Origin of the sequence: Haematospirillum sp. 15-248, from assembly GCF_012102665.1 — a bacterium.
Lineage (GTDB): Bacteria > Pseudomonadota > Alphaproteobacteria > Rhodospirillales > Rhodospirillaceae > Haematospirillum.
Window position 1 is genome coordinate 518,040 of the sequence record NZ_JAAVTF010000001.1, and the last position, 57,671, is coordinate 575,710.

Below are 57,671 nucleotides of genomic sequence, written 5' to 3' on the forward strand. Positions count from 1 at the left end.
GGGATCAACACAAATATTCTGTTGGTCAATACCAGCCCTGCGACAAGCATGAATACGTTCTTCCAACGCATCAAAAACATCCAGAGCAGAACACATATAGGAAGGTGCCTGCTGCATTGTCCCCGGTTCACCCTGCATATGCATCAAGATGACAGGTTTTCCCAAACGAGCAGTCATATCCAGACTACCCGGACCACTCAGGGCCGAAACATCATTGATAATGGAGGCCCCGGCCGCAACGGCAGCTTCCATGACCGGCGCATGCCTGGTATCAACAGAAACAACCGCACCGGAGTTGGCCAAAGCCCGAATGACAGGAACAACGCGTCGGATTTCCTCGTCATGACACACCGGTGCAGCGCCAGGCCGCGTTGACTCTCCCCCAACATCAAGAATACCGGCGCCTGCTTCCAGCATAGCGATACCACGCGCAACGGCCGTATCGACATCCAGGTAGTCTCCGCCATCGGAGAAGCTGTCTGGTGTTACATTAATGATCCCCATAACGACAGGACCGTCCGGCAACATTGTTTCCAGAAAAGAGGAGGGCCCTTTTCCTTCACACAAACGCATACGCCGCGTCGTATGGGCCAAAATCTCATCGCCCCCCTGACAGGCCCACTGAACCAAGGCTTCGCGTGAAACAACGGCGCGACCGGCAACACCCGTCTCATCACGCCAGATAACCATCCAGGTGGGGCTGTCATGCACACCGCCCGGAGTCACACCCAACGGAACAACGTACAGGGGGAAAGAGCCTGAAATGGCGGAAGGAGCCAAACAAAAGGCCCGCGGCAACGCGGGACTTTTGTTTGCAAACAACAAGCTGCCCATAACCAGAACTTTCAACTTTCCGGCTGAGGTTCCGGCCCGGGCCGGTTTGACAAGCCTGTATCAGGTTTCCCGCTGGAAGGTACAGAGGACTTCCGCACAGGACCAGACGCAGCGCCAGACCCCGTGGCAGATGGCAACGAGTCACCATCGTCACGGACGATAGGCTGTCCATCCAGAAGGCCACGAAGTTCGGCACCGGTCAGGGTCTCATACTCAAGCAAAGCCTGAGCAATACGCTCCAACTGGTCACGGTTCTCGGTGAGAATCTTCAGCGCACGCTTGTAGCCACGATCAACCAGTGTACGGACCTCCATGTCCACTTCACGCGCTGTCTGTTCAGAAATGTTCTTCTGGGTCGTTACCGTATGCCCCAGAAACACCTCCCCCTCTGGCGCGGCATAGGCCAATGGCCCCAGACTCTCCGACATCCCCCACTCCGTCACCATTCTCCGGGCACGGTCCGTGGCCATCTTGATATCCTGCGCGGCTCCGGTCGTAACTTTCTCGGGGCCAAAAATCAGCTCCTCTGCTATACGACCGGCCATGGCAATCGCCAGGAAGGACTCAAGATATTCGCGGCTGACGGAGTAGCGATCCCGCTCCGGCAGGCTTTGTACCAACCCCAAGGCCCGCCCACGGGGGATGATCGTGGCCTTGTGGATGGGGTCGTAGGCCGGACAGTGCAAGGTCACAAGGGCATGCCCCCCCTCGTGGTAAGCAGTCATCCGCTTCTCATCCTCGGTCATGACCATGGAGCGACGCTCCGCACCCATCAGAACCTTGTCTTTTGCCTCTTCAAAATCAGAGTGGGTCAGAACTTTCTTTCCCTTGCGGGCAGCAAGCAGGGCGGCCTCATTCACCAGATTGGACAAGTCAGCACCGGAAAAGCCCGGTGTCCCGCGCGCAATAACCTTGATGTCGACATCCGGTCCCAGCGGACTTTTGCGGGTATGCACACGCAAAATCTTCTCGCGTCCCAGAACATCCGGGTTCGGCACCACCACCTGACGGTCAAAGCGGCCCGGACGCAAAAGAGCAGGATCCAGAACATCGGGCCGGTTGGTCGCTGCAATCAGGATAACCCCCTCATTGGCTTCGAAACCGTCCATCTCCACAAGCAGCTGGTTCAGGGTTTGCTCACGTTCGTCATTACCGCCACCAAGACCGGCACCACGATGACGACCCACAGCATCAATTTCATCGATGAAAATAATACAGGGCGCGTTCTTCTTGCCTTGCTCGAACATGTCACGGACACGACTGGCACCGACGCCAACAAACATTTCAACGAAATCAGACCCTGAAATCGTGAAAAAGGGAACGTTTGCTTCACCGGCAATCGCACGCGCAAGAAGCGTTTTCCCCGTCCCCGGAGGCCCAACCAGCAGAACACCCTTGGGAATCTTGCCACCGAGACGCTGGAACTTCTGGGGATCGCGCAGAAACTCGACCACTTCCTCCAGTTCCTGCTTGGCTTCGTCGATGCCGGCAACATCATCAAAGGTCACACGTCCGGCCTTCTCGGTCAAAAGACGCGCCTTGGACTTTCCAAAACCCATGGCCCCGCGTGATCCGCCCTGCATCTGTCGCATGAAGAAAATCCACACGCCAATCAACAGCAACATCGGGAACCACGAAATCAGGACCCCCCAAATCGTGGGAACATCATCTTCCCGTGGCAACGCTGCAATACGGACGTTATGGTCGCGCAACTGCTGCACCACATTGGACCCGTCTGGCATAAAGGTGGAGAAAGCTTGACCGTTCTGCAAGGAGCCGGAAATACGACCACCCTGGATGGTCACGGCAACCACTTCGTTCCGGTCAACCCTCTCAAGGAAGTCAGAGAATGCAATGGCACTTCCTGCATTACGAGGCGAAGACGTCTGGAACAGGTTGAACAGCGCCACCAGAAGGACGGCTATTATCACCCACAGAAGCAAGTTCTTGCTGAAATTCAAAGCACTGCCCTTCCATCAAACCCGCTGCCGGTGCCAACCGGCTCCACTCTGCAGCGTACAGTCACTTAATATCCAATCTACATAGGCCCGGATGGACCCCCCGCAAGGCGGAAACTGCATGATCCCAGCGGATGACAGGGAGAAAAGCGGGCAAACACAGAAAAAGCCCGATCCACCCCGGTTTTTACTGAGAAATAGCCTACTTGCGGCACAGATACCAGTACCCCGTTAAGCCAAAAAGCGGGAAGTGTCGCCAACGCGATCAGGGGAACCCCCTGCAAAGGCATTATACACCCCTCCAATGCTTTGAGAAAGGCGGTCCCTTCATGCCCCAAAGGCGCAAGGGACAGATGCTCCGGGACATCTCCCTCATGTCCAATCAGAAAGCGACCGTCCCATCGTTGGACACTTGGCCACAAAGCCACAGGAATCCGATCCGGCAAACCCCGCGTTTCCCGTGCAACAAGCAAGCCGGACTCTTGGGGGACAAGAACGCATCCCCCCAACGTTGCCCTCGCAGGGAGCTTGTCCATCAGTCGTGACAAACGCTCCTGACGTGGCGGGTATTCCAGGCCGCCAACACACATCAGAACACGACGCAAGGCATGCATCGCTTCATCTGGCGAGACATCCCGCAGCACCTGATAATCACAGATCGCAAAACCAGACGCGTCAATCCGGACGGCAGAAGCCAACACTTCATCAACACGCCGCTCAAAACAAAAACGCTCGGCAGCACGCGTTCCCGGGTGGCCCTGCTCATCACCCGCCAAAAGACGCTGACGAATCTTGATACGCTCGTAGCGCAGGTTCTTGTTGGAAGGATCCTCAATCCAAGGCTGGCCGCTGTGTATCAGAAAGGCCCTGAGGGCATCAGGATCAACATCAAGCAAGGGACGCAGCAGGCATATATTCTCACGGGTCACAAGGAGTGCCATTCCCGCCAGACCAAGAGGACCACTGCCGGCATTACGACGCAGAACCCGGGTCTCATCCTGGTCACGCCGATGGTGACCGAGCAACAAGTGAACAATTCCCTGTTCCCGGCACCACTGGTCCAGAAGCGTGTAACGGCATCGCCGCGCCCACTCCTGCCCTGCCCCCGGTGGAGGCGCGCTACCAGGAACGAGGATATGGTGCCTGATATCATAGGCCCTCATCCAGCCAGCAACCTGACACGCCTCCGTTGCTGATTCAGGACGCAGACGGTGATCAACCGTCAAAGCATAAAGACAACCGCCACGATCGACAGTCCATCGCCGGGCCAACAAGGCAAGAGCAAGGCTGTCTGCACCGCCGGAAACAGCAACAGCGACAACCGGCGGGCACCCGAAAGGCCCAAGACCTTCCATTGCCTCACTAAAGACCGCATAGAGCACATCTGGATCAAAGGCAGACATACACAACCGACTGGGTCAGAATGAACATTTCAGACGTTCTTTCTCGCTCCCCAAACGACGCTTTATCGCATCCGGTGCAGCAGGATACTCGGACTTGAGCTTGCCCAAAGCAGCACAGGCCTCCTTGTTCTGACCCAGCTTGCCCATGGTTAACCCAAGCTTCAGCAAGTTATCGGGTGCCTTCGTGCTCTTGGGATATTTCTTGTACCCATCCAGGAAAGAGACAGCCGCCTGCTTGTAATTGCCGCGCACATAGAACGTTTCACCAAGCCAATACTGGGCATTCCCCGCCAGATCATGACCAGGATTTTCTTTGATGAAATCCTGGAAAGCCACCTGCGCTGCCGGGTAATCGTTTGTGCGCAATAAATTGAAGGCACGCGTATATTTCTGACCGGGATCCATAGGCTCGGAAGGAACAAAGGCCCGACCACCAGACGCAGGCTCAGAAGAAAAACCGGGTGCAGGGGATGCCCCACTCCGTCCTTTTTCCAGTTCCTGGAAACGAAACTCCGCATCTTTGACATAGGCATCAAAGCGCTCGGACAGTTGCTGGTTCTCGTGTTGGACTTCTTCCAGGCGGCCTGTCAATTCCTGGTTCAGACGCTCCAGTTCACCAACCTTGACCAGAAGCTCGGAAACAAGGCCGGCGCTATCGGCCTGGGCCATACGAACACCCGAGGAGGAAAAGCCATCACGGGCCACAGCCGGAGCAGACACTAGAAGACACGCTATCACGCCACAGCCGGCACATGAAAAACGCAACAGCACAGGCAAAGAGAAAAGAGCAGCCCCGTCAGTCATACAACATTCCCGAATTTCTGTAGACCAGAACACCGTGTCCAAGACACACGATAACATCCTACACGTCTACAGAAAGCCAACAAAAAAACAGCAACCTATATGGCCTGGAAAAATAAAAAGCACCCGCAGCCACCAGCTGCATAAGCAGCCAATAGCTGACGGGTACTTTTTAACACACGTGTTGCCGTATCGACACCGCACGCCGCACAAGCGCAGCGGAGTCTAATGCAGCTGATCAGTGCAGAACAGAAACACCGCGACGATTTTTGGTGTAGCAGGCTTCAGTTGCATCACCGCATTCCGGACGCTCCTTGCCATAGGAGGTCACTTTCAGACGGCTGGCACTCACACCTTGGGCAATCAGGAACTTCTTGACGGAGTTCGCACGACGCTCACCCAGACCAAGGTTGTACTCACGCGTACCGCGCTCGTCAGCATGCCCTTCAATCATCAGGGTCGTGCTGGAGTAGCGCTTCAGCCAAGCGGCTTGGTTACGCAGGGTAGCCTGTGCTTCCGGAGTCAGGGTGTACTTGTCAAAACCAAAGTGGACACGATCGCCCACAACGGTCATGAACTCTTCAACCGACCCGGGAGCAGGAGCGGCTTTGCCCATGGAACCGCTGGCCGACTCATCAGAGGCGGTACCGCATGCGGACAAAAGGGCTACGGCGGCGAGAACGGGCAACAGGCGGAACTTCATTGTTTTTCCCCTCAGCTCACGTAATGGGGTTAAGGAAGCTCCGGGACGCAAGACCACAAGGATATTGCGCACAGAGCAGGCAGGCCCGAAAACGGACCCCAAGACGGCCTTATACTGGTTTTTCTCAACTCCGTACAGTCCGTTTGATGCAATGCCATGTCACGATTACGGCAAAAGTGGTGACCACGCCGGATCTGACGCAGCCTGGGGTGTGATAACGCGCCGCTCGTTGTAACCTGTGAGATCAATCGAATAAAGCTGGGGATTTCCGCTCTTCTCGCTTCTGTAATACATCAGGACACGACCATTTGGCGCCCATGTCGGGCTTTCCATCAGGAAACCCGATGACAGCATGCGTTCACCACTTCCATCCGGCTTCATGACGCCAATGTAGAATTCACCGCCCTTCATCTTTGTAAAAGCAACCAGATCTCCCCGCGGGGACCAAACCGGAGTGGCATAACGTCCCTCGCCGAAGCTGATGCGGCGAACACTGCTTCCATCGGAGTCCATTACGTAAAGCTGCTGGGTGCCGCCACGATCCGAGTTGAAAACTATACGGTAACCATCAGGCGAATAAGAAGGCGACGTATCAATCGCAGACGCATTCGTCAGTTGAATACGGCGCCGGGTTCGTAAATCCATCTCGAAGATGTCGGTGTTACCATCTTTCGCCATAGACAGGACAACCTTGTTTCCATCAGGTGAAAAACGCGGTGCAAATGTCATGCCTGGAAAATCACCCAGAAGCTCCTGCCGGCCAGAGTCGATGTTGTACAAATAGACCCTGGGGCTGTCGCCATAGAAACTCATATAGGTAATTTCCTGCGCAGTCGGCGAAAAGCGCGGAGTCAGTACCATCGACGAGCCATCAGTCAGATACTGGTGATTGGCACCATCCTGATCCATGATCGCCAAGCGTTTAACCCTGCGTGTTACCGGCCCGCTTTCTGCAACATAGACAATACGGGTATCAAAATAACCGTCTTCACCGGTCAAACGCTTGTAGATCTCGTCAGAAATCATATGCGCAACACGGCGCCAGTTATCCGGGGCCGCTGTAAACGATTTACCCAGAACCTGCTGCCCCGTGAAAATATCCCAGAGACGGAAGGCAATCCGTACCGTGCCAGGCCCGTGTGACTCTACGGCACCTTGCACCAGAACCTGTGCATTGATCGTGCGCCAGTCGGCAAAGTGCGGTGGCTCATCCAGACCTGAAAACTGCTGAATGAATGCTGACCGGTCCAATGGCAGGAAAAGTCCCGAACGCTCCAGGTCGGCTGAAACCACCGACGCGACATCTGCGCCAACCGAACGGTTTGAGTCCGAGGCCACAAAATCAGGAACAGCCACAGGCGTTGGCTCAACCCGGCCACGGGTAATATCAATGCGCACCTCTGCCCATGACGGAGTACCGATGCCAAGGCCAACCGCGATCACAAAGACAAGAATACCGAACTTCAAAGCACCTGCAGTGACAGAACGACCACACTTTATCATCGCTTCCTGGTTCCTTCCGGAAAAATCATACCCTCTGCTCCGGTTACATCCGGGACTGAGGACTGAAGACAAGTTCCATGGACTTGAACGTCTCATACTTTTGCAAAGGATAGCGGATTGGCTGCGACCGGTACACAGCCCGACGCGCTGATTCCGCAACAGCCCGATACGATGAGTCACTGCCATAACGCTGTGTATCAAGAACATCGACACTGGTTACCATCCCTTCCGGGGTAATGCGAACCTTAAGCGGGATCACCATACTTTCCACCCCCTTGGCACCGGTATCAACAGCCCAGTTCCGTTCAATCTGCGCCCTTATGGCATCCAGCTCCGTCATGGTAGCCCGATCGGCAAGAGGGGCATTCAGAACTCTCGGCTGATTGGAAGGTTGCTGTGGGGTTGACTTCTTTTCCGGTGTGGCAGGCTCTGACTTCTCGCGAAATTTTTCGACATTCTTCATCAGATCCTTGAACGGGTCATCATCCTTGGGCTTGGCCTTCTGCGTGTCCTGCTTCTTCGGTTCAGGTTTCTTTGGCTCTGGCTTCTTGGGTTCCGGTTTTTTGGGCTCTGCTTTTTCAGGATCAGGTTTCGGAGGCTCAACCGGCTTTGGCTCTGCTTTCTTCGGCTCTGGCTCCGGTGCCTGTTTTGGCTGAGGGACAGCAGCATCGGCACGCACCTGCGGCTTGGGCTGATCATCTTGCTTTGGTTCCGGCTTCGGTTCCTCCTTTGGCTCCTCAACCTTCTTGACAGGGGGAGGTGCCGCCGTACGCTCAGCAATCTCGACAAGATCAACAATCATGGCCGTCTCAATTGGCTCCGGCTCATCGAACAGGGAAGGAAAACCAAACACAGCCAGCAACAGCACTACAACATGCAGCGTGACAGAAACAACCAACCCGTTGCACATACCGCGACGTTTCATGTGCACACTGCGCCATCCAAACTAACGTTTAGCCGCGGAAGCCGCGGGCGTCTGCGTAACCAGGGCAGCCTTGGAAAAACCGGCAGCATGCAGGCTGCCCAGAATGTGCATCACAACACCATACTGAAGTTGGCCATCGGCGCGGACATAGATCCGTACATCCGGATTGACACCGGCAATGGCCCGAACCCGGGCCGGCAATAGATCCAGGGAAATCGGTGTCTGGTTCAGATACACCTGACCATCTGCTGCAACAGAAACGGTCAGAGCCTTGTTATCCGGCTCGGAAATCTGAGGAGCCTTGGCCCGGGGCAGATCAACGCTGACACCGGTTGTCAACAACGGCGCCGTCACCATAAAGATAACAAGGAGGACCAGCATCACATCAATCATTGGCGTCATGTTGATTTCAGCAACAGGACGGCGGCGACGACGAAACCCGCCTCCACGAGCACCTGAAGATTGCACCGTCATGCCCATAAGATCGTACTCCTGCTATCAGCCGCGCTCGTCAAGCTGACGGGATAGAATGGCCCCGAATTCACCGGAAAAGTTGTCCAGCCGCTGGGCAAAACGATCGAGATCCGACGAAATCTTGTTATAGGCAACCAAGGCTGGAATAGCCGCCACCAGACCGATCGCTGTGGCAAAAAGAGCCTCCGCGATACCAGGTGCGACAGTTGCCAGGCTGGTGTCCTTGCTGACACCGATGGAATGGAACGAGTGCATGATACCCCACACCGTTCCAAACAAGCCAACAAAGGGCGCCACCGACCCGGTCGAAGCCAGGAAACCAATCCGTTTCTCCAGCCCTTCCATCTCACGGGCAACGGTTATGTGCATCACACGCTCTACCCTTTGGGCAAAGTGAGCACGAATGCCTGTATCCCCGGTTCCCGGGCGTCCCGATGAGCGACGCCACTCCCTCATCGCGGCAACGAAAACAGCCGACATGGGATCGGCAGGACGGTTGCTGAGACGCTCGTACAGCTCTTCCAGCGATCCACCTGACCAAAACTTCTCCTCGAACTTGTCTACCTTGGTATTGAGATAACGCAGCTTCAGGGCTTTGTCGAAAATGATGGCCCAGCTCCAGATCGAAGCCAGGACAAGCCCCAGCATGACCGTCTTGACGACAAGGTCAGCTTGCCAGAACAGGCCAAGAGGAGAGAGATCGGCAGCGGCCACAGCGGCTTGAGGCAGGACAGTGGGGTCCATGATCGTTCCGAACCAAGTAAAGTGTCTAAGGAAAGACAGACACAGACGAATCCATGCTGCCAACAAAGGCTCTATGCACACGTGCAGGCAAACGAACCGGGCGACCCGATCCGTTCAAACACGCAAGGCGCACAGAAAGGGTGACGAGAAGCGCATCATCCGTCAATCCGGACGGATCGGATACACGGTGGATAGCCTGCTCCATGTCAACGCGGGCGCCTGATATACAGCGTATCCGGGTCTCTACATGCAGCAGGTCATCCAACCGGGCCGGACGCATGAACTCAACCGAGCACGACCGAACAACAAACGTAATATCCTGCTGCTGCCGCAATCTTTCCTGTTCGATACCCAGCGTACGGATCATCTCCGTGCGGGCGCGCTCGGCAAATTTCAAATAATTTGCGTAATAGACAACACCGCCAGCATCCGTGTCTTCATAATAGACCCGCACCGGCAGAACGTGGGGACCAAGCCCGCTCATCCCTCACCACCTCCGGGGAATGAGCTGGCCAGAAGATCCAGCTGCTGATAGTCCCGCACAGGGGCAGGCAGTCCCAAGTGGGCATACCCGGCTTCCGAGAGGATACGACCCCGCGAAGTACGCTGGATCAAGCCTTGCTGCAACAGGAATGGCTCGATCACTTCCTCCAGGGTATCTCGCTCTTCAGACATCGCCGCAGCAAGGGTTTCCACCCCGACAGGACCACCTCCATAATTACGGGCGACACAGGTCAGATAGCGCAGATCCATGGCATCAAGGCCCTTCTTGTCAACCTCCAGGCGGGCCAAGGCGGCATCGGCGACAAAGGCATCAACAGGCGTGCGCCCTGATACCATGGCAAAATCCCGGACGCGACGCAGCAGGCGCCCGGCCACACGCGGGGTGCCACGTGACCGGCATGCGACTTCCATCGCACCATCCTCTGTCAGATCCAGCCCCAGAATGCCGGCACCACGGCGCACAATTGCCACCAGTTCCTCCGGTTCATAGAAATTCAGGCGCACGGGTATCCCGAAACGATCCCTGAGAGGCGTTGTAAGAAGACCGGAACGGGTCGTGGCCCCGACAAGGGTAAACGGCTGAAGATCAATCCGCACACTACGCGCCGAAGGCCCCTCGCCAATAATCAGGTCAAGCTGAAAATCCTCCATAGCAGAATACAGAACTTCTTCTATGGCCGGATTGAGGCGATGAATTTCATCAATAAAAAGAACATCGTTCTTTTCAAGGTTGGTCAGCAAGGCCGCAAGATCACCGGCACGGGCAATCATCGGACCGGACGTGGCCCGGAAACCAACGCCCAGTTCGCGGGATACAATCTGGGCCAAGGTTGTCTTGCCCAGCCCCGGCGGGCCATGCAGCAACACATGATCCAGGGCATCACCACGTGCGCGGGCTGCTTTGACAAAGACCGAGAGATTTTCGCACGCCAAGCGCTGACCGATAAACTCACCCAAGGTCTGGGGACGGATGTGAAGTTCTCCATCCCCCTCCTGCAAAGCACCGGAAATCAGGCGCGGATCCTCCGCATTGCCTTTCATGCCTGAAGCCCCCGGCCCAGATAACGCAGCGAGGCCGACAACAGCCCCTGTACAGTCGCATTCTCACCCAGGTCACGGGCACTGACAGAAACGGCAGCAAACGCATCAGCACGGCCATAACCCAGATTGACCAAGGCTGATACCGCATCACCAGACACGTCACAAGCACCTGCAACAGGAGCCACAGACACAGGACCAATCCGGGACACACTCTCTGCGCCAACCCCGCCAGCATGAGCAGGAAAGGCCACAACTTTGTCCTTCAACTCTGCAACAATACGGCCGGCCAGCTTGGGACCCACCCCCGTGGCGCGGGTTAGCATACCCCGATCCGCCGCCGCAATTGCACGTGCGATATCATCAGGTGATCCAACGGACAGGATCGCCAGGGCAACCTTGGCCCCAACTCCTTGAACTGTCAGAAGAAGGCGAAAGAAAGCGCGCTCCGCTTCGGCTGAAAAGCCGTACAAGTGGATATGATCTTCCCGGACATGGGTTTCCACGATCAGGGCAACGGCTTCCCCTACTGAAACGCGTGACAAGGTACGGGTGGAAGCAAAGACAAGATAGCCAACCCCACCCACATCAATGACAACCCAGTCATCACCGGTGCTGTCAACCACACCCCGCAGCTTTGCAATCATCAGCGTTTCCCTCCTGCCAGCGCCGCCAATGCCATCGACGAGGACCGGAAGTGAGCATGACACACAGCAACAGCCAGTGCATCAGCCGCATCTGCTGTACTGATGCTACAGCCAGGCAACAGCGTCCGCACCATCATCTGCACCTGTTCCTTTCCTGCAGCACCCGTTCCCACAACAGCCTTCTTGATCTGGGATGGCTGGTATTCCGCCACAGGAACACCCCGACGCGCCGGAACCAGAAGGGATACCCCGCGCGCTTGCCCCAGTTTCAGGGTTGAATGAGGATTCCGGTTAACAAAGGTCTCTTCGACAGCAGACTCATCCGGGGTCCACTGATCGACAACGTCCGACAGCCCTTCGAACAGGCAGGCAAGGCGCTCGGCAAGTGACCGGGAGGCATCGGTATGAACGGTGCCATCAGCAAGCACACGCATACGGTTCCCGGCAACTTCGATCACACCCCAACCGGTGTGACGCAGCCCGGGATCAAGGCCCAATATCCGGATTGTCATCGCACCACCCCCGGGCACCACATGGTATCAATCAAGACACGCCATGACCGCATCGGGAATCTCTTCGTTGGAGAAAACCCGCTGCACATCATCATTATCTTCCAGAATATCCAGAAACTTCAGCAAGCTGCGTGCACCGTCTTCATCCAACGAGACCGTATTCAGGGCTTTCCAGTCCAGTCGGGCGGCTTCCGGCTCTCCCAGAACCGGCTCAAGGGCAGCGCGAACCGCTCCCAAACTATCAGGGGCACAAAAGATCTCATGCTCCTCTTCAGACGAAACCACATCGTCGGCACCCGCCTCAACGGCAGCTTCCAACACATCATCCGGCGACCCCACCGACAATGAATAGACAATATAGCCAACACGCTCAAAGTTGAACTGTACCGGGGTCAACGTCCCGCCATGCTTGGAAAAAACAGCCCGCACATCAGAAGCGGTACGGTTCCGGTTATCTGTCAATGCCTCAACGATAACAGCAACATTGCCCGGCCCCATGCCTTCATAGCGTACCTCTTCATAATCCTCCCCGTCCGCACCGGACTGGGCCTTTTTCAGAGCACGTTCTATGTTGTCCTTGGGCAGGGAGTTCTTGCGGGCATCCATAATCGCAGCGCGAAGGCGCGGGTTGCCTTCCGGCTCCGGCCCGCCGGTTCTGGCGGCCACATAAATTTCCTTGGCCAGCTTGGTAAACAGCTTGGCGCGCTTGGCGTCCTGTGCACCCTTGCGATGCATGATGTTCTTGAATTTGGAATGACCGGCCATGGTATCTTGATATCCTGGAACTGAAACAGAAACTCGGGATTTGTACGGCGACCCCGCCAAAACCCCGGCTCTACCCGGACAGCTGTCATGCTGCCTGTTGGCACGAACGGCGCACTATGGCAGGACTACCCCCTGAAAGACAAGGGCCAGAACACCGTTTTCAGAGTGTTTCCCTGTCAAAAACAGGCATGGCTGACTGCAACCGCCCACCGATCCGGATTGGATGCACAAACACAGCCAAGCCTGTACGATCATCTGTCTGAATGACAACGCCACACACAGTTGCGTCCCCTGTCGCGGGGGAAAGCTTGTCGGCCGGCATCTTGCGCACAAAGCGAGATACGGACACGTCTTTTTTCATACCGATGACAGAGTCATAATCCCCGCACATGCCCAGATCCGTGATGTAGGCTGTACCACCCGGGAGAATCTGGGCATCGGCGGTCGGAATATGGGAGTGCGTCCCCGCGACCAAGGAAGAACGTCCGTCACAGAAATGCCCAAGAGCCATCTTTTCACTGGTTGCTTCGGCGTGAATGTCCACAATCACGGCATCAACACCGCCCCCCAGACGGAACCGCTCCAGCTCTGCATTAACAGCCGCAAAAGGATCATCCAGCGGATCCATAAAGAGGCGCCCCATGCACTGGACAACCAGAACCCTTCGCCCCGACGCCGTTGTATAAAGCATGGCCCCACGCCCCGGGGTCCCGACAGGATAATTGATCGGGCGCAGGATCCGGGGTTCCCGGTCAATATAGGCGATCATCTCCCGCTGGTCCCAGGCATGGTTGCCCAAGGTCAGGGCATCAACACCGCTGGCAAAAAAGTCCTGGGCAATACTCGCTGTCAGACCAAAGCCATGAGCGGCATTCTCAGCACACACGGCGACAAAATCCAGCCCGAGACTCCTGCGCAAATCCGGAATGACCTGGCAAGCCTTTTCGCGCCCGGCCCGTCCGACAACATCCCCCAGATACATCAAACGCATACGCTAGAACCTCTCTCGTTTCTTCTGCTTATAATTGTCTGGTTGTCCCGGACGTGGTGAGCCGGCAAAAGCCTGCCTCTGTTACCCAACCATCCAGGGGAATGTCGTGTGACTCAGTTGGCAGAACATCAACCCTTTGACACTCCCACGCCACAGCAAAAGCAGGCGCCCGGGAACCGGGGGCATGCAGCGCAGGCAGCGTCCGGTCATAGAACCCCCCACCATACCCAAGACGCGCACCGGATCCCGTAAACCCGACAGCCGGGACCAGAACCAGGTCCGGAACAACAGACGGGCAGGATGACGGGGGATGACGGGTTCCCCAGATGCCTTCTTCCAGAGGATCACCAGGTTGCCATCGCCGGAATACTAGAGGCTGGTCACGACCACACACAACCGGCAGCGCCAAGGCTCGACCCGCAGCAGCAACACCCGCAATGGGGTCCGGCTCGCCCCTCATAGGGACATAAGCCGCAACAATACGGCCGGCAGGGTACTCAAGGAGAAGGCGCGCAACAAAGCCCGTCAAGGCCGATCCAGCAGCCAAGGCTGCTCCGGACGCCACAAAATCATCACGCCGCTGCAACAGAGCGCGACGCAACAGGCTCTTGTCCTCGGAACAATGGCTCACGCACCCATAATCCACGCTGGAGGCCAGAAAGGCACGATCAGAAACATCGTACATATAAAGACGGACCCGCACAGACGCACGGGCCCGAATAAAACGCAATCAAGAGGCGAAGCCACCTTGGGCCGTTGGCAAAGCGCAACCTCCACTAAGGCCGCGAGCACAAAGTGGGACCCATGATACTGCAGCCACAGCCACAACAGGGACAGGCCCCTTTCTAAGATTATAGCCCCCGGGAGTAGTGCAACCTGACGAACCGGGCAGCTTCGCACATCCTTAGTCTAGGAGACCAAAAGCGTTTGCGCAACTGTTTCCACACGTTTTGCCATGTGCTCGATCGCACTGACAAAATTCTCCTCGCTCAAACGCAGGGTAGACTGCTCATCGCGCCTTTGCTCAAGGTGCAGACGGGCTGATTCAAGGGCCTGACGCGCTTCCTCAAGCTGTGCCCGCAAGGCGTCTCTCTCTTGCTGCATCGCACAGAAACTGGCTTCCAATGCCTTATGCGCCGACAAAGCGGCGTCACGGTCCGCCTCCAGGCGATCACGGACATCCACAACCCGCCGGATTTCCTGATCCGCCTCCAGCGCGATATGCTCGGACATCTCCTGCGCCTTGTCACGGGCTTCAACAGCCTCCTCAAAACTTCGGACAAGAGCATCCCGCGCCTTGGTGGCTTCGCGGGCTTCATCAGCCAAGAGCAAGGATACAAGAACCATGACCAGCTCGTCAGAAACCGCACCGGCCTCATTGGCCAGCGCCCGGGCACGACGATCAATATCACGGCCAAGCAGTTCGACCTCTGCCTCCTGCCCGTCTTCGCACCCAACGGTGTAATGACGGCTGTTGATCGTCAGCGTAACCTTGGCCATGGGCCTATACCTCCAGTACAGCGCGTAAACGGCTGATAGCGGCGTCTATGCGCCCGGATGCCTGCTGGCTGGTCAGCTGTAACGCCTCATAATCGGCACGCACAGCCTCCAGATCAGCGCTCAGGCGCGCAACCTCGCTGCTGTCGCACGCTCCGGCAGCCTTCAGGCCGGCCTGCTCAAGGGCGGCCACCGCATCATCAAGACGGCCGAGGGCCTGTTCAATCCGGCTCGACATAGACATCCTCATTGGGTTTCAATACACTGCACAGCCGCTGTGCATACGGCGGCACAGAATAGGCACCACCCGGGCACCGGTCAACATTCTTGCCTCCTGCCGTGTCCAGCTTGTCCGGAGACCCACCCTGTCATCCCCCGCCCCCTTGCGCATGATCATCCACGGACGCGACCACATCCGCGCAGCCCTGCACGCGTATCGCGCCATGGACAACGCCTGCCCCCTGGAATTCTGGAGTCCGCCCGATGCCGTCCGCTGGCAGGGGCCTCGATGGCTCTGGCTTCTCTGCCTGACCGAAACAACCGGGACCCCCCCGGATCGGTGGACCCTAGTGCTGGACTGCGGTGATGCAGCCGGGATGGCACTCACAGCCCTGCGCGACGGAATCCCTGCCGTAGCTGTGCACAGCCTGCACGCAACAGCAATCCGAACCCTTGGGGGCGTGGCCGGGCAATTGGGTCAGCGATTGGCCCTGGATTATCCGGAACGCCTGGATCTGGGACTGTGTACAGATGTAGATTATGCATGCAAAGCATTGCTCCGGGGAGATCGTGACGCTATCAAGGGGGCACTTTGCACCGGCCCGCGCCGGCCCCTCAACCTCCTGCAGGAACCATAATGGTCGCCTTTTCACACGCATGCCGCCTTTACCTTGTCACGCCACCAAACCTGCACGATGTGCCGCGCTTTGCCGAACAACTCGAATCAGCCTTGGGCGCAGGCGATGTTGCGGCGCTGCAACTGCGCATGAAAACGGCGGATGATGCGACCGTTTTACGGGCGATTGAGCAGCTCATGCCTGTTGCACAGCAGCACGATGTTGCCTTTATCCTCAACGACCGACCGGACCTGGCCAACCAAAGCGGTTGTGACGGTGTCCACGTCGGACAGGATGACAGCAGATGCACAGAGGCACGTCGGATTATGGGCTCTGACCGGATCGTCGGCGTCACCTGCCACGACAGTCGTCACCTGGCCATGCTGGCGGCTGAAGATGGAGCTGATTATATCGCCTTCGGAGCTTTCTATCCGACGCAGACCAAAGAACCACCAGCCATGGCCGACGTCTCATTACTGCGCTGGTGGCAAGAAACCATGACCCCGCCCTGCGTGGCCATCGGAGGCATAACACCGGACAATGCCCGCCCACTGGTTGAAGCCGGCGCTGATTTTCTGGCCGTATGCAGTGGCGTATGGGACTGGCCGGAGGGACCTGCGGACGCGATCAGGAAGCTGAACCAAGCTATGACCCCCTGAAAGGGTAGATCAGTCAACCTCGGACCATAGCACATCGGTGATGCGGCTGGCCCCGGCCACCGCCATCACCAGCCGGTCTACCCCCAAGGCAATACCCGCACATTCCGGCAAACAGGACACCGCATCCATAAAGGCTTCATCAATCGGGTAGCGCACGCCATACAAGCGCTGTTTCAGCCCCATATCATGCTCGAAACGGCGGCGCTGCTCCGCAGCATCGGTTAATTCGCCAAATGCATTGGCCAGCTCTACCCCGTTCAGATAAACCTCGAAACGCTCACACACCCTGGGATCAACCGCTGAACGCCGCGACAACGCCGCCATCGATGCGGGCCAATCGTACAGGATGACGGGGCCATCACAGCCCAGAGAAGGCTCTATACGGTCCAGAAAGATGTGAAAGAATACATCGTCCCAGCGATCACCAGCCCCGGTATACACCCCGATGCGGGATGCTTCTGCGCGCAAACGATCCGGTGGCGGAGCGGGATCAGACGGATCTGATACTGTCGACAGCAGATCGATACCGGCATAACGGAGGAAAGCATCTTGCACAGTCAGCCGGGAAACCGGTTGAAGGATGCCCACAGCCGTAAAAAGCTCCTCGACATCAACCATCAGATCCGTGTAGCTGGCCTGCGCCCGATACCACTCCAGCATTGTAAACTCTGGATGATGGGTATCAGACCGCTCACCATTACGGAAAACACGGGCAATCTGAAACAGGCGCGGAAGGCCCCCTGCCAGAAGCTTTTTCATGGCAAATTCGGGGCTTGTATGCAGATAGAATGTCCGCTCCCTACCATCCGGATCCTCAAGAACCGTACGAAAGGCCTTCAAATGCGGTTCCAGACCCGGCGAACACTGCAGGGCCGGCGTTTCCACCTCCAGAAAGTCCCGGGCCGCAAAAAAGGTACGGATATTGGCCATAACATTCTGGCGAGCCCGCAGAAAAGGAAGCCGGCGCGCCAACGAATCGGCGTCCCACCAGCGTGGAAGCGATGATCTGTTCTTATCCTGCGTCATAAGCGCACCTGATATAGCAATTGAAGAAACAATGCCAGCTCTGTTGCCAGAGGCGCCACGATCTGATAGGAAGCCCGCTGCGATCTATGACCAATTCTCCTTGAAACAGCTTTCAGAAGTTTACACATGAAGATTAACGCCAACCTGATTCGCCCCGGCATGGTCATCGAACACGAAGGCCGCAGCTGGAGCGTCCTGAAGACCCAGATTGTGCAGCCAGGAAAGGGCGGCGCCTTCATCACCGTGGAAATCCGGGATGTCGATACCGGAAACAAGTCCAACGCACGCTGGCGCACGGCTGATACCGTGGAAAAGCTGGATGTCCGGCAGATTGACTGCACATATCTGTTCCAGGATGAATCCGGCTACAACTTCATGGACAAGGAAACGTTCGACCAGTTTCCGCTTCAATCCGATCTGGTTGGTGAAAAGGGCGGCTTTCTGCAGGATGGCATGGATGTCGTCGTCGATCTGATCGAGGGCAAGCCCGTATCCGTGAAGCTTCCCAACTCGGTCGTTCTGGCCGTTGTGGAGTGTGAGCCCGTCGTCAAGGGGCAGACAGCCTCTTCCTCCTACAAGCCAGGCATGCTGGAAAACGGGATGCGGATTATGATCCCACCGCATATCGAGGCGGGCACCAAGGTGGTTGTCAACACCGAGGAATGCTCCTACGTGGAACGCTACAAGGGATAAGTTCCAGAAACACCCCGGGCCGGTTACAGTACATAGCATTCCGGGGCAGCAAGGCTTTGTGGCGGGTTTTTGTTGCTGCGCAGCATACCCGCCTGACTTTTTTGAGGGAACCTTTCAGGCAATGGCTCTTCGCTCTCCTGTACTCAATGTCATGGTTATGGCGGCTGAAAAAGCCGGACGAAAGCTGGTGCGCGACTTTGGCGAACTTGAGCAACTTCAGGTCTCGATCAAGGGCGTGGGTGACTTCGTATCAGCCGCAGACCTCAAGGCCGAGAAGATTTTGCGTGCAGAACTGTCAAAGGCCCGGCCCGGCTTCGGCTTTTTGTTGGAAGAAGGCGGTGTTGTCGAAGGCCATGACACCGAACACCGCTGGATCATCGACCCACTGGATGGAACAACCAATTTCCTGCACGGTATCCCGCATTTTGCCGTTTCTATTGCCTTGGAGCGTGCGGGGGAAATTGTGGCAGGCGTAACCTACAACCCCATCACCAATGAACTCTTCACTGCTGAAAAAGGTGGTGGCGCATTTTTCAACGACAGACGCCTGCGCGTGTCCGGTCGCCGGAAAGCGGATGAAGCAGTCCTTGGCACCGGAATTCCCCACAAAGGACGTGGAGAGCACCCCCTCTTTGTGCGTCAGCTACAGCGGATCATGAATACGGTGGCCGGAGTACGACGCATGGGATCCGCATCCCTGGATCTGGCATGGGTCGCTGCCGGACGTTTTGATGGATTCTGGGAATCGCACCTGTCTCCCTGGGATGTCGCCGCAGGCGTTCTGATGGTACGGGAAGCCGGCGGATATGTCAGCTCGCTGGACACCACTGCCGATCCGGTTGCATCGGGTAATCTTCTGGCATCCAACGAACCTCTGCACCATGGCCTCCTTACCCTGCTGAGGGAACCTGGCTCCACCGGATCAGATAAATCGTAATTCCGCCACGTTCACGGAACCTGCTTGGGTTGTAACCTGATTGCGGCACACGGAACAGGTGATATAGTCTCTGGGAAAGAAGCGACAAGCTGCCTGACAATTCTGCTGTCAGCTTGCCGTTTCTTCTTTGGCAACCGCCGGGAGACTGCCTCGTGAAGCGTGCAATCACCTTCTCACCCCTGCCCTTGCTCAGACTATCCTTGGCCGCAAGCCTGCCCATGCTGCTATCGTTATCAGCTCACGCAGGGGCCACGGACGCATCCTCCCGACCCGCTGTTTTTGTGGACCTCAAGGCTCTTGATGCCCTTGGCCCACCGCATGCCATTTCTGACACATCATCACTTGCTACAGGGCCGGTAAGAAAGGTGCGCCGAAGCCTGCCGAGCAGGCTTCACGTCCCTCCCCCTGTTCATGACAAGCTGCCCACGCAGCCAGAACAGCCCTTGGCAGAAAAAAAAGCGGGAGGAGAGAAAGCTCCGGCAACAGAAAAGAGTCACCACACGGTAACACCATCCCTGCCCGTATCATTACAGGCAATCACACCTCCGGCTCGCGCAGAAAAAGGGGATGTATCGCCTGTATCTCTTAAAACCAGCAAAGAACCATCCGTAAAGGTCACAGAACCGGGAACGGATCCCTTTGCCTTTGCACCTGCAGCCCTGTCCCTTGCCTTCGAACCCGATGAAATTACCCTGCCCGAGGCAGCAAAAACACATCTGGATACGCTGGCTCGTGACATGCAGAAACAAAAGAAAACCAGTGCGCGTCTGATGGCCTATGCCAGAAAAGACCCGCACAACCCATCGCGTGCACGCCGGACATCGCTGGCAAGAGCCTTGGCCATACGCTCGTATCTGCTGGAAAAAGGCATTCCGTCAAACCGGATCGGCGTACGCGCCCTTGGCGGGCAAGTGGCGGACGGAAGAGAAGACAGGGTTGATATACTTCTGGCCGGATCATAGGTATCATGCATACAAGTGTTGGACTATTGCTGAATATGAGGCCCCTTGGCATGCGCATGACCCGTCCCCGCCGTTTCCTGGTCCGCATGAGTATCTTTCTTGCTGTTGTAGCCGGTGTTGGAGCTGTTCTCACGCCCGCCGTGCTACCTTTCTTTATGGCCAGCCCTGTTCTGAACGGCCTGATTATCGGGGTTATTTTCGCGGGTATTATCATGAACCTGCGTGAAGTCACAACGCTGGGACCGGAACTGGAGTGGATCGAACGGTTCCGGCGCGATGAGACTGCCGTATCCAGTGAAGCTGTATCACGGGGACCGCGTCTGCTTTCACCCATGGCGACCATGCTCCATGAACACAAGGGACGCGGCCGCTTCACCCTTTCGGCACCGGCAATGCGGTCTCTGCTTGATGGCATAGCATCACGCATGGATGAAGCCCGCGACCTGTCCCGCTACTTCATCGGGGTATGCATCTTTCTTGGACTTCTGGGCACGTTCTGGGGTCTGTTGCAAACGGTTGGCGCGATCTCCGATGTGATCGGGTCGCTGGAAATCGCAAGCCAGAGCGATACAAGCATTGTGTTTTCAGCCTTGAAATCGGGCCTGGAACAACCCCTGCAAGGTATGGGAACCGCATTCTCGTCATCCCTGTTCGGACTGGCAGGTTCGCTGATTCTTGGGTTTATGGACCTGCAGGCCGGGCAAGCCCAGAACGCCTTTTATAATGATCTGGAAGAATGGCTGTCGCAGATAACCCGCCTGACCTCCGGCGTTATTGGCAGCGAAGGCGAACAGTCAGTCCCAGCTTATATCCAGGCCCTGCTTGAACAGACAGCCGAGAGTATAGACGAGCTACAAAGAACGATTGCCCGCGGCGAGGAAGGCCGAACATCGGCCCTGACTTTCCAGCGGGAACTGGTCGAGCGCCTTCTGACACTGACAGACCAAATGCGGGCTGAACAACAAGTCTTGCTGAAAATGGCCGAAAGCCAGGTGGATATGAAGGGCCTAATACGGTCCCTGGCAGAAACCATGGAAAAAACGCCCGGAAGCCAGGATGACCATGGGCGCACCTACCTGCGCAATATTGATATAACCTTGGGCCGTATCGCCGATGAAGGCGCACGAGGACGGGAAGAGGCCGTGCGGGAAATAAGGAATGAGATCAAGCTGTTGGCAAGGACCATTGCCAATCTTACTGACGAAGCCCGCCCATAGCACCCCTGACTGGACAGCCTGCTGATGACACGTCGATCCCGCCAGCGCACCATTGATATCTGGCCCGGCTTTGTTGATGCCTTGGGCAATCTTGTCATTATCTTGATGTTTGTCCTGCTGGTTTTTGTTCTGGCCCAATTTTTCCTGGGGCGCAGCCTGTCAGGCAAGGAAGAGGAAGTGAACAGCCTGACAGCCCAGATTTCCAATCTGGCTGAGGCATTGAAGCTGGAACAACAGGCTGGCGCGCAAATGCGGGCCCGTATTGCAACGCTGACCGCCGAGCTGGGAACGGTTTCAAGCCGTGCCCGTGAGCTGGAAGATCGCAACCAGGGTCACAGCTCGCTCACAGCCCAGCTGACAGCTGATATTGAAGCCTTGGAGGCTCTTCATAAAAAGCTGGAGCAGGAAATTGCGGAAAAGGACAGGCAACTGGCAGACAACAGCGGCCAATTAACAGAACAGACACGTCTGGCCGAACAGGCCCGAACACAGGCAGCCCTGCTGCAACAGCAGCTTGATACATTGAACGCTGAAATAGCCAAACTGTCACAAGCCCTGGAAGCCACAGAAAAGATCAATCGTGAACAGCAGGTTCAGATCTCGGATCTCGGCCGCCAATTGAACAGGGCACTGGCAACACGTGTTCAAGAACTGCAAAAATACCGCTCTGAATTCTTTGGCCGCCTGCGTGAGGTATTAGGGGACCGCTCTGACGTTCGGATAGAGGGAGATCGCTTTGTCTTCCAGTCAGAGGTCCTGTTTGCCTCGGCATCGGCTGATCTGGAGGATAGTGGCCAAGACAAGTTGCAGCGCTTGGCCACAACGCTGATCGATATTGCCCGGACAATCCCACCGGAAATCAACTGGATCCTGCGTATTGACGGCCATACAGACAGCGTTCCGATCAACACAGCCCAATTCCGCTCGAACTGGGAATTGTCATCAGCAAGGGCCATATCAGTGGTCAATTTCCTTATATCCCAAGGCATTGATCCCCATCGCCTTGCCGCTGCCGGCTTTGGAGAATACCAACCTCTGGATGCAGGGCAAACACCACAGGCACGTGCACGGAACCGGCGCATAGAAATAAAACTTGACCAAAGATAGAACGTATTGATCTGCCGGTGACATATTCTGTGGATTATAGGCTTGCATGCCCGGAACAATGGCGGTATACAGTCGCCTCGTTTTTTGGAGAGCAAGGGTCATGAAAAAGGACATCCATCCTGAATATAAAGAGATCACCGTCATCATGACGGATGGTTCCGAGTTCAAGACACGTTCGACCCTGAAGGCTGATTCCCTTCGTCTTGACATCGACCCGAAGTCTCACCCGGCTTGGACTGGTGTGCACCGTCTTGTTGACAGTGGCGGGCAGATCGCGAAGTTTAACAAGCGCTTCGCCGGCTTCGGCCTCAAGAGCTGACATGAAGAAAGAAGGCAAATTGCCTCTTTTACTGACAGCTTGGAAAACGTCCGCTTTTGCGGGCGTTTTCCCTTTTCCCAAGAGGCATATATTCGGCATGCTGCCGTAATTCGGCAGACAGCCGCTCCTCGTTGGGCACAAGTTCTTCTGGAGTTCCGGTTTGGCTCTCCTCTTGTGATCAGGTAGAATTCAGCTAGCTACCCCCTCAATACTTTGCCAAAACAGACAAGTAGACGCGATAGATGGCCGCTGTAACAAACTATGAGATTTACACGCAAGACGGGCGAGGCAACTGGACTTTGCACGCCCGCTATCCCGGCCGTGACCGCGAAGACGCCATGGAAGAGGCAAAGGAAGTTGAGCGGCTGCGGAATATTCCAGTCCGGGTTGTCAAGGAAGTCTACTACCCTGAGAACAACACCACGGAAGAGAACATCATATATTCGGGCCGCGTCAAACCAAGACCGGAAACATCGGGATCCATGATGAAGTCCGGTATTGCGCCGGTCCGTCATTCCCATGGGGGTCAGTCTACACCCTCCACTGGTACGCGGAGCAGCAGCCCACAATTTGGAAAACCCGCCAACAAAACAGGGGATTTCATTTTTCGCCTTTCGATGGTGCTGCTTCTGTCCGGCCTGATTGCCATCGTTGCAACTGGGATCACCTCTTTGGTCATGAAACAAATCGCCCAAAGCGGTCTTCCCGTCGAACACGGCACACAGTCTATTGTTCTGTTCGGGGTTTTTGTTGGCGTGTTCCTGCTGGGCGCAGTTCCGCTGATTATGACCTACGTACCGCTGGATGCTCTTGGTGGTGACAACAGCGGGGACAAGAAGATCTCCCCCACCCGGAAAGCCGTTCCACGCGGCTCATCACGCAGCGCAACAGAAGCCTTGGCTGAACGCGTTGACAGGGCACCCGACTCACGTCCCGAGAAAATAGAAGGGTCCAACACGAACAAGGGCGATATACTGGAGGCTCTTCTGCCAGAGGACGAGGCCGAATGGCCAGCCCTGAAGGCAAGCGATCCCAAAAAAAACCCACAGAAGAAGAAAAAGAAGAAAACAGAGGACAAACAGGCTACACAGACCGGGAAGACAGATACCGCATCTCCGGAACGGCCACCTGCAAAGGCTGATACAGCGGGAGAACCACAGGCTCCATCCCCCACATTTGACAAGGCACGCCTGGAATCCATGAAGTTCTTGGGCTCTATTATTGAGTCCATCAAAACATCCTATCCCAATCTGGATGCCTACAACCGCTTTGGCCTTAATCTTTACCTGTGCGGCGCGTGCGAGCACTTGGCTCAATCCCAGTCTCTGAGCAAAAAAGAACAAGAAGAACTGAGCAAGCAGGCTCTGGAGATTATCGGCACCAAGCCGGAACAAGCCCGGCAGATGATCCAGCGCCTTGATACCTATCGGCAGGAAGTGCGCTATCGCACCATGATTGCAGCGGGAATCAGCGCCATGCGTGCCCATCTGTCCGGTGACTCAGACCCCCTGCACGCACTGGGCGGTGTGATGAAGCAGTGGAACACACCGCAGACCCAACAACTCAGCACCTCCGGCGTTACCATCCTGTTTACTGACATGGCTAATTCAACAAGCATGACCCAAGAACTGGGTGATGCGGCAGCGCAGGACATCATCCGTGCACACAATACCATTGTGCGCAATGCGTTGCTCATGCACAGGGGCAAAGAGGTCAAGCATACCGGTGACGGCATTATGGCCACGTTTGATGGTGCACTGGATGCAGTTCAGGCCGCGATCAACATCCAGGAAAAAGCCGCTGAACACACTGCCAGATGGCCACGTCTTGCTCTGAAGTTGCGCATCGGGATGAACAGTGGTGATCCGATTGTCGAAGAGAATGACTACTTTGGCGCAACGGTACAAATTGCCGCCAGGGTATGTGCATGCGCGGGTGTCGGTCAGATATGGCTGGGAGAGTCAACCAAGGCCCTTATTCCTGATAGCGTTGATCTCCTGATCAGCTCTCGCGGGGCGCAAGAGCTCAAGGGTGTTCCGGATCCTGTTGAGCTATTCGAGGTCTCCTATGGCCAAGGAACGGCAGGACAGCCCCAGCCTTCGGGGAACGGGGAAGGAAATACAGGAGGGCAACCACATGCCTGATCAGGTCACCGTGCTGTATCCGACACAGTAGCACCTACTCCGGTAGAATAAAAAAGCCTCTTCATAACGAAGAGGCTTTTTCAATGGGGCGAGTGACCGGACTCGAACCGGCGACCCCCTGGACCACAACCAGGTGCTCTAACCAACTGAGCTACACCCGCCATTATCGGAGGACGGCTTTGTAGTCCGTCTTACAGCCTGCGTCAAGCAACCTTTTTACTTTCGATGCCAAACCGCAATTGCATCATAAGGAACAAGAATGATCAGGAACCGGTAACAGGACGACGAAGGATCATGTAGACGCATCCATAGCTCCCGGCAAAGCGACGCCGCGTTGCAATCTCATCACGAACACCCGCGATAACAGCAGACAGAGTTTGATCTGTACAGGCGTCAGCCTCCAGATCTTCTACCCGCTTTTCCAAGGGACCATAATAATCCAGCCACCATCCCTCTTCGGGCAAAATCTCGGCATGGACAAATGAATACCCGGCTCCCATTCCCAGAACCATTGCAGACGAGACGGTTTGCATATCGGGATACGCTGCCTTCCAGAACTGCTCGGCATCATGGGGGGGACGGGCGGTTAACCACATCCAGTCCGACAACACCAAGAAACCACCGGGCTTCAACAGCGACCACCAGGAATCCAAGGCGTTTTCAAGACCAATTACATAGGCTGCCCCTTCGGACCAGACAACATCAAGAGACTGCTCTTCCAAGCCGGACCCCACCATATCAACGGCCTGAACATCAATATTTTCCGATAATCCCGCCACAGCAGCGGATCGTTCCAGTTCTTCGAGAAAAGGACGGTGCAGGTCAACAGCAATAACATGGGCACCCAATGACTTGGCCAAAACAAGAGAACTGCGGCCATTCCCACATCCCATGTCTGCAATTCTGGGACTGTGGGGCAAACTTTTTCCCAGACGAAGCGCCAATGATTGCGCAAAACAGTCCAGACCCGGCCCCTGCCGCGGCAACCCCTCGAAGACGCGCGCAAACGCTTCAGCGGCCGGTATTTTATCCAGTACGTCAACCATGCGAGGCTACCCTTTCCTTACAGGCAGACATACATCCGTACTCCACCCCTTATATCTCAGCACTCCGGGTCCAAGAAAACAGAAGGGCCGCTGCCGCATGCTTGGCCTGCCCCGCTGCATCCCGCCCACCAACAACCGGCGCAAGGGCCACCGCCCCCTCCAAAAGAAGAGCAAGATCCCACCCCCGCGCGTCTGCCTGACCAACACCCTGCTCACCCAACCGTTCTGCAAACCATGGACCCGCCCAACGGCAGCGAAACACAGCATCACCGGCTATACTGACGTCATGCCCGGAAAACTCTCCAACTGCGCGCAGCAAAAGGTTCCCCTGCGCCCCTTCATTACCGAGCCAGTCTGCCAGGGCATCGAAGATTGCCAGAACTTCAGGCTGAGCCGGATCAGAACGTTCGACGACATGTCTCTCCAGAAAGCTGCGGAATCGCTCGTCACGGCGCTCCAACACAGCCCGAACCAAGGAATTCTTGGTCGGAAAATGTTTGTAGAAAGTCATTCTTGCAACCCCGGACTCCTGAACCAGCCTGTCAACGCCGGTACCGTGAAACCCGTAGCGATCGAAGAGTCTCTCGGCGACTTCTACCAAGGTATCACGTTTGAGTGACGGACGTACGGCATCTGTCCTCAATACGGCGGTGCGACGCGGCATGAATTCTCTTCTCCTGCAAGCGGGGGGGGTACGAATAGTGGTGCAAAGTGACTTATCAGGCACAGCACGCTACGGCAACCCCACCCTTCACCAAAACCAAACATGACACAGGCGACCCAGCACCACCAAACAGCCATCCAATGCCCCAAATAACCTTGTGCACACTCAACAAACCAGTTCATGATCGCTGATGCGAGCTTCTGTCAGACACTCCCCATCCTTGATAAGCAAGGCTCCGGATTGATTCCGGACAGGGCCACAAAACGGAAAAACGTTCCGCACTGAAGGTCATCCTGTATCACATATGTATCTCTACGAGCCGCAGGGCCAACTGCTACACTGAACAGTGCAATCCTGATCATGTTGGACTGAACGCCCTCGAGAAAAATACCAAGCTCCCACGTTCCATCCAGAACGACCCGAACACGATGTATATAGTAACCACCCCTATACCAATAAGGTTTGAGCGTGTCACATGAGCGGCAAACGTCCTCAGAATGGCTCACCCTTCATGAAACCGGATATCGCAGACTGCCTCATTGGGTGCCGAAAAGTACTCCATTGCATTCTCGAACCGGGCACGGAGGAAGCGTGCTACTATAACAAGTGTAGGGTCCATAAAATCAAAGGATGCGACAAAGGCAACATCGTAGTCCTAACGGGCAAACAGAGATAAGGCCATGCTATACATCTGTACCGGGAGGAATGCTTTCAACATAAGATGTTATAACCCTGTCATCAAAATACTCTTCAACAGCACGCCGCCCCTGATCATGCTGGAATGACCATCCAAACATACCAACTACCGGGGTAAACGAAACCAACGCTGATGGACCTACCATCAGTCAACAGGCCAAGGGCAGAAGCTGGAAAGAGCAAACAAAAAAGAATCAAGGCAACAAGAGAAAAGAATTTCATAACCGCCCCATAGCACCGGGACAAATGTATCACACGGTGGAAGCGACTGCTTAAAAGCAATCAACATGATCCGGATCTAACCTTGATTCGATAAACAGGCGATGGGTTAACAGAATATATCGTTTTGACGCAACGGTATCGTATTATGAATATAGAGTCGGGAACCTGCGAAACAGCACCAAGAAAGAGACGGAAAGAACCATGGACGCAGAAGCCACAACAGACGCCGGATCTGGCCCTGTTACCCTGGATTCCGCACTGTGGTATCAGATGGTAGCCCGTGCCTTGGCTCAAGAAGATGCGGAAAAGGTTCTCTCCTCCCGCCTGCACGACGGCTTTGCTATCAAGCCGCTTTATGGCAGGCACAATACAGATGTTGCCGACATTGCCCCCCCGGGACTTGCTCCCTTCATACGCGGGGGAGCTGCCTCCGGGGCTGTTGTTCATGGCTGGGATATCCAGCAGGAGTTCAAGCATCCTGACCTTCAGGTTACAAACCAGGAGCTTCTTGAGGATCTGGAGAATGGCGTCACATCCGTCTTGCTGAAATGTGATGCCACGGCCCAGCACGGAACAGACACGCAGCATGTATCCGCTGACGACACAACACCCTGCGATGGGATTTTGATGTTCACTGCAGACGATCTGGATACAGCTCTGGCTGGTATTCTTCTGGAGGCTGTTCCTGTTAACCTGCAAATGGGGAATGGTGCATGGGCGGGAGCTGCCTTTCTGCAGGCCGTCTGGCGCAAGCGAGGCTTGGCAACGCATGAATGCAGCGGCTCCTTTAATATCGACCCGGTCGGAACACTGGCCAGAACCGGTCTTCTGATACAGGGGCATGAGCAGGCTCTGAAAGACTTGGGCATCTTCACGCGCAGAACCGTGCAGCATTTTCCCTATGTCGGGGTAGCCGCCGCAGATGGGACCATCTGGTCTGACGCTGGAGCAACCGATTGCCAGGAAATCGCCTGCACCTTGTCTACAGCACTTCTTTATTTACGCGCCATGATGGCTGCCGGGCTTGAGGCAGAAGAGGCATGCTCCCGCATTTGCTTTGTTCTGACAACCGGAACAGACCTGTTTGCGGGCATCGCCAAACTGAGGGCAGCACGCATGGCCTGGGCCCGAGTTGCATCAGCCTGCGGTGCTTCGGGGCCAGCAACAAGCATGCGCCTTCGGGCCACCACAGCAAGCCGCATTTTGTGCCACCGTGATCCGTGGACCAATATCTTGCGCGCAACCCTTGCCGGGATGGCTGCTGTCCTGGGGGGGGCCGGTAGCATCACAACACTACCCCCTGACGCTGCAAGCCGATTTCCATCCCGTGATGTACGGCGGATTGCGCGCAACATCCAGCATATCCTGCGCGATGAAAGTGGCATCGGACGTGTTCTTGATCCTGCCGGCGGATCCTGGTTTCTGGAAACGCTGACACAACAGGTAGCAGAAACAGCGTGGACGCACTTCCAGGAGCTGGAAAGACACGGGGGTATTCTGCCAAGCCTCCTTGATGGCTCTCTGCAACAGATGCTGGATGCCGCATGGGAATCACGGACCAAGGCTGTTGGCTGTCATGCTGACCTGATCACTGGCGTCAACCGGTTTCCTTCTCCTGACAGGCTGTCCATGCCCGAGCAAAGCATTAATCATTATGCCCTGCGCAAGGGTGTGGCCGCGCGTCTGCGCACTGTACCCGAAACAGTACAGGCCAACGGTATGGATGCATTCTTCCACGCCGCGGAGACAGCACGTCTGTCGGGGCTTACGGCGTGGATTGCCGGCAACCACCAACCGACAAGCCTTGCCCCGCTGCCATGCCGTCGCGTGGCTGAGGAGTTTGAAAGTCTGCAGGATGCATCGGACCACGCAGCCCGTACCAATAAAAGACCCGCTATTTTTCTGGCGTATACGGATGGATGTTCTGATGCCATGACGTTTGCCCGTCATGTCTTGTTATCGGGCGGCCTGGATGTTGTGGAATGCGGGAGACCTGAGTCCGTTGATGCCATGACAAGCCGCCTTGAAGCGCATCCCGGGCTTGATGTATGCCTGTGCACAAGCCCGGATCTATGGCCCTCCCTGTGTGAACGCCTACGCCGAACCGGGATCAGGCACATCACCGCCGTAACAGAAACACATGTGGACTGGCCCGGTGCAGATACCGTTCTGTCCCGGACAAGCCACACTCCGGACTTTCTGCGGGCCTGCCTGCACCGCGCGGGAGCATGGCCCCATGTCATCCATTCCTGATTTCAGCACCCTTCCCCTTTATGACAATGGGTCCCTGTCCGAACATGCACAAAACGGCGATATCGAAACATGGGCTGAACATTTCACGCGCGAGGCAGGCTGCCACCCCGATGAAGCGGTATGGAAGACAGCAGAAGGCATACCCGTAAAACCCCTGTACACGGCCCACGATACAGAAGGACTGCCGTGCATCGACAGCCTTCCAGGCTTGCCACCCTTTATACGCGGCCCCTATCTGACCATGTATGTCCAGCAACCCTGGACAATCCGTCAGTACGCAGGATTCTCGACAGCAGAAGAATCAAACGCTTTCTACCGCCGTAATCTGGCTGCAGGACAAAGGGGGCTTTCCGTGGCCTTTGACCTGCCGACACACCGCGGATATGACAGTGATCATCCACGCGCGGGCGGGGATGTCGGAATGGCCGGCGTCGCGATCGACAGTGTGCTGGATATGCGCATCCTGTTCTCCGGGATCCCGCTGGACAAGGTCAGTGTCTCCATGACCATGAACGGTGCGGTCCTGCCGATTATGGCACTGTACATCGTTGCCGCAGAGGAACAGGGCGTACACCCCCAGCACTTGTCCGGAACCATCCAGAACGACATCCTGAAGGAGTTCCTGGTCCGTAACACCTATATTTACCCGCCCGAGCCATCGATGCGGATTGTCTCCGATGTCCTGGCCTATACTGCAGAGCATATGCCGAAGTTCAACGCGATATCCGTATCGGGCTACCATATGCACGAGGCTGGGGCAACAGCAGACCTGGAACTGGCCTACACACTGGCCAATGGCATCGAATATGTCCGCACAGGGCTGGCGGCAGGGCTGGATATTGATCAATTTGCCCCGCGCCTGTCCTTCTTCTGGGCAACAGGCATGAACTTTGCCATGGAAATAGCCAAACTGCGGGCGGCACGCATGCTATGGTCTTCCTTGCTGGAACCGTTCAATCCCCGCTTGGACAGATCACGCATCCTGCGCGCGCACTGTCAGACGTCCGGCTGGTCACTGACGGCCCGCGATGTCAGCAACAATATCGTGCGCACATGCATAGAGGCCTTGGCCGCAACACATGGACAAATACAATCCCTGCACACAAATGCCTTTGACGAAGCCCTGGCTTTGCCAACAGAAAACTCGGCCCGCATTGCACGCAACACTCAGCTGTTCCTGCAACAGGAAACCGGAATAACCCGAACCATCGACCCATGGGGGGGCAGCTTCTACCTGGAACGCCTGACATACGACCTAGCCCGACGTGCACAGGAACACATAGAAGAAATTGAACGCGAAGGCGGCATGGCAAAAGCCATTGCAACGGGCCTGCCCAAGATGCGTATTGAAGAAGCCGCAGCCCGGACCCAGGCTCGCATTGACTCCGGCATGCAGCCCGTTATCGGCATCAACCGCTTCCGTCCTCTTGATGACGAAACAACCGAGGTTCTGAAAATTGACAACGCCGCCGTACGGGCCTGTCAGCTGGAACGCCTGTCTGTCTTGAAGCGTGAGCGTAATACCACTGAAGTAGAGCAAAAGCTGCAAGCCCTGACCAGGGCAGCAGAAGACAAAAGCGGCAATCTTCTGGCCTTGTCAATCGAGGCTGTCCACGCCAAAGCCACCGTGGGCGAGATATCGGCAGCTCTGGAAAAAGTGTACGGTCGGTACCAAGGCAGCGCACGCGTTGTTTCCGGCATCTATTCCCGGGAGATCAGCGGGATGGACACAGTCTTTGAGCAGGTCCGGCAACAGGTCGAACACTTTGCAGCCCTTGATGGCCGCCGACCGCGTATTCTGATTGCCAAAATGGGGCAGGATGGTCACGACCGGGGTCAGAAGGTTATTGCCACGGCCTTTGCCGACCTGGGATTTGATGTTGATATTGGTCCCTTGTTCCAGATGCCTTCAGAAACTGCCCGGCAAGCCGTGGAAAACGATGTCCACATGATTGGCGTCTCATCTCTTGCCGCTGGTCACCTGACACTTGTACCCGCCCTGAAGCATGAACTGGAGAAGCTCGGCCGCGGCGATATCCTGATCCTTGTCGGCGGCGTTATACCGCCACAAGACTTTGACGCCCTGTACAAGGCCGGAGCAGCCGCCATCTTCCCCCCCGGAACACAGATCAGCAAGGCTGCAGCCACAGTTCTGAACACGCTCAACACACAACGGGGATACGACAGAAAACCCTGAGATGGCGCTCAAAGCCCACCATACGACAGGAGCTATACCTTGAACCCATCGGGTCACCTGACCACAGATGACTATGTTGCCGGCATACGATCCGGAGACAGGGGAATTATGGGACGCGCCATAACCCTGATCGAAAGCCGCGCCGCGCATCACCGCAAGGAAGCCGATGCGTTGATATCAGCCCTGCTTCCCTTTTCCGGAACAGCCCTGCGCATGGGAATATCGGGCATACCGGGCGTCGGGAAATCAACACTCATAGAAACATTCGGAATGCTTCTGACCGGACGGGGGATGAAGGTCGCCGTCCTGGCGATTGATCCAACGTCCAGTCGCTCGGGAGGCTCTATTCTTGGCGACAAGACCAGAATGGAGAAGCTGGCGGCGGATCCCCTGTCCTTTATCCGTCCTTCTCCCACATCCGGTCATCTGGGCGGTGTAGCCCGCACAACGCGGGAATCCGTTATTGTCTGCGAGGCTGCGGGGTATGATATTGTCTTGATTGAAACCGTGGGAACCGGACAGTCGGAAACCTGCGTCGCCGATATGGTAGATGTCTTCTTGCTGCTGATATTGCCCAATGCCGGTGATGAATTACAGGGCATCAAGAGAGGCATCCTGGAACTGGCTGATATTGTCGCCGTTAACAAAGTAGACGATCAAGACGATCCCACGGCCCGGCAAACATGCCAAGATTACCGATGCGCCCTGAATATTGTGGGGCATACGACACCATCTGGCTGGAAAACGCCTGTATTGCCAATCTCGGCCCTTCATAAGCGGGGCCTGGAAACGCTGTGGGACACAATACAAGCCTACCACACCCTGCAAAAAAGCAGCGGCGCACTGGAAACCAGAAGGCAGCAGCAAAAGCATGCCTGGATGTGGTCTCTGGTACAGGATCGTCTGGATGCCCTGTTCCGCGAGCACCCAGACGTCAGGCGACGAATCCCAGGCATCGAGGCCGACATCAGCCGGGGAATCATTGACCCGTCAAAAGCCGCAGAGGAATTGCTTGCGGCCTTCGTTGCCTGACCAAGAGCCCATCAGGCTGCACGTCGTCGCAAATCCTTCAGCGAAACCACCGAACAGACAGGCAGAACCTCGGCATCATCAACCAGAACCGGGGTTACCGATGCACAGCCATTGAACCGGGTCATCAAGGCCGCAGAGTAAGCACCAAGCCGACCAATCTCGATCCAGTCACCAACCTGAACATCTGACGGCAACCAGAATGGCCCCGGCATGGTATCCACACTGTCACAGGTCGGCCCATATAGATCAAACCCCTGCATGGGCGCTGTCGAAAAATCACGACAGGTGCTTCTGAGAAGCCGCATCGGGAAACAATTGCCAAGATATTTCAGCTCGGCAAGGGAACCATACGTTCCTTCGTTCAGATAAAGCTTGGTGTCACGACGTAATTCCACGCGGGTAATGACCGATGCCCCATCCGCAACCAGGGCACGACCAGGCTCGCAGTACAAACGGCAACTGTCAGGAAGATCCAGCGCCTGTACTTCGGGGGTAATGGCATGACAAAATAACTCGAATTCAGGCTCTTCTCCTGTATAGATTCCAGGAAATCCACCACCAATATCCAACACGGAGAGAGGCACGCCCGCAGCCTGAATAACCTGTCCACACAGCCGGACCGCCTCGACAAAAGGAGCTGTATCGACACACTGCGAGCCAACGTGGAAGGTCAGACCGGCACAATTTCCCGTTGCCTGGATACGCTGAAGCAACAGGACGCTGTCCGTAACCGAGGCACCGAATTTCCCGCTGAGGCACATCATGGCCTGCCCATGGGGCATATCAAGACGGACAACAAGCGTCATATCCAAGGCATTATCTGTCGCAGCCAGAATTTTCTCCAGCTCATCGACATGATCGAGTGCAAACATACGGACGCCGTGCTCAAAGTAAGCTTCACGCACAGCATCACGGCTTTTGACTGGATGCATGTAGTGACATTCAACCCCGGGAAAACGGGCTGTCACCGTGCGAAGTTCCGTAAGAGAAGCAACGTCAAAATGACGAATCCCGCCTGCATACAGGGCATCCAATACAGACAGCGTATGATTACACTTTACAGCGTACATCACACGCCCGGGAAAAACCCCGACAAGGCGGGTCGCCCTGGCCGCAATAACGCGAGGGCGGATCAGCATAAGTGGATCGCGTGGACGCAGCGTCCCCACTGCTTCCTGTGCGGAAGCATAAAGGTGGCTCATGGCACCTACTCCCAACCAAACCGGACCGGACGAGCACAAAACCCGATGGCGCAAATTCGATCGAAGAGCCGATCGCCGTGCATACTCGGAGAACGATGTTCGGTGGAGTAGCCGTGCTTAGGGCAAGCTTTCGAGGCATCTGTATGCCGACCCCGAAAGACGCCGTAAAGAAGAATCGTTACAAACAGCTAAAATTTTCTATACAGAACCAGAATAACGATATGAACTTGGCAAATACTCAACGATGCGTCAAACGACGGATCCACTCTGGCAGCATGAAAGCAGCCGCATGTACATCAGCATTGTAATAATCAGTCTGTATCTTGCTGTTACGGAATCTCTCCTCCACTGCGTGCCGTGGAGCCGACCCCAAGGCCATTCCGCGTGATCCCCAGGTCAGGGCCATAAAGCCGCCGACATACGTTGGCGTTACGGTCAGGTAACAACCGGAGTGCGGAAACACCCGACGCAACTGGACCAAGGTTCCAGAGAGTTCTTCGGGCTGGAAGAAGGGAACACCATTCTGGAATACAACCACACCAGTGTCGGTCAGGGATTCCCGCAGCAATTCATAAAACTCTGTCCGGAACAGCACCTCGGCAGGACCAATTGGATCAGGACGATCGGCAATAATCAGGTCAAAACACCCCCTGTTCTCATCTTGCCGCATAAAATCAAAGGCGTCCCGCACGTGCAGGGTGAAGCGTGGATGATCAAAGATCCCCTTGTGGACAGAGGCAAGGTGCGTCTTGCACAAGGCAATAACACGCTCATCGATCTCGCACATGTCAACATGAAGATCAGGATGCTTCAGGGCTTCCTCAGCCACGGCGCCATCGCCACCGCCAATGATCAGCACACGCTTTACGGTCCCCGTCTCCAGAATTGGCAGATGGGTCAGCATCTCGGAATAACTGGCCTCATCCCTTTCGGTAATCTGGACGTTCCCGTCCAGAACCATGACGCGCCCGACACTGGGCGTGTCAAAAATCTGGATATGCTGGAAAGGCGACCTTTCATCAGCCAGCATGTCACCATCTATGGCCATTGTCTGGGCATAACCACGGTGAAGGGTCTCGGAGAATATGCGGGTCATCTGCTGGGTCCTGCACGTGTATCGGCCAAATGTACCGGTGCAGGGATATAGGGCACAGCACCGAAAAATAAAACCCCGAAAGAGAGGGATGCAACCCTAGGCCCCCCCGGCACACCACCCGGAATCCCAGAACGCGCCTTCCTGCTGTCGCAGGACGTCACACAGAAACGGCATCATGTCATCGGCAGCCTTGATTACAGACCAGGGTGGATTGACAAAAACAAGACCGCATCCATTCAGACGGGACGGGAAAAGATCAGGATAAACACAAAGCTCGACAAACCAAATCCTGGTTCCTGTCAAACTGGAAAGCGCTGCCCGGAATGCCCTATGACTGTCCGGATCCTTGACAGGATACCAAAGAGCATAGGTCCCGCTGGCCCAGCGCCTCAGGCCGTCCCGCACAGCATGCTCCATAAGCTGGAACTCGTCACGACGCTCGAACGGTGGATCAATCAGCACCAGCCCCCTGCGCTCGGGCGGTGGCAACATCGCCTTGATCGCTGTATAGCCATCGCAAGCCTGAACCCGCACGCGCGGATCACGGCCCATATTGGCCGACAGCAAAGCCGCATCATCGGGGTGCAGCTCGCACAGGGCCAAACGATCATTCTGCCGCATGGTTTCGCGGACGATATACGGGGACCCTGGATAAAAACGCCCGGTATCACCGCCAATACGGCGCACAAGATTACAATAGGAAATCAGGGGATCCGGGACGACCGCAACATCCAGAAGACGCCCTATTCCCTCGGTCCATTCCCCGGTTTTGCCGGCTTGCGTACCCTGCAAATCATAAAACCCCGTTCCTGCATGGGTATCCAGAACAAAAAACGGTTTTTCTTTCTGCTTCAAATGCTCGAGGGCTATCAGCAGAAAAGCATGCTTGAAGACGTCGGCAAAGTTTCCGGCGTGATAGGCGTGGCGATAATTCATCAGCTGGACGTGTCAAGGTGAACCGAGGAACACAGACATACAGTCCAATACCCCTGATACCAAGGAAAAAAGCCTAGCCCCCCATTTCAGAAAGCCCGACCAAGGCTTGGCGGATCACTTGACGACCACGCGTCATAACCATCTCCTGCCAATCCGGCGTATCAGGATAAAAGGCACGCCGCACAGCAGCCTTGACCACCCGTGTTCCTGGATCGTGCCAGGACAGGGTCCGGCTGGTGCGATACAGCCCGTGATCTGCCCGCAGGGCCGCAAAGACCTCTGCCCACGGCCAAGTCCCGAATTCCAGACCCAGCATACAGCCGCGTTCCCCGACAACAGGATGCCAGAAATAATCAGACAGACCATACCGGGCAGGATAGAGCGTAGATACAGACGGCATCTCAGAAACACTGGCCCCGAACCACAAGCGGGCCGTGCGGGCCGCCCGTGACTCCGGAGAGCACGCAGAGGACAACCCACCATAGCCAAAGGGACCGGAACCACTGCGGACATCAACAACACACAGGCTGGCACGCCCCGCAAGATCATAATCCCGGACCAGGGATTCCAGAATAACGCGCGACCAGGATGGGCCAGAACCGCCATAGAACAGCCCCTCTGGATGGCTGTACTGACCTGACGCCAGAAGATGCTCTGCAACAGCCTCCGTTTTGCTTTCGATAAAAGCTTTCAGATGATCATCTGCCTGGGCAAGAATTTTAGCATCCAGTGATGCCGGAACCACATCATCCGCTACGGCACTGTAAGCCGTGTCATCAGGAAGAGCGGAAGAGAAATCGATAAAGTTGCGATTCAGGTTTATGCCATCCTCGGTCACCTGCCGTAACCAGGCAAATCCCCATGGATTTATAGCGTGTATCAACATCACCGCACAGCTGTCGGGCAAATGGCCGGGACCACCACCAGCCAACCAGTCTGTCTGAATGGCAGATCCGCAAAACCCGTCAACGCCATGCGTAGCCGATATCAACACCAGAACGCGTCTTGCTGCGCGCGAACCAGCCCATACCACGTCACAGGCCAGCAATTCACCAAAGGGCCCCGTCAAGGCATGACGCCGGCTATCAACAGGCAAGCGCTCCCCCTCTGCAGCCAAGCAGAAATTACGCCGTGCCTCCTCATAGTTTGCAGGGAAAGCGGCCAAGAAACCAGACAATGGATTCAGTTCTGTCTGTAACTGGTTCACCACATACATTCCCCTGTGGAAAATAAAAGTAAACAGACAAGACAGAATAAAATCAGAAGGGATCTCATCATATAACGCATTTACATCAACCACAAAAATTCTTTAACCTTGTCTTTGTTGCAGCCATGAATGTGTGTCTTGAAGAATGTGACGGGAAACACGCACAAATTTTTTTACCCACCTTTATATCTTCATGACCAAAGAGCCGGGAAGGTATCCGCAATGCTTGATCGCAGACTTACATGCTCCGCACTGAAGATTGTCAGCTTTGTCTTTATCTTGCTTGTGTCCATAACCCCGCTTGCAGGACAGGCCCAGCCCCCGGCCAATGAAACCTGGGTCTACTCTGTCCTCAGGGATAGCAATCCCATCGGGACGCACAGCATTGCATTCAATCGTCAGGGGGAAACAACCACGGTCCAGATCAAGACAGAGCTGGCCGTTCAGATCGCCTTTATCACGGCATTCCGCTATGAGCATGAGTCAACAGAAACGTGGAAAGGAAAGAAGCTGGCAAGCCTGGTATCAAAAACGAATGATGATGGTACACATCACAATGTCTCGGTTACAGCAGCCAAGAACGCCCTGAGCGTTACCGCAGACGGCACCGAGAAGCAGGTCCCGGCGGATACCCTTCTCCATAATCAGTGGAATCTGGATAACCTGACCCGCAAGACCCTGCTCTCCCCGTTTGATGGCAAAGTGCTGAACGTATCCGTTGCAGGACCGACCAACGAAACCATCGAGATCAACGGCAAAAGCTTCGACACCCGCCGCTACACCATGAGCGGGGATCTGGAGCGGACCTTCTGGTACAACACCAAGGGACAGCTGGTCCGAACCGCGCTGAAATCACGCGGATCGGATATTACGTATGAGCTGCGTTGATTCACCGTGATCGGCGGCGAAGTGCGCGTATTGCAAAACGACCGGGGTGCAACGCCTCGTACAGATCGGTATCAAGGGGCAAGGGGGAACCATCACACAGAGCTCCCAATACCTCCGCCAAAAGGAAAGCTGTCTGAAAGCCCCGGGATCCAAGGGCACCCAGAATATACAGGCCATCAATCAAGGGAGCTTGGGGGTATGAGGTCCCGGGGCGGCCATGATGCAGGTCACGGTATGCTTCCTGCCAGTCCTTTACCCGGAACAAGGGCCCAACCATCGGCATATGGTCGGCGATGGTTGCCCGGAGCGAAATCCGCCCGCCACACGGCTCCCTGCCCTGCCAACGGTCTGCAACCGTCGGCACATGGTTGCCAAGCAGATCAAGGGACCGGCGCGCATCATCGGCCCGTTCCATCGCCCAGCTGTTATCGCCAATATCAGCCCATCGGTCATAAGTTGCCCCCAGCACCCGCATACGGCCCGCATCACCGGTACCGGATACAGCCGGGGACAGATATCCACCAAAAGACAAGGCAACATCGGGCAAACCCGGAACCTCGGGCATAAAGGCAATGTGCCCGCGGTTTGCCCGGACAGGCAGGTCAGCCTCCGGACAAAGACGCGGAATAGAGGGACCTGCCGCCAGTATAACAGCATCGGCTTCGATGCCTGTTCCTTCCAGATGCCATCCGGAAGCCGTTCTGGCCAAGGCCGTAACCTCACCCTGCACCAAGGGAATATCTGCACTCAGGGCCTGACACACAGACAAGGGGCAAATGGACAGGGCATCGGGAAACCACAAGCCACCGGGGGACGAAGACACCCCGATACCGGCAAGAGCATGTGCCTCTACAGAATCAACAGAAACAGCGACCCCCGGCGGCAGGGTGGGAGCGAGGGCGGTCATTTTCCCGTATTCATCATCACTACGGGCCACCGACAAAATACCCCGGCCAACCACCAGATCCAGATCCGGACACATCTTTTCCAGCTCGGCCATAACACGCAGGGTATGCAGGAAAGCCAAGCCATAAAAGCGGCCGTGTATACCCTGGTCCAGAGTCAGACGCGGCTTCAGCAAACCACACGGGTTTCCCGAGGCACCCTGACCCACCTGTCCGGCACGATCAACCAGGACCGGATCAAAACCACGGCGTTTCAGGGCGGCAGCGGCACTGCATCCCCCTATTCCTGCACCGACAATGGCAATACGGACCCCGGTGCGCAAAGGAGCCGGGCGCCTGAACCAGGGATGCGGACAAGACGGTGATGACTGCTGCAAGACGGCAGCGATACATTCGCGCTTGCGCCCATAACCTCGACGTTTCTCGACACGAAACCCCAAGGACTCCAGCGTACGCCGCACAGGCCCCGCAGCCGTAAAGCTGGCAAGGCGTGCCCCGGGCACAGACAGGGATGCAACAGATTGCAGAACCTCGGCACGCCACATATCCGGATTGCGGGATGGCGCAAAACCATCCAGAAACCAGGCATCAACGCGGGCTGATAATCTGGCCAGCGCCGCACCAACCTCCCCGAACCGCAGGTGAAGACGCACCCTACCCTCTGCAAACGTCAGCACATGGGCACCCTGGAAAGCCCGGGGCCAAACAGCAACCAGTTGCTCTGCCAAGGATGCAAGGGCAGGAAACGCGGACAAGGCACGGCACAAGGCATCCTTTGGTAAAGGAAAACCTTCGACAGAAACATAGTCCAGAAACTGGCTGCGGGCAGGATCATCCAGCCACGCCTTCCATGTCAGCAGAAAGTTCAAGCCTGTACCAAACCCGGTTTCGGCAATGGTATAGTGCGCCCGCCCTTGCCAGGATCGGGGAAGATCGCACCCGTCCAGGAACACGTGACGGCTTTCGGCATCTCCGCCATCCACCGAAAAATAAACATCGTCAAAAATACCGGAAACCGGCGTCTCGTCATCCCGCCAGACCAAGCGGGGATCACCCAAGGTATCGCGCATAGGAACTCCGTTGCCTGCAACGGCCGCACCCTGCCACGAAACAGGCCGGGTGTCTTCCCCGGCCTGCATAGCATCTGTTTTTCAGGGAGAAGGCCGCGATCAGAGCCCAACCCACCAGTAAAGAAAAACAAACAGGAAAATCCAGACCACGTCCACGAAGTGCCAGTACCACTCGGCAAACTGGAAGCCCAGATGCTTGGGGCCATCAAAATGGCCCAGCAAGGCCCGCACCAACATGACGCTCAGCATGCAAACCCCGATGAACACATGAAAACCGTGAAAACCTGTGGCCATATAAAACGTGGAAGGAAAAATACCCTCGCGGAAACCATATGTCAGAAGACCGTACTCCCACGCCTGAAGCCCAAGGAAAATCAGACCGAGGGCGATACTGGCAGCCAAACCCGCCACAAGGCGCCAGCGCTGCCGCAGGGCAATGCCGCCCTTACCCCACATCAGGGTCAGACCGGATGTTACCAGAATCAGGGTATTCGCAAGTGGAAGCCCGAAGGCATGCGCTGTTTCAATACCGGCAGGTGGCCAAACACCGCCAATAACAGGGCTGAAATGCAGGGCATTATGAAAATAAGCCCAGAAGAACGCCACGAAGAACATGACTTCCGAACCAATAAACAAAGCCATGCCCATTTGCAGGCCCGTTACCACTGGTGGGGTATGCGCCCTGTCAATACGGCTTTCCCGAATCACATCCCGCCACCACAGAACCATGGTCAACAGAACCAGGCCCAAACCACACAGCAGTATGAAAGGAGGCTCACCGTGCATATAGTCAACGCCACCCCATGCCATGACAAGGGCCCCCAAGGAACCAAGGGCCGGCCACGGGCTGGGATCTATGATGTGAAATGGATGGCTGCGGGCTGACGCGGCATGACTCATCACAAGACTCCTGATGACGTGGGGACAGGCACTCCATCCGGTTGATCCACGTGGGAAGACGCTGCAGAATCGCTCCCTCCCTCGGGAATCCGGAAAAACGTGTAGGACAGGGTCATGGTTCCAACATCATTGACGTGTTTGTCCGAAACCATGGCCGGGTCAATACTGAACAGAACCGGCATGTCCATGGATTGACCTGGCTCCAGCCGCTGCTCAACAAAACAGAAGCATTCCTGCTTCACAAAATACTGGGCCGCCTTCATTGGTGTTACATTGAACGTGGCCGTACCCGAAACAGCTGCGGCGGATGTATTGGTCGCACGGTAGTGTACCAGAACAGGTTCCCCCACACGGACAGTGACCTCCCGATCCAAGGGAACAAACCGCCATGGCATATCGCGGTTAATATTTGCGTCAAAGCGCACCTTGACCAAACGCGCACCAATCTGGCCAGAGACTTGACCAATACGGGGAGTTCCTTCCAGTCCGGTCAAGGCACAGATCATCCGGTAAGCCGGCACTGCCGCAAACGCAACACCGATCATAACAATGGCCAAGCCAGCGAGAAGGAGGGCAGCACGGACATTGGCCCGCCTGGAATCCTGCACAGCAGGATAAACGGATGTCCGCGCTTCCCCCCCGCGCATGGTCAGCGACCACCGGCCGGAGCGATATGCGGCGGGGTTTCAAAGCAATGCTCCGGCGGAGGGCTGGACAAGGTCCACTCCAAGGTTGTTGCCCCTTCACCCCATGGATTGGCTTCTGCACGGGCACCGGCAGCAAAGGTACGCCAGATAACCGCCAAGAACAAAAGCGCCCCCAAGGCAGAAATATAAGAGCCTATAGAAGACACCATATTCCATCCTGCATAGGCATCCGGATAATCAGGGATGCGCCGCGGCATGCCGGAAATACCCAGGAAGTGTTGGGGGAAGAAAGTCAAATTGACCCCAATGAACATCACCCAGAACTGCACCTGGCCAAGGCGTTCCGGATACTGGCGCCCGCTCATCTTGCCAATCCAGTAATAAAAGGCCGCAAACATGGCAAACAAGGCGCCCAGAGACAGAACATAATGGAAGTGGGCCACAACATAGTAGGTATCATGCAGGGAAATATCGACTCCAGCATTGGCCAGAACAACCCCTGTTACCCCGCCAATGGTAAACAGGAAAATAAAGCCAATCGCATACAGCATAGAGGTGGTAAAGCGAATTGAGCCTCCCCACATCGTGGCAATCCAAGAAAAAACCTTGATACCGGTGGGAACAGCAATGGCCATGGTAGCAGCCGTAAAATAGGCACGGGTATTCACAGCCAGTCCAGTTGAGTACATATGATGCGCCCAGACCAGAAAGCCAACAAGACCGATAGAAACCATTGCGTACGCCATGCCCAGATAACCGAACACAGGCTTTCTGGAGAACGTTGAAACAATATGGCTGATAATGCCAAACGCCGGCAAAATCATGATGTAAACTTCAGGGTGCCCAAAGAACCAGAACAAGTGCTGGTAAAGCATCGGGTCACCACCACCCGCTGGATCAAAGAACGCCGTGCCAAAGTTCCGGTCTGTCAGCAGCATGGTCAGGGCACCAGCCAGAACAGGTAAGCTGAAGACAAGCAGGAACGCCGTAACCAGCATAGACCACACAAACAAGGGCATACGGTGCATGGTCATGCCCGGCGCCCGCATATTGATGATCGTCACAAGAAAATTGATGGCCCCGAGGATAGAGCTGACCCCTGCGATATGAAGAGCCAGAATGGAAAGATCAACCGCACGCTCCCCCATATGCCCCAAGGTCGACAGCGGAGGATACAAGGTCCAGCCTGTACCGGGACCAAGACCGCTAAGACCCGCAAGAACCAACAACAGGAAAGACGGCGGCAACAGCCAGAAGCTGATGTTGTTCATCCGCGGAAAAGCCATGTCCGGTGCACCGATCATCAACGGCACAAACCAGTTGCCAAACCCACCGATCAAACCAGGCATGACCATGAAGAAAATCATGATAAGGCCGTGAGATGTCAGAAACACATTATAGCTTTGGTAATTGTCTCCAAAGACCTGCATCCCCGGGGCATGAAGCTCAGCCCTTATGGCCAGCGACATTGCGGTTCCAACCAGACCCGCCACAACAGCGAACACCAGATACATGGTGCCAATATCCTTGTGGTTGGTTGAATAAACCCATCGCCTCCATCCTGTCGGGGACGCATGTCCGTGCCCCCCGGAATGCGCAGCTACCGTATGACTTTCCATAACGCTTTTCCCCTTGCGTTTCTTGTATCGGGTTTGTTGTCTCGGCGTACCGCTGTTGCTAGTGCACGTTCAAGGCGACCGCATTCTCTCCACCACGCCCTGAAGCGGCTGTTTGAGCAGCAACCCAACGATCAAAATCTTTTTTTGCGACAGCACGGACAGCAATCGGCATAAAGCCGTGCTGAACACCGCACAGTTCCGAACACTGCCCATAATAGGTACCCGGCTTTTCAATCCGGATCCAGGTCTCGTTCAAACGCCCGGGCATTGTATCCGTTTTCACACCAAGAGACGGAACAGCCCATGAATGCAGAACATCTTCCGAAGTCAGAAGAACACGAATTGTTGTGCCAACCGGGACAACGGCTTCACGATCAACAGAAAGCAGGCGTGGCTCGCCTGACTGAAGCGACGCCGCATCCTTCATGAAGCTGTCAAAAGACAAGCCGCCGTGATCAGGATATTCATAAGACCAGTACCACTGATGACCTGTTACTTTTAGGGTCATCTCGGCATCCTGTGCCTTGTCCATCATATAGAGTAGACGAAAGGACGGAACAGCAATACTGATCAGGACAAGAACAGGTACAAGCGTCCACAGAACCTCTACCGCCACATTATGACTAAACGTTGCCGGCACCGGGTTCCGGTTTGCGTTGAAACGCACGACCACATAGCCAAGTAGACCAAGAACCAGAACAACAACCCCGGCCATGATCCACGTAATGAAGTCATGCAACGACGTGATGTGCTCCATGACCGGGGTTGCGGCCTTTTGGTATCCCATCTGCCACGGCTGCGGCTGTCCACCGTCAGCAGCGAGAGTCTGGACGGCTGAAAGACAATAAACCGCCATAAACGACAATACCGGTACAAAACCGACGCGTGTTCTGTTCATAGAAGCCCCCCGGCCCCACTTTTCTTGCCAAACACCTGCCTGCTTTCCCCACCGGCAGATGCTCTCTCCCCATCGTTTCATAACCAGCGGCACCAGAACCGCAACACGAATACTGGCCGCCCATCACGATCAACGATAATGCAGTATCATTGTCACCCCTTCTCTTTTCAAGAGGCTATGTCCATAAATTCCATAAAAAATATCTGCCATATAAAGGTGTTCTGAATAGCACCCAATCATGAGAACCAGCAGATGCAAACAAGAATGAAAACCCGCTCACGCAGAAGCTTCCACAACACCACCGCTGTGCGCCCCGATCAGGACACAATAACATTCCGGAATTGCCACGGGTCATCACGGTCCAAGCATTCATCGAAGAAACGACTACGTCCGTTCAAAGGCGTCCATGACGTATATACACCCTCCACAACACCAAGATAGGGCTGTGCAAGAGACAGTATATCTTCATGCGGCAAGGCTTCGGCTTCAAGGATACCGGCATCCGGATTCTCGATAGCCCAGACAACGCCCGCCAGTACAGCTGCCGTAACCTGTAGCCCCGTTGCATTCTGGAAAGGGGCCAAACCACGTGCTGTTGCAATATCAAGCCGTGATCCATACCAGTAGGCATTCTTCTGATGTCCGAATAACAAGACACCCAACTCATCATGCCCATCCTGAATGTCATCAACAATCTGTACCGGTACTTGCGGGGCATCCCACCCTTTTCCTGCAAGCTCATGCAGGCTGAGAACAGCGGCATCACAAGGATGATAGGCATAGTGACATGTAGGACGATACACAACACGGTCTCCATCATGGACCGTCAGATAATCCGCCAATGAAATAGATTCATTATGGGTAATCAAGAACCCAAAAAACGGTCCCTCGCACGGCGTCCACGTGCGCACCCGAACAACGGCTCCGGGGCGATCCAGCCAGATGGCAGCCTTGCAGCCAAAGTCATGATGATGCCCACCCTGTGGCAAAAATTTCTCGTGCGTTCCCCATCCCAGCTCTGCAGGTTGAAGGCCTTCCGAAATAAAGCCGTCAACAGACCAGGTATTCACAAACGTCATCTGCTCTTTCGGACACGCCGATCGCTGGGTATCCCGCTCTGCAATATGAATGCCTTTTATACCCAGCTTTTGCGCCAGCAAGGCCCAATCCGTTTGCTCTTCCGGGGCCGTAGCGGCAACACCGGTATCACGCGCAATGTGCAACAAGGCGCGCTTGACAAAATGACTGACCAATCCGGGATTAGCACCATGGGCCAGCAAGGCCGTCGGCCCTTTCCCATACTGGCCTGCCAGCATAATGGCCTCTTCCCGGAGGGCATAGTTACTCCTCTGAGCCGGAGAAGCCGCAGGGTCCGTATATCCGCCGGCCCAAGGCTCTATACAGGTATCAATATAAAGGGCACCCCACTCCCGGGCCAGGGAAACCAGGGCGGCCGAACTGACATTCACCGACAGGTTCACGATAAAACCACTCCGCCCCTGCAACAGATGCGCCAAGGTCTGCCGCAAGTTGTCGGCATCCAGTGCCTGCTGGATAAAGCGTACGCCCATTTCTTCGGCAATACCCCGCCCCCTGTCATCTGCACTGACAACAGTAACGTCCCTGCCCGGTAGATCGATGTGCCTGAACAAAAGCGGCAAGAAACCCTGACCGATACCACCAAAGCCAATAATGACAATAGGACCGTTAAAAACCGTCCGTCCAGGCACATGCCCCATAGAATGCCCAACCCCTGAAAAAACTGAAGCAACCCAAGGACAACCCCATACTGGAATACAACACACCATGCAACTACCATAGGTATATCGTATCATCTATACATGGATATCCACGACTGCAGAAAGTGCAAAAGTGACGTAAAAAACTGCCCCGAACCATGGTCCGGGGCAGTCGAGTCACAGTATGACAACGTGTTCAGATATAAAATGCTTGTAGAGGGGGAAAGCCGTTAAAAGCAACGGCCGAATACGTCGTGGTATAAGCACCGGCCGAGCCGATCAGCACCTTGTCTCCAATTTCCAGGGAAACAGGCAAGGGATAGGGCGTATGTTCATAGAGCACATCGGCGGAATCGCAAGTAGGCCCCGCCAGAACACATGGTGCCATCTCTGCACCATCACGCGGCGTGTGAATGGGATAGCGAATGGCTTCCCCCATTGTTTCCGCAAGCCCGCCAAATTTTCCGATATCCAGATACACCCAGCGCAATTCATCCGGACGGGATGACTTTCTTGAAATCAGAACGACTTCAGCCTGTAATATACCTGCGTTGCCGACCATGCCACGGCCAGGCTCAATAATTGTTTCCGGCATACGATTCCGGAAATACCGGTGCAAGGCATCGCTGATCGCACGGGCGTAACTGTCAACATCAGGGATATCGCGCAGGTAACGAACCGGGAACCCCCCTCCCATATTGACCATGGAGAGGTCGATGCCTTTTTCCGACAAAGACTGGAAAATTTCCGCAACACGCTCCAAGGCGCGATCATAAGATCCAACATCACTCTGCTGCGATCCAACATGAAAGGAAACACCGTAGGCACGCAAGCCAAGCGCATGAGCATAGACCATAAGCTCAACAGCCATCTCGGGATCGCAGCCGAATTTACGGGACAGGGGCCACTCTGCCCCTTCACAGTCGAACAGGATACGGCAGAACACCCGCGCTCCCGGGGCAACCCGGGCAATTTTCTCCAGCTCCTCACGGGCATCAAATGCAAAAAGCGTTATGCCCATCTGATAGGCCCGGGCAATATCAGTCTCTTTCTTGATCGTGTTTCCATAGGAAATACGATCCGGTGTTGCCCCTGCCGCCAGTGCCATTTCGATCTCGGGGACCGAAGCTGCATCGAAACACGACCCGAGGCCTGCCAGAAGCGACAGGATCTCCGGGGCCGGATTGGCTTTTATGGCATAGAAAACACGCGTATCGGGCAAACACGTGGCAAATGCCTGGTAATTAGCACGGACCACATCAAGGTCCACAACCAGGCAAGGGCCTTCGGGACGACGGGTTTCAAGGAAATGATGAATTCTTTCAGTCATGGCAGCGAGCTTTCGGCTGTCAGGTTTCACGAAACCGGAAAACCACCCGGACAGCACCCCCATGCTTTTCCGGATATCCCGCAGGCTTCCGGCACCTGCAGGCGAATGGCAGTGCTTGCTGTTCGTGGCTGGCACACCAGGCAGCCGGGGGTTGCCGACTGTTGGGTCATGGGGCCAGTTTTCGGATTGGGGAGAACCAACCCGCACGCTTGGCAATGATGTAAAGTGCCTCTTCAGTAACGCCAACGGTGGAAGGCTGGCGGAGACCAAAAAAGCCGCGTTACGTCGTTGCTTTAGGTCGCCCCCAAAGCCCCGGAAAATCAGGAACTATGGCTGTCCGGCGACGACGGGCACGTGCGAATACGGACAATGTTTCTGTAGCTCCGGACGACAGACAATGCAAACGGTTTTTGCGGTCCGGAATGCCATACTTATGCACTCATAAAAGTGCAGGAATAAACTTTATAAAGCGATAGGGGAAAACAGGTCAGCAAAACAAGATAAAGGGGAAAGACCCAAAGACATATTCCAGACATATCAGCCCGAAACAGGGTGAAAAGCCCCCTCCTGATGCACAAAAGGGGCTGACACATGCCAGCCCCCAGTGAACAGCAACAAAGAACGCTGCAATCAGCGCTTCGAGAACTGGAACGAACGGCGAGCCTTGGGCTTACCGTACTTCTTGCGTTCGACCACGCGGGGGTCACGGGTCAAGAACCCGGCAGCCTTCAGGGAAGGACGCAGCGCCGGGTCAAACAGGGATAGGGCACGGCTGATACCATGACGAATCGCCCCAGCCTGACCGGACAAACCACCACCGTTGACGGTGCATATCACATCAAACTGGTCGGACACGTTGGCAACCGAAAACGGACGGTTGACCAGCATTCTCAGAACAGGACGCACGAGGTACTGCTCCAGGGAGCGGCCATTCACAATAATCTTGCCGGAACCTGGCTTTACCCAAACACGGGCGACAGCATCCTTGCGTCGACCGGTTGCATAGGAACGACCCTGTGCATCACGCTTCGGCTCGACTTTTGGCATCTCCATGACGGAGCCCTTCAAATCCGCGAGGGACATGGATTACGCGCTCCTCTTGTTCTTTGGATTACGGGCAGCCAAGTCCAGCACTTCAGGCTGCTGGCTCTCGTGCGGATGCTCGGCGCCGGCATAAACCCGAAGCTTCTTCAGCTGGGCACGACCAAGCGGACCACGGGGCACCATACGCTCCACGGCTTTTTCAATAACACGGGCCGGGAAAGGACCTGTCAGAATCTGCTCCATGGTACGGTCCTTGATGCCACCCGGATACCCGGTGTGCCAATAGAAACGCTTCTGGGACAGCTTGCGACCGGTCAGGGCGACCTTCTCGGCATTGATGATGACCACATGGTCACCGGTGTCGATATGCGGGGTATAGATTGGCTTGTGCTTGCCCCGCAGTATATTGGCGACGGTGGCGGCAAGGCGGCCCAGAACGACGCCTTCGGCATCAATCACATACCACTTGCGAGACACATCCGTCGGCTTGGCGGAATAGGTTTTCATGGCTCTCACTTTATTTATCGCCGGGCGCAGGCACCATAAGCCAGCACCCCGGTGAAACCAGGAGCGCGGAGTATGCCACGAAGAGAGAAGACGTCAACCAAAATTAATTCTTTTATATCAATGCACTAATGGTGCGGTTTTATAGTACCTTTACTGAGGGCCGCATAAAGCAAGGCATTACAGAGATTATGTGCACAACACATTGCAATCACTCAAACATGACAACGCCCCGAAAGCAGTATCTGTAACGGGGTACGCGCCCTATACTGGAAAAAAGCCTGCCGTCCTGAAAGAAAAGGGAATTCCGCCCGTGGAAACGGCAAACCACCTTATCCTGATTGGTGGCAGCCTGTTGCTGGTTGCAATTCTTACTGGCGCCTTGTCAACGCGCATTGGCGCCCCTTTGCTTCTGGTTTTCCTGGGGTTTGGCATGCTGGCGGGCGAAGATGGCCCCGGGGGCATCCGTTTTTCCAACTTCGAGGCCATTTACACCGCAGCCTCGGTTGCTGTTGCGATTATCCTGTTCGATGGTGGACTACGGACATCATTCCGGTCTGTACGACGATCGTGGGGGCGGGCCGCCGCACTGGCGACGGTGGGCGTTGTGATTACGGCCGTCATAACCGGCATAACTGCCTGGGTTGCCTTTGACAGCGGCGTTCTTGTGGCCCTTCTGACCGGCACAGTCGTCGCCTCAACAGACGCGGCTGCAGTCTTTTTGCTGCTGCACCAACAAGGATCGGCCGTCCGGGAGCGAGTGTCCTCGACTCTTGAACTGGAATCAGGGGCCAACGATCCCATGGCCGTTCTCCTGACCGTTACGCTGGTAGGCATGATCCAGACCAATGGGTCAACAACTGACTCCCTTGTCACCTCAGGTCTGTCACTCCTTCAGGCCTTCAGCGTGGGCACGGCAATCGGCATTGGCGGGGGGGCCGCCCTGGCCTTTCTGGTCAATCGCACCTTGCTGGCCCCGGGTCTATACCCTGTCATGCTGATTGCGGGCGCCCTGTCACTTTATGGAATCAGCCACGTTATGGGTGGCTCTGGTTTCCTGACCGTCTATCTGGCCGGCATCGTTGCGGGCAACCAGCGGCTACGGGCACAAAGCGTCATTCTCCGTTTCCACGATGGCATTGCCTGGGTCAGCCAGCTTGTCCTTCTGGTTGGACTGGGGCTTCTGGTCACTCCGCACCAGCTCCTGCCCGATCTAGGACCGGCCTTGGCTATCGCACTGACTATGGTTTTCATTGCCCGACCGGTGGCGGTGGCCCTTTGCCTGGCTGGCAGCCGCTTTGCCCTGCGGGAGAGAGCCTTTATTGCCTGGGTTGGCCTGCGGGGCGGGGTTCCGATTTATCTCGCCATCATCCCGGTTCTGGCCGGGATTCCGGAAGCCCAGCGCATTTTCAATATTACCTTCACGGTCGTCCTTGTCTCCCTGACCCTGCAGGGGTGGACCATTGGCCTGGCAGCGAGGCTGTTGAAAATTGAGATCCCCCCGGCCCCGGCACAGGAGGGACGCCTCGAGGTCGATATCCCGTCAAACATGGACCGTGATATTGTTGGTTACACCGTCGGGGAAAGCTGCCCCATGGCCGGTCGGCCTGTCTCAGAACTCAGCCTCCCCCAGCGAACGCGTATTCTGGCTGTCCTGCGATCTGGCCTTGTTGTGCCCGAACGCATGCTGCATACCCTGAAAACCGGTGACTTTGTGCTGTTCCTGGCGCCACCGGAACACAGCCTGACCCTTGATCGACAATTCCTGTCCAATAGCCGGAAGAAAAGCAATACAGCCCTAGGGGATTTTGTTATCCCCGGAGCGACGGCACTGGGGCCCGTCTCTTTGGCATACGAAATACCCGTTGATGGGCCTGTCGAAGGCGTCACCATTGCAGAATGGCTGAGGGAGCACTTGGCTGACACTCCATCAATCGGAGATGCGGTATCAGCCGGCCCAGTCGAGCTTGTTGTCGTGCAAACGGAAGGTGACGAGATCATCTCTGTCGGCATTCGCCTTGACCCGACACGCTTGGACCTGTGGGACAAAATTCTGCGATACCTGCCCCGATGGCTGCGGGTGCATATACATACGCACGAGTAATTAAGCACAGCAGCCGGTAATGGAGATCATGACGATGGACAAAAACCCCATGCACTTCCGTCACACACCAGACCAGCTTCCACAAGATCCCCATGCCCTGATTGCCTATCCGGATTCCGTCCTGCGCAGCATTCTTGAAACTGTGCGTGTTATTGCTATGGTGGGGGCTTCTGACAGGCCGGAACGCCCAAGCTACGGCGTGATGGCCTTTCTGCAAAAGAAAGGGTACCGGGTCATCCCGGTCAATCCGTCACTGGCCGGTCAAACCCTGTTGGGGGAGCAGGTCTTTGCATCCTTGGGCGATATCCCCCATGATTTTGACATGGTAGATATTTTCCGGAAAAGTGATGCCGTACCCAACATTGTGGACGAGGCCATTCGCCTGGCACAACAGCGCCATATAAAGATCATATGGATGCAGATCGGCGTAAGGAACGACCACGCTGCGTCCACGGCCGAAGCCGCGGGCCTGTCTGTCATCATGAACCGCTGCCCGAAACAGGAATATCCCCGCGTCATGTCACCCTGATCAGACGCGGGGACCAGACATCCATTCACGCCATCATTAAACGTTCAGCAACAGGAACTCACGCTCCCAAGAGCTGATGACATCCTGATAGGCATCCCACTCCGCCCACTTCACCGCCGTGAAGGCAGCCCCGAACAAATCCCCCAGATGCTCGTGCAGGCGCTGTGCTTTCTGGAACTTCTCAATGGCATCGGGCAAATGTTTTGGCAGATCATGGGCCTTGGTGTAGCCCGATCCCGTTATCGGGTTTGATGGCTCCAGACGCTCCACCATGCCCAGATAGCCGCACAACAGCGATGCCGCAATGGCAAGATAGGGATTGGCATCCGCTCCGGACAAACGGTTCTCGATGCGGGTATCGCCGGCTTCCGAGTTGGGGACACGCAAACCAACCGTCCGGTTGTCACGCCCCCAGTGCATGTTGATCGGGGCCGAGAAATTCTTCACCAGCCGCCTGTAACTGTTGACGTGCGGTGCCAGCAGCAACATGGCTTGGGGCAAGTAGGTTTGCAAGCCGCCAATGTGCCAACGGAAGAGATCACTTTCCTTGCCGTCCCGATCAACAAACAGGCTGAGCCTGCTGTCACGTTCAACCACAGACTGATGCAGATGCATGGCGCTGCCCGGCTGTCCCTCAAGGGGTTTGGCCATAAAGGTCGCGTACACATTGTGACGCAGCGCTGTCTGATGCACCGTACGCTTGAACAGGAAAACCTGGTCCGCCAGATCCAAGGGGTCTCCGTGCTCGAAATTGATCTCCATCTGCGCAGGCCCGGACTCGTGATGGAGCGTATCAACATCAAGCCCCTGAGCCTCGGCATAGTCATACACGTCCTCGAACAAAGGATCGAATTCGTTGACCGCATCGATCCCAAAAGCCTGACGCCCGATTTCAGCCCGACCTGAACGTCCGATGGGAGGCTCCAGAGGATAGTCAGGGTCCGTGTTGACCTTGACCAGATAAAACTCAAGCTCAGGGGCAATAACGGGGGCCCACCCCTTTTCCTCATACAGGCGCAACACCCGGCGAAGAACGTGGCGGGGCGCAATATCAACAGCACTGCCATCCCTGTAATAGCAATCGTTGATAACCTGGCAGGTTGGCTCGTCGTACCACGGAACGACTCGGACCGTGGATGGATCAGGACGCAAATACATGTCCTGATCCACATCCTCCATCACATCCTCTTCGGGGTAGTCCCCCGTGATTGTCTGAATAAACAAACTTTCAGGCAAACGCAGCCCACGGTCTTTCAGACCAGCAATAAATTTGTGGGCAGGTAATATTTTACCCCTTGGTACGCCCGCAAGATCGGGAACAAGGCATTCCACTTCGGTCATGCCTCGCTCTGTGATCCACTGGACCAGATCTTCTGTTGTCAGGGGCCCTCCACTATCGGTAGAGGAAGGAGAAGAGGCCGGGGCGCCGCTCGGCGCGGCTTCGGTCTCAGACATGCAACGCCTCGTCTGTAAAGTCATACACTCGCAGATGATAGCCCGACATCCCCCGCAGAGACAACCATGACAACAGACGAAAACAGCCGTATGTACACGCGGAACGGGCGGACGTAGAATGATTGAATGCCCGTGCCGTGGTCCACATACGGCGTCCGGGACTTCCGGGGGGAGGAGGACCAAGCCATGGATTATGCCGTTCTGACGGGGCTGACGGTATCCGTTGCCGCCTTGGTTGTCGGTCTTTTCTTCCTGCTCTCCTATCTGTCATCCCTTGTCAAATCAGCCTATCAGATAAAGGTGGAACTCCGCTCTGACATGGAGAAAAACCTGCGCCATATTCGGGATGAGCTTGGAAAACAGTCACGCCAGTTGCGCACCGAGCTTGTCAAGGATGTCAGCAGGATCCGCCGGTCGCTGGAACAGGACAGCGCGGTACGCATTGATCGCATGGAACACGACCTGCGCGCCACAACGGAAGAAAGCATACGCAAACACGAAGCCGCTGTACGTGAACACATGAGCATCATTGCATCACGCCTTGCGCAGATCGAGGATGACATATCCCGCGCTTACAAGAACGCAGCGCGGCAACAGGCACCACGCAAAGTGCAGCGGGACACGACACGAAGACCCGGCCAGGACTCCAGGGAAGCCGGAGCAAGGGCAGCACACATGATGGAGCTGTTACAGGCCCGACAAGAACAGGCTGAAACCAAGGCCACAGATCAGACACCACCCCTTCCCCAGCCGGTTGACTTGCCGGATTTCGGTAATCCAACCCGACAATAGAAGACCTGATGCCGTGTTACTTAGGAAAATCAGGAGACCTGACTACGGATCCAGGTATCCAGAGCCCCTGCCTCCTCTCGGGTCACGCGCAATCCCAAGCGGGACCGTCGCCATAACACATCGTCTGCGCTGCGGGCCCATTCATGCTGGATCATCCACTGCACCTCCCGAACGGTCAGACCTGCCCCGAAAGCCTCCCCAAGATCAGAAAAGCACGACGCATCACCCAGAAGATCGTTTACACACGTACCATATGCACTGAAAAGACGGTGCGCCTGACGCGCGTCCAGAAAAGGATAAGCCCTCAACAGATCTGCAATGTGTCTGTCAAAGTCAACGGGATCAAAATCACCGCCCGGCAGACAGGAATCCTCTGTCCACGATGGGCCAAGACCGGGAAAGAACTCACGCAGACGTTCAAGGGCTGACTCGGCAAGCTTGCGGTACGTCGTTATCTTGCCACCAAAAACGTGAAGAACAGGGGCCGAATCAGAAGGTCGCTCAACACGCAGAACATAATCACGTGTCACAGCATGAGACGCCGAGGCGCCATCGTCATACAAAGGCCGAACACCGGAATATGTCCAGACAACATCCGAAGGACAAACTGAATAGCGAAAATAACGTGAAACGGCCGCACATAGATACGCAGTCTCTTCCCCCGAACAGCAGGCATCCGATGGGTCACCACTGTAATCCAGATCTGTTGTGCCAATCAGGGTAAAATCATCTTCAAAAGGCAGGGCAAAAATAACGCGACGATCCGTGTGCTGAAGCATGTAAGCTTTTTCATGGCTGAACTGCTTGGGAACCACAATATGACTTCCACGGACCAAGCGTACCTTCTCTCTCGGTCCTGCATGAGACGATGCACCATCAATCACGTTGGCCATAACATCATTCACCCACGGTCCGGATGCATTGACCAGAACTTTTGCCCATACATCCTGTTCACGGGATGAATCACGCGACACGACAGTCAGGCACCACCCTCCTGCATCACGGCGGGCCCTGATACACCGTGTACCACTGTCAATAACAGCACCACGCTCGGCCGCATCGCGCGCATTAAGGATTACCAACCGCGCATCATCTACCCAACAGTCGGCATACTCAAACCCCTTCTGGAAAGCCGGTAAAAGGGGCGCACCGGACGGATCAACTCGCAAGTCCAAGGCACGGGATGCAGGCAAAAACTGACGCTGCCCCAAAAAATCGTACAGGAAAAGACCAAAACGCAGGATCCAGTACGGGCGCAAACCCGGTGCCCAAGGAAGGATAAAGGACAAAGGACGAACAAGGTGCGGAGCGGACCGCAACAAAACGTTCCTTTCAGCCAGAGACTCCCGAACCAAGCGAAACTGCATATGTTCAAGATAACGCAAGCCACCATGAATCAACTTGGTACTGGCCGATGAGGTTGCTGATGCGAGGTCATCACGCTCGCACAAATACGTCGACAAGCCACGTCCGGCAGCATCTCGCGCGATACCACACCCATTAATGCCGCCACCAATAACGGCAAGATCATAGGGTGCGTTATACGCTGTCATTGCATACCCCTTACGTTGTTCCCGACCCTGTTAAACAGAAAATACTGAACAAATTTTCTACGCCCATATTCTTAAGGATGATCAATTTTCATATAAAGATAAAAAGGTTCAAGACAGTTATAGAACTATATCAGCGCATCTACCATAGATCTATATACCGACAATTCCCTCTTAACTTTTAAAACAACAAGCCGAAAACAAGGGGTAGAAACCAGACATCTTTATCGTGTTTTTACACCTTGACCGGGAAAAGATGATCCTTATGCTTCCTCGCTCATATCTTGCATGAAAAGGACACACGATGATCCTGTCTTTCCGGCAGCAGGAAATCATGGACGCGGCTCGTGAAACCGGAAGGGTCCTGGTTGATGACCTTGCATCCCGCTTCCAGGTCACACCACAAACAATCCGCAGGGATCTGAACGAGCTGTGTGAACGTGGCATGCTGGCCCGGGTCCATGGTGGTGCAGTGCTGGCTTCAGGGATCGAGAATGTCGGCTACGAAACACGCCGTGTCATTGCTGCCGACGAAAAGAATGAAATCGGGCGACTGTGTGCGTCGGAAATACCGCACAACGCATCCCTGTTCATGAATATTGGCACAACAACAGAGGCTGTTGCCCGTGCCCTTCTGGGCCACCGGAATCTGCTTGTCATTACCAATAATCTTAATGTTGCCAATACACTGACCCAGAACCCATCATGCGAGATCATTGTCGCCGGTGGCATGCTTCGCCGCTCTGACGGTGGCCTGGTCGGGGAAGCCACAGCCGAGTTCGTCAAGAAGTTCAAGGTTGACTACGCTGTTATCGGGGCATCTGCCATGGACGAGGATGGCGCTCTTCTGGATTACGACTATCGGGAAGTACGCGTGGCCCAAGCTATTATTGAAAATGCCAGACAGGTATTTCTGGTTGCAGACCGCACAAAGCTGTCACGATCGGCACCTGTACGGATCGCTCATATAAGCCAGGTTTCGGCCTTGTTCACAGACGAGGTGACCTCCCCTCGCCTTTCCCAGGTCTGTACCCAGGGGGGCGTCAAGGTCTTCTGTACAGCAAACGCCATAACCCGGATCAGTGTCTTGCAGGACTAATCTTCACAACGATCCTGCTTCTGCAACCATGACACAAGACCGGAAGCCGCGTGCGCACCTGTTGCCAGGCAGGCTGTCAGCAAATATCCTCCGGTCGGTGCTTCCCAGTCCAGCATCTCTCCGGCACAAAAAACGCCCGGCCAAGATGACAGCATCAGCGAGGAGTCCAGTTCTGCCCGCACCACTCCCCCCGCTGAACTGATAGCCTCGGCTATGGGTCGGGGGGCTAACAGCGACAAAGGCAACGCCTTGAGGAACCGGGCCAGATCATCAGGACGGGACAATGTAGAGGGATCGACACACTCGCGCAGCAACGCGGCCTTGACGCCCCCCAGCCCAACAGTTTTTCTAAGAAATGTTGACCAGGACTGACGACCGCGGGGTGATGAGAGACTTCGCACCACCTGCCCATAGCCACGATCAGGCAACAAATCCAGACAGGGCACAGCCTGACCATCTCTTTCCAGCGCATTCCGCAAAGCGGCTGCAAAAGCATAGACGAGGCCACCCTCTATCCCGCTGCGGCTGACAATCATTTCGCCCTTCCGGGTAACGCCTTCAAAAGACAACGCCACACCCTTGAGGGGTTCTCCTTCCCAGCGGGCCATAAAATGATCGGACCAAGCCCGCTCAAAACCGCAATTGGCAGGACGCAGCGGGGCAATGGAAAGACCTGCAGAGGACAGAATATCAACCCAGGCCCCGTCAGACCCAAGCCGCGGCCAACTGGCACCGCCCATTGCCAGTAACACAGCACGCGCACGGACAGATACATGCCCTTCCGGACTCTCAAACACCCAGTCTCCGGACGAAGCACGCCCGATCCAACGACAACGGGTGTGAATGAC

At 55.7% G+C, this 57,671-nt stretch carries 54 protein-coding genes, 1 tRNA gene and 1 other RNA gene (2 of these 56 cut by a window edge); 17 read left to right on the forward strand and 39 right to left on the reverse strand.

Annotated elements, in window-relative coordinates; all coding sequences use genetic code 11:
• The 19 genes from folP to HEQ72_RS02500 all read right to left on the reverse strand — a co-directional run.
• On the reverse strand, window positions 1–849 hold the 5' portion of the coding sequence (gene folP, locus HEQ72_RS02410) for a dihydropteroate synthase (protein WP_245184051.1). The gene continues 279 nt to the left of window position 1, outside the view; only the first 849 of its 1,128 coding nucleotides appear in the window; it begins with the start codon at window positions 847–849; the stop codon falls past the left edge of the window.
• Entirely contained in the window at window positions 846–2,795 is a 1,950-nt protein-coding gene (gene ftsH, locus HEQ72_RS02415) for an ATP-dependent zinc metalloprotease FtsH (RefSeq protein WP_168022439.1), read from the reverse strand. The genes folP and ftsH overlap by 4 nt, the downstream gene beginning before the upstream one ends.
• A 77-nt stretch (window positions 2,796–2,872) precedes the next feature.
• Window positions 2,873–4,195, reverse strand: coding sequence for a tRNA lysidine(34) synthetase TilS (gene tilS / locus HEQ72_RS02420; RefSeq protein ID WP_168022440.1), 1,323 nt, complete (start codon window positions 4,193–4,195; stop codon window positions 2,873–2,875).
• Between the two features lie 15 nt (window positions 4,196–4,210).
• Window positions 4,211–4,999 carry a tol-pal system protein YbgF gene (gene ybgF / locus HEQ72_RS02425; protein ID WP_168022441.1) on the reverse strand — a complete coding sequence of 263 codons (789 nt, stop codon included), beginning with the start codon at window positions 4,997–4,999 and terminating at the stop codon, window positions 4,211–4,213.
• Window positions 5,000–5,234: 235 nt separating this feature from the next.
• Window positions 5,235–5,699, reverse strand: a complete 465-nt coding sequence (gene pal / locus HEQ72_RS02430; RefSeq protein WP_168018682.1) for a peptidoglycan-associated lipoprotein Pal — start codon at window positions 5,697–5,699, stop codon at window positions 5,235–5,237.
• Between the two features lie 165 nt (window positions 5,700–5,864).
• Complete coding sequence (tolB, locus tag HEQ72_RS02435; protein ID WP_168018680.1) at window positions 5,865–7,202, reverse strand: Tol-Pal system beta propeller repeat protein TolB; 1,338 nt, start codon at window positions 7,200–7,202, stop codon at window positions 5,865–5,867.
• Window positions 7,203–7,245: 43 nt separating this feature from the next.
• On the reverse strand, window positions 7,246–8,127 hold the full coding sequence (locus tag HEQ72_RS02440; protein WP_168018678.1) for a TonB C-terminal domain-containing protein: 882 nt from the start codon (window positions 8,125–8,127) through the stop codon (window positions 7,246–7,248).
• Window positions 8,128–8,148: 21 nt separating this feature from the next.
• Window positions 8,149–8,607, reverse strand: a complete 459-nt coding sequence (locus HEQ72_RS02445) for an ExbD/TolR family protein (protein ID WP_168018676.1) — start codon at window positions 8,605–8,607, stop codon at window positions 8,149–8,151.
• An 18-nt stretch (window positions 8,608–8,625) separates the two neighbouring features.
• Complete coding sequence (gene tolQ, locus HEQ72_RS02450) at window positions 8,626–9,345, reverse strand: protein TolQ (RefSeq protein ID WP_168018674.1); 720 nt, start codon at window positions 9,343–9,345, stop codon at window positions 8,626–8,628.
• A gap of 25 nt (window positions 9,346–9,370) precedes the next feature.
• Window positions 9,371–9,829, reverse strand: a complete 459-nt coding sequence (gene ybgC / locus HEQ72_RS02455) for a tol-pal system-associated acyl-CoA thioesterase (protein ID WP_168018672.1) — start codon at window positions 9,827–9,829, stop codon at window positions 9,371–9,373.
• Complete coding sequence (ruvB, locus tag HEQ72_RS02460; RefSeq protein WP_168018670.1) at window positions 9,826–10,890, reverse strand: Holliday junction branch migration DNA helicase RuvB; 1,065 nt, start codon at window positions 10,888–10,890, stop codon at window positions 9,826–9,828. The genes ybgC and ruvB overlap by 4 nt, the downstream gene beginning before the upstream one ends.
• Window positions 10,887–11,534 (reverse strand): Holliday junction branch migration protein RuvA, encoded by a 648-nt coding sequence (gene ruvA / locus HEQ72_RS02465; protein WP_168018668.1) that lies wholly within the window; start codon window positions 11,532–11,534, stop codon window positions 10,887–10,889. The genes ruvB and ruvA overlap by 4 nt, the downstream gene beginning before the upstream one ends.
• The gene (gene ruvC / locus HEQ72_RS02470) at window positions 11,534–12,040 is read right to left on the reverse strand and encodes a crossover junction endodeoxyribonuclease RuvC (protein ID WP_168022512.1); all 507 of its coding nucleotides are present in this window, start codon (window positions 12,038–12,040) and stop codon (window positions 11,534–11,536) included. Before ruvC ends, ruvA begins: the two co-directional genes overlap by 1 nt.
• Before the next feature lie 33 nt (window positions 12,041–12,073).
• Window positions 12,074–12,811, reverse strand: coding sequence for a YebC/PmpR family DNA-binding transcriptional regulator (locus tag HEQ72_RS02475; protein WP_168018666.1), 738 nt, complete (start codon window positions 12,809–12,811; stop codon window positions 12,074–12,076).
• A 160-nt stretch (window positions 12,812–12,971) separates the two neighbouring features.
• On the reverse strand, window positions 12,972–13,802 hold the full coding sequence (locus HEQ72_RS02480) for a YmdB family metallophosphoesterase (protein WP_168018664.1): 831 nt from the start codon (window positions 13,800–13,802) through the stop codon (window positions 12,972–12,974).
• A 28-nt stretch (window positions 13,803–13,830) separates the two neighbouring features.
• Window positions 13,831–14,487, reverse strand: a complete 657-nt coding sequence (locus HEQ72_RS02485; RefSeq protein WP_168022442.1) for a 5-formyltetrahydrofolate cyclo-ligase — start codon at window positions 14,485–14,487, stop codon at window positions 13,831–13,833.
• A gap of 51 nt (window positions 14,488–14,538) precedes the next feature.
• Window positions 14,539–14,700: non-coding RNA, 6S RNA (gene ssrS / locus HEQ72_RS02490), on the reverse strand.
• 11 nt (window positions 14,701–14,711) lie between these two features.
• On the reverse strand, window positions 14,712–15,302 hold the full coding sequence (zapA, locus tag HEQ72_RS02495) for a cell division protein ZapA (protein ID WP_168018660.1): 591 nt from the start codon (window positions 15,300–15,302) through the stop codon (window positions 14,712–14,714).
• A 4-nt stretch (window positions 15,303–15,306) separates the two neighbouring features.
• Window positions 15,307–15,537: a hypothetical protein gene (locus HEQ72_RS02500; RefSeq protein ID WP_168018658.1), complete on the reverse strand. Its 231-nt coding sequence runs from the start codon at window positions 15,535–15,537 to the stop codon at window positions 15,307–15,309.
• A 151-nt stretch (window positions 15,538–15,688) separates the two neighbouring features.
• Here HEQ72_RS02500 and HEQ72_RS02505 point away from each other — a divergent pair, with 151 nt between their 5' ends.
• A complete protein-coding gene (locus tag HEQ72_RS02505; RefSeq protein WP_168018656.1) occupies window positions 15,689–16,156 on the forward strand; it encodes a hypothetical protein in 468 nt (155 codons plus the stop codon).
• The gene (thiE, locus tag HEQ72_RS02510) at window positions 16,156–16,794 is read left to right on the forward strand and encodes a thiamine phosphate synthase (protein WP_168018654.1); all 639 of its coding nucleotides are present in this window, start codon (window positions 16,156–16,158) and stop codon (window positions 16,792–16,794) included. The genes HEQ72_RS02505 and thiE overlap by 1 nt, the downstream gene beginning before the upstream one ends.
• Before the next feature lie 9 nt (window positions 16,795–16,803).
• Here thiE and epmA read toward each other — a convergent pair whose 3' ends face one another.
• The gene (epmA, locus tag HEQ72_RS02515; protein ID WP_168022443.1) at window positions 16,804–17,820 is read right to left on the reverse strand and encodes an EF-P lysine aminoacylase EpmA; all 1,017 of its coding nucleotides are present in this window, start codon (window positions 17,818–17,820) and stop codon (window positions 16,804–16,806) included.
• Window positions 17,821–17,946: 126 nt separating this feature from the next.
• Between epmA and efp the strand changes: the two genes are divergently transcribed.
• From efp to HEQ72_RS02550, 7 genes are all read left to right on the forward strand, one after another.
• Window positions 17,947–18,513, forward strand: coding sequence for an elongation factor P (efp, locus tag HEQ72_RS02520; RefSeq protein ID WP_168018650.1), 567 nt, complete (start codon window positions 17,947–17,949; stop codon window positions 18,511–18,513).
• Between the two features lie 121 nt (window positions 18,514–18,634).
• On the forward strand, window positions 18,635–19,450 hold the full coding sequence (locus tag HEQ72_RS02525) for an inositol monophosphatase family protein (protein WP_168022444.1): 816 nt from the start codon (window positions 18,635–18,637) through the stop codon (window positions 19,448–19,450).
• Window positions 19,451–19,602: 152 nt separating this feature from the next.
• A complete protein-coding gene (locus HEQ72_RS02530; RefSeq protein WP_168022445.1) occupies window positions 19,603–20,412 on the forward strand; it encodes an OmpA family protein in 810 nt (269 codons plus the stop codon).
• A 5-nt stretch (window positions 20,413–20,417) separates the two neighbouring features.
• The gene (locus HEQ72_RS02535; protein WP_245183034.1) at window positions 20,418–21,629 is read left to right on the forward strand and encodes a flagellar motor protein MotA; all 1,212 of its coding nucleotides are present in this window, start codon (window positions 20,418–20,420) and stop codon (window positions 21,627–21,629) included.
• A gap of 24 nt (window positions 21,630–21,653) precedes the next feature.
• Entirely contained in the window at window positions 21,654–22,736 is a 1,083-nt protein-coding gene (locus HEQ72_RS02540; RefSeq protein ID WP_168018644.1) for a peptidoglycan -binding protein, read from the forward strand.
• Window positions 22,737–22,836: 100 nt separating this feature from the next.
• On the forward strand, window positions 22,837–23,055 hold the full coding sequence (rpmE, locus tag HEQ72_RS02545; protein ID WP_066135237.1) for a 50S ribosomal protein L31: 219 nt from the start codon (window positions 22,837–22,839) through the stop codon (window positions 23,053–23,055).
• Window positions 23,056–23,297: 242 nt separating this feature from the next.
• Window positions 23,298–25,199, forward strand: a complete 1,902-nt coding sequence (locus HEQ72_RS02550) for an adenylate/guanylate cyclase domain-containing protein (RefSeq protein WP_168022446.1) — start codon at window positions 23,298–23,300, stop codon at window positions 25,197–25,199.
• Between the two features lie 84 nt (window positions 25,200–25,283).
• Here the strand turns inward: HEQ72_RS02550 and HEQ72_RS02555 are convergent.
• From HEQ72_RS02555 to HEQ72_RS11560, 3 genes are all read right to left on the reverse strand, one after another.
• Window positions 25,284–25,360, reverse strand: a tRNA-His gene (locus HEQ72_RS02555).
• A gap of 102 nt (window positions 25,361–25,462) precedes the next feature.
• Window positions 25,463–26,245: a class I SAM-dependent methyltransferase gene (locus tag HEQ72_RS02560; protein WP_168018640.1), complete on the reverse strand. Its 783-nt coding sequence runs from the start codon at window positions 26,243–26,245 to the stop codon at window positions 25,463–25,465.
• 49 nt (window positions 26,246–26,294) lie between these two features.
• On the reverse strand, window positions 26,295–26,909 hold the full coding sequence (locus tag HEQ72_RS11560; RefSeq protein WP_168018638.1) for a TetR/AcrR family transcriptional regulator: 615 nt from the start codon (window positions 26,907–26,909) through the stop codon (window positions 26,295–26,297).
• A gap of 1,119 nt (window positions 26,910–28,028) precedes the next feature.
• On the opposite strand from HEQ72_RS11560, the gene HEQ72_RS02570 reads away from it, so the two are divergent.
• The 3 genes from HEQ72_RS02570 to meaB are packed head-to-tail and all read left to right on the forward strand — an operon-like array spanning window position 28,029 to window position 33,309.
• Entirely contained in the window at window positions 28,029–30,080 is a 2,052-nt protein-coding gene (locus tag HEQ72_RS02570) for a methylmalonyl-CoA mutase family protein (RefSeq protein WP_168018634.1), read from the forward strand.
• Window positions 30,064–32,277 (forward strand): methylmalonyl-CoA mutase, encoded by a 2,214-nt coding sequence (gene scpA, locus HEQ72_RS02575; RefSeq protein ID WP_168022447.1) that lies wholly within the window; start codon window positions 30,064–30,066, stop codon window positions 32,275–32,277. Before HEQ72_RS02570 ends, scpA begins: the two co-directional genes overlap by 17 nt.
• A gap of 39 nt (window positions 32,278–32,316) precedes the next feature.
• On the forward strand, window positions 32,317–33,309 hold the full coding sequence (meaB, locus tag HEQ72_RS02580; RefSeq protein WP_209315572.1) for a methylmalonyl Co-A mutase-associated GTPase MeaB: 993 nt from the start codon (window positions 32,317–32,319) through the stop codon (window positions 33,307–33,309).
• Window positions 33,310–33,320: 11 nt separating this feature from the next.
• Here meaB and HEQ72_RS02585 read toward each other — a convergent pair whose 3' ends face one another.
• The 4 genes from HEQ72_RS02585 to HEQ72_RS02600 all read right to left on the reverse strand — a co-directional run bounded on the left by HEQ72_RS02585 (window position 33,321) and on the right by HEQ72_RS02600 (window position 37,750).
• Window positions 33,321–34,511 carry a type III PLP-dependent enzyme gene (locus tag HEQ72_RS02585; protein WP_245184052.1) on the reverse strand — a complete coding sequence of 397 codons (1,191 nt, stop codon included), beginning with the start codon at window positions 34,509–34,511 and terminating at the stop codon, window positions 33,321–33,323.
• Window positions 34,512–34,749: 238 nt separating this feature from the next.
• Window positions 34,750–35,607, reverse strand: coding sequence for a polyamine aminopropyltransferase (gene speE / locus HEQ72_RS02590; RefSeq protein ID WP_168018629.1), 858 nt, complete (start codon window positions 35,605–35,607; stop codon window positions 34,750–34,752).
• A 96-nt stretch (window positions 35,608–35,703) separates the two neighbouring features.
• Complete coding sequence (locus tag HEQ72_RS02595; protein ID WP_168022448.1) at window positions 35,704–36,543, reverse strand: 23S rRNA (adenine(2030)-N(6))-methyltransferase RlmJ; 840 nt, start codon at window positions 36,541–36,543, stop codon at window positions 35,704–35,706.
• A 73-nt stretch (window positions 36,544–36,616) separates the two neighbouring features.
• Window positions 36,617–37,750 carry a DUF2817 domain-containing protein gene (locus HEQ72_RS02600; RefSeq protein WP_322099461.1) on the reverse strand — a complete coding sequence of 378 codons (1,134 nt, stop codon included), beginning with the start codon at window positions 37,748–37,750 and terminating at the stop codon, window positions 36,617–36,619.
• Window positions 37,751–37,972: 222 nt separating this feature from the next.
• Here HEQ72_RS02600 and HEQ72_RS02605 point away from each other — a divergent pair, with 222 nt between their 5' ends.
• Complete coding sequence (locus tag HEQ72_RS02605) at window positions 37,973–38,638, forward strand: DUF6134 family protein (RefSeq protein ID WP_168018627.1); 666 nt, start codon at window positions 37,973–37,975, stop codon at window positions 38,636–38,638.
• Between the two features lies 1 nt (window position 38,639).
• Here the strand turns inward: HEQ72_RS02605 and mnmC are convergent, their stop codons facing one another.
• The 9 genes from mnmC to rplM all read right to left on the reverse strand — a co-directional run bounded on the left by mnmC (window position 38,640) and on the right by rplM (window position 49,297).
• The gene (mnmC, locus tag HEQ72_RS02610; protein ID WP_168018626.1) at window positions 38,640–40,613 is read right to left on the reverse strand and encodes a bifunctional tRNA (5-methylaminomethyl-2-thiouridine)(34)-methyltransferase MnmD/FAD-dependent 5-carboxymethylaminomethyl-2-thiouridine(34) oxidoreductase MnmC; all 1,974 of its coding nucleotides are present in this window, start codon (window positions 40,611–40,613) and stop codon (window positions 38,640–38,642) included.
• 99 nt (window positions 40,614–40,712) lie between these two features.
• Entirely contained in the window at window positions 40,713–41,513 is an 801-nt protein-coding gene (locus HEQ72_RS02615) for a cytochrome c oxidase subunit 3 (RefSeq protein WP_168022449.1), read from the reverse strand.
• Entirely contained in the window at window positions 41,513–42,160 is a 648-nt protein-coding gene (locus tag HEQ72_RS02620; protein WP_168018624.1) for a cytochrome c oxidase assembly protein, read from the reverse strand. The genes HEQ72_RS02615 and HEQ72_RS02620 overlap by 1 nt, the downstream gene beginning before the upstream one ends.
• A gap of 2 nt (window positions 42,161–42,162) precedes the next feature.
• Window positions 42,163–43,779, reverse strand: coding sequence for a cytochrome c oxidase subunit I (gene ctaD, locus HEQ72_RS02625; protein ID WP_168018623.1), 1,617 nt, complete (start codon window positions 43,777–43,779; stop codon window positions 42,163–42,165).
• 58 nt (window positions 43,780–43,837) lie between these two features.
• Complete coding sequence (gene coxB / locus HEQ72_RS02630; RefSeq protein ID WP_168018622.1) at window positions 43,838–44,677, reverse strand: cytochrome c oxidase subunit II; 840 nt, start codon at window positions 44,675–44,677, stop codon at window positions 43,838–43,840.
• Window positions 44,678–44,994: 317 nt separating this feature from the next.
• The gene (locus tag HEQ72_RS02635; protein ID WP_168022450.1) at window positions 44,995–46,416 is read right to left on the reverse strand and encodes a homospermidine synthase; all 1,422 of its coding nucleotides are present in this window, start codon (window positions 46,414–46,416) and stop codon (window positions 44,995–44,997) included.
• 196 nt (window positions 46,417–46,612) lie between these two features.
• Window positions 46,613–47,746, reverse strand: coding sequence for a type III PLP-dependent enzyme (locus HEQ72_RS02640; protein ID WP_168022451.1), 1,134 nt, complete (start codon window positions 47,744–47,746; stop codon window positions 46,613–46,615).
• Between the two features lie 630 nt (window positions 47,747–48,376).
• On the reverse strand, window positions 48,377–48,829 hold the full coding sequence (gene rpsI, locus HEQ72_RS02645; protein ID WP_066135203.1) for a 30S ribosomal protein S9: 453 nt from the start codon (window positions 48,827–48,829) through the stop codon (window positions 48,377–48,379).
• A 3-nt stretch (window positions 48,830–48,832) separates the two neighbouring features.
• Entirely contained in the window at window positions 48,833–49,297 is a 465-nt protein-coding gene (gene rplM / locus HEQ72_RS02650) for a 50S ribosomal protein L13 (protein ID WP_168018617.1), read from the reverse strand.
• 310 nt (window positions 49,298–49,607) lie between these two features.
• Here rplM and HEQ72_RS02655 point away from each other — a divergent pair, with 310 nt between their 5' ends.
• Together HEQ72_RS02655 and HEQ72_RS02660 are read left to right on the forward strand one after the other, a co-directional pair.
• Window positions 49,608–51,398: a potassium/proton antiporter gene (locus tag HEQ72_RS02655; protein WP_168022452.1), complete on the forward strand. Its 1,791-nt coding sequence runs from the start codon at window positions 49,608–49,610 to the stop codon at window positions 51,396–51,398.
• A 34-nt stretch (window positions 51,399–51,432) separates the two neighbouring features.
• Window positions 51,433–51,927 carry a CoA-binding protein gene (locus HEQ72_RS02660; protein WP_245183032.1) on the forward strand — a complete coding sequence of 165 codons (495 nt, stop codon included), beginning with the start codon at window positions 51,433–51,435 and terminating at the stop codon, window positions 51,925–51,927.
• 36 nt (window positions 51,928–51,963) lie between these two features.
• On the opposite strand, the gene HEQ72_RS02665 is transcribed toward HEQ72_RS02660, so the two are convergent.
• Window positions 51,964–53,268, reverse strand: coding sequence for a glutamine synthetase family protein (locus tag HEQ72_RS02665; protein ID WP_245184095.1), 1,305 nt, complete (start codon window positions 53,266–53,268; stop codon window positions 51,964–51,966).
• Window positions 53,269–53,514: 246 nt separating this feature from the next.
• On the opposite strand from HEQ72_RS02665, the gene HEQ72_RS02670 reads away from it, so the two are divergent.
• Window positions 53,515–54,174: a hypothetical protein gene (locus HEQ72_RS02670; RefSeq protein ID WP_168022454.1), complete on the forward strand. Its 660-nt coding sequence runs from the start codon at window positions 53,515–53,517 to the stop codon at window positions 54,172–54,174.
• A 29-nt stretch (window positions 54,175–54,203) separates the two neighbouring features.
• On the opposite strand, the gene glpD is transcribed toward HEQ72_RS02670, so the two are convergent.
• Window positions 54,204–55,727: a glycerol-3-phosphate dehydrogenase gene (glpD, locus tag HEQ72_RS02675; protein ID WP_168022455.1), complete on the reverse strand. Its 1,524-nt coding sequence runs from the start codon at window positions 55,725–55,727 to the stop codon at window positions 54,204–54,206.
• Between the two features lie 301 nt (window positions 55,728–56,028).
• Here glpD and HEQ72_RS02680 point away from each other — a divergent pair, with 301 nt between their 5' ends.
• Window positions 56,029–56,823 carry a DeoR/GlpR family DNA-binding transcription regulator gene (locus HEQ72_RS02680; protein WP_168022456.1) on the forward strand — a complete coding sequence of 265 codons (795 nt, stop codon included), beginning with the start codon at window positions 56,029–56,031 and terminating at the stop codon, window positions 56,821–56,823.
• On the opposite strand, the gene HEQ72_RS02685 is transcribed toward HEQ72_RS02680, so the two are convergent.
• Window positions 56,820–57,671, reverse strand: partial view of a TIGR03862 family flavoprotein gene (locus HEQ72_RS02685; RefSeq protein ID WP_168022457.1) — the 3' portion only. The gene runs 390 nt beyond the window's last position; the window shows 852 of its 1,242 coding nt (coding positions 391–1,242); its start codon lies beyond the right edge, outside the window; its stop codon occupies window positions 56,820–56,822. The two genes, HEQ72_RS02680 and HEQ72_RS02685, sit on opposite strands and share 4 nt — an antisense overlap.

Bases quoted from the DNA above. Each gene is read 5' to 3' on its own strand.
- HEQ72_RS02570 (WP_168018634.1), top strand. From the start codon at position 28,029: ATGGACGCAGAAGCCACAACAGACGCCGGATCTGGCCCTGTTACCCTG.
- glpD (WP_168022455.1), bottom strand. From the start codon at position 55,727: ATGACAGCGTATAACGCACCCTATGATCTTGCCGTTATTGGTGGCGGC.
- HEQ72_RS02680 (WP_168022456.1), top strand. From the start codon at position 56,029: ATGATCCTGTCTTTCCGGCAGCAGGAAATCATGGACGCGGCTCGTGAA.
- HEQ72_RS02535 (WP_245183034.1), top strand. From the start codon at position 20,418: ATGCATACAAGTGTTGGACTATTGCTGAATATGAGGCCCCTTGGCATG.
- zapA (WP_168018660.1), bottom strand. From the start codon at position 15,302: ATGGCCAAGGTTACGCTGACGATCAACAGCCGTCATTACACCGTTGGG.
- tolQ (WP_168018674.1), bottom strand. From the start codon at position 9,345: ATGGACCCCACTGTCCTGCCTCAAGCCGCTGTGGCCGCTGCCGATCTC.
- ybgC (WP_168018672.1), bottom strand. From the start codon at position 9,829: ATGAGCGGGCTTGGTCCCCACGTTCTGCCGGTGCGGGTCTATTATGAA.
- thiE (WP_168018654.1), top strand. From the start codon at position 16,156: ATGGTCGCCTTTTCACACGCATGCCGCCTTTACCTTGTCACGCCACCA.
- HEQ72_RS02505 (WP_168018656.1), top strand. From the start codon at position 15,689: ATGATCATCCACGGACGCGACCACATCCGCGCAGCCCTGCACGCGTAT.
- rpmE (WP_066135237.1), top strand. From the start codon at position 22,837: ATGAAAAAGGACATCCATCCTGAATATAAAGAGATCACCGTCATCATG.
- rplM (WP_168018617.1), bottom strand. From the start codon at position 49,297: ATGAAAACCTATTCCGCCAAGCCGACGGATGTGTCTCGCAAGTGGTAT.
- HEQ72_RS02660 (WP_245183032.1), top strand. From the start codon at position 51,433: ATGGACAAAAACCCCATGCACTTCCGTCACACACCAGACCAGCTTCCA.
- pal (WP_168018682.1), bottom strand. From the start codon at position 5,699: ATGAAGTTCCGCCTGTTGCCCGTTCTCGCCGCCGTAGCCCTTTTGTCC.
- HEQ72_RS02560 (WP_168018640.1), bottom strand. From the start codon at position 26,245: ATGGTTGACGTACTGGATAAAATACCGGCCGCTGAAGCGTTTGCGCGC.
- ctaD (WP_168018623.1), bottom strand. From the start codon at position 43,779: ATGGAAAGTCATACGGTAGCTGCGCATTCCGGGGGGCACGGACATGCG.
- HEQ72_RS02440 (WP_168018678.1), bottom strand. From the start codon at position 8,127: ATGAAACGTCGCGGTATGTGCAACGGGTTGGTTGTTTCTGTCACGCTG.
- ybgF (WP_168022441.1), bottom strand. From the start codon at position 4,999: ATGACTGACGGGGCTGCTCTTTTCTCTTTGCCTGTGCTGTTGCGTTTT.
- speE (WP_168018629.1), bottom strand. From the start codon at position 35,607: ATGACCCGCATATTCTCCGAGACCCTTCACCGTGGTTATGCCCAGACA.
- HEQ72_RS02540 (WP_168018644.1), top strand. From the start codon at position 21,654: ATGACACGTCGATCCCGCCAGCGCACCATTGATATCTGGCCCGGCTTT.
- HEQ72_RS02595 (WP_168022448.1), bottom strand. From the start codon at position 36,543: ATGAATTATCGCCACGCCTATCACGCCGGAAACTTTGCCGACGTCTTC.
- HEQ72_RS02620 (WP_168018624.1), bottom strand. From the start codon at position 42,160: ATGCGCGGGGGGGAAGCGCGGACATCCGTTTATCCTGCTGTGCAGGAT.
- mnmC (WP_168018626.1), bottom strand. From the start codon at position 40,613: ATGCGCGATACCTTGGGTGATCCCCGCTTGGTCTGGCGGGATGACGAG.
- HEQ72_RS11560 (WP_168018638.1), bottom strand. From the start codon at position 26,909: ATGCCGCGTCGCACCGCCGTATTGAGGACAGATGCCGTACGTCCGTCA.
- scpA (WP_168022447.1), top strand. From the start codon at position 30,064: ATGTCATCCATTCCTGATTTCAGCACCCTTCCCCTTTATGACAATGGG.
- ruvA (WP_168018668.1), bottom strand. From the start codon at position 11,534: ATGATTGCAAAGCTGCGGGGTGTGGTTGACAGCACCGGTGATGACTGG.
- HEQ72_RS02550 (WP_168022446.1), top strand. From the start codon at position 23,298: ATGGCCGCTGTAACAAACTATGAGATTTACACGCAAGACGGGCGAGGC.
- efp (WP_168018650.1), top strand. From the start codon at position 17,947: ATGAAGATTAACGCCAACCTGATTCGCCCCGGCATGGTCATCGAACAC.
- HEQ72_RS02585 (WP_245184052.1), bottom strand. From the start codon at position 34,511: ATGAGCCACCTTTATGCTTCCGCACAGGAAGCAGTGGGGACGCTGCGT.
- HEQ72_RS02480 (WP_168018664.1), bottom strand. From the start codon at position 13,802: ATGCGTTTGATGTATCTGGGGGATGTTGTCGGACGGGCCGGGCGCGAA.
- HEQ72_RS02635 (WP_168022450.1), bottom strand. From the start codon at position 46,416: ATGGGGCATGTGCCTGGACGGACGGTTTTTAACGGTCCTATTGTCATT.
- coxB (WP_168018622.1), bottom strand. From the start codon at position 44,677: ATGAACAGAACACGCGTCGGTTTTGTACCGGTATTGTCGTTTATGGCG.
- tolB (WP_168018680.1), bottom strand. From the start codon at position 7,202: ATGATAAAGTGTGGTCGTTCTGTCACTGCAGGTGCTTTGAAGTTCGGT.
- HEQ72_RS02605 (WP_168018627.1), top strand. From the start codon at position 37,973: ATGCTTGATCGCAGACTTACATGCTCCGCACTGAAGATTGTCAGCTTT.
- HEQ72_RS02525 (WP_168022444.1), top strand. From the start codon at position 18,635: ATGGCTCTTCGCTCTCCTGTACTCAATGTCATGGTTATGGCGGCTGAA.
- tilS (WP_168022440.1), bottom strand. From the start codon at position 4,195: ATGTCTGCCTTTGATCCAGATGTGCTCTATGCGGTCTTTAGTGAGGCA.
- HEQ72_RS02445 (WP_168018676.1), bottom strand. From the start codon at position 8,607: ATGGGCATGACGGTGCAATCTTCAGGTGCTCGTGGAGGCGGGTTTCGT.
- HEQ72_RS02500 (WP_168018658.1), bottom strand. From the start codon at position 15,537: ATGTCGAGCCGGATTGAACAGGCCCTCGGCCGTCTTGATGATGCGGTG.
- HEQ72_RS02615 (WP_168022449.1), bottom strand. From the start codon at position 41,513: ATGAGTCATGCCGCGTCAGCCCGCAGCCATCCATTTCACATCATAGAT.
- epmA (WP_168022443.1), bottom strand. From the start codon at position 17,820: ATGACGCAGGATAAGAACAGATCATCGCTTCCACGCTGGTGGGACGCC.
- HEQ72_RS02475 (WP_168018666.1), bottom strand. From the start codon at position 12,811: ATGGCCGGTCATTCCAAATTCAAGAACATCATGCATCGCAAGGGTGCA.
- ruvB (WP_168018670.1), bottom strand. From the start codon at position 10,890: ATGAAAGGCAATGCGGAGGATCCGCGCCTGATTTCCGGTGCTTTGCAG.
- HEQ72_RS02640 (WP_168022451.1), bottom strand. From the start codon at position 47,746: ATGACTGAAAGAATTCATCATTTCCTTGAAACCCGTCGTCCCGAAGGC.
- HEQ72_RS02485 (WP_168022442.1), bottom strand. From the start codon at position 14,487: ATGTACGATGTTTCTGATCGTGCCTTTCTGGCCTCCAGCGTGGATTAT.
- HEQ72_RS02665 (WP_245184095.1), bottom strand. From the start codon at position 53,268: ATGACCGAAGTGGAATGCCTTGTTCCCGATCTTGCGGGCGTACCAAGG.
- rpsI (WP_066135203.1), bottom strand. From the start codon at position 48,829: ATGTCCCTCGCGGATTTGAAGGGCTCCGTCATGGAGATGCCAAAAGTC.